The organism is Candidatus Zymogenus saltonus (assembly GCA_016929395.1).
Classification (GTDB): domain Bacteria; phylum Desulfobacterota; class Zymogenia; order Zymogenales; family Zymogenaceae; genus Zymogenus; species Zymogenus saltonus.
In genome coordinates, this window is the sequence record JAFGIX010000009.1 from 1 (window position 1) to 57,671 (window position 57,671).

A 57,671-nucleotide genomic window follows, 5' to 3' on the forward strand; every position below is an offset into this window, starting at 1 on the left:
TCTACAACTGCGAGGAGTCCTACGCCAGACTGAGGAAGGTGGTAGGGCTTGAGAGGGTTGAAGGTATGGATGATGAGGAATAGCGAGCTAAGACTCGCATTGACGGGATAATGGGGTAGGGTCGAGAAGGGGTTCGGGTTAAGAAGGGGATCGGGGCGAGAAGTGGGTCGGGACAAGAATGGGGATCAAGTCGAGAAGGGGGTCTGGACGATGATCTCTCCAACAGTCTCGGCGAAGATGATTGGGGTTCGGCACAGGCATGATGAATATTTTAAGGGCCCGATAAGACGCGACCTATAGCAAAGGATAACAAATTGGGCTAAAAGCTCGACATCAAGGCTGGGCGGTGGGTAGGATTCAAGCGGTTTAGACGATTTGGATATGGAATTTAGCTTCAGAGTCGCGTGAAATGTTGGTGATTTGGTACCCGGGCTTTTTAAACAAAGAGATTTTCGATCATCTAAGAACCTTTATCAAGAATTCAAGAATAAGCCCCTCATGAGACGCTTCCCTATAAACACACGAAGTAAATATTCTCTGGGAAAAGACGGGGCCGTTTTAATCGTTTCATTATCCCGGCTGTTTCACCAATTATGTTTACTTTCATCTTCCACAACAATTATGTCGCCGTCATCAGGAGATGGTTCAGAACAACCTATTTCTCAAAATCATTTCACTTCAGTAATACCTTCAGGAAACGCCTGCCGTTCAAAATTATCCAAAAAGTTCTTGAATCTGAAACGAAACGGGAGAAAGGTCGTCATAGTCTTGAATATCTCTCATTAGTGATTTTTCTATTTATAATGCTCGGCTTCCGTCGATTTGAGGACCTGTCCTAAAATTTCATCGTCTATTTTAGACGACAATGGGAAATCCAATACCACCTTTGTCCCCTCACCCCTGCCGCTGGTTATATTGAGTGAACCGTCATGCTTGGCCATAATCCCCCTGCATATGAAAAGCCCCAGAGCAGCCTTCCCCTTCTCTCCCATGAAATTCGGGTCCTGAACCTTGTCCAGCACTTTTTTATCTATCCCGTTTCCCTGATCTGAGACGATAAGCTGTATTGCAGATCCCCTCTTGCGTGTGGTAATGGTTATCGCTCCGCCGCGATTCATACAATTTTCGGCGTTCTTTATCAGGTGAAGCACGGTATGACGAACATTGTCCGGATATATCGAGACTTGGGGCAGCGATTTGCTTAGAACCGTCTTGACAAGAATATTGTTTTCGCGAAGTCTCGACTCAACTATATAAATCAGCTCCTGGACTATCTCGTTTATATCAACAAACTTTCGCCTCTCCTTTTTGGTCGAAAAAAACGATCGAATCCTCTCTAAGAATTGCTGAACCTCCATAAGCTCGTCTATGGACTTTTCTATGATGCTAATCTTTTCCGGCTCATCTTTCAGCTTATCCCTCAGTATACCGAGGGAGTTCTTAACTCCAAGAAGCGGCCTTCTTATCTCCGCCGTCAGGCTCGATGTCATTCTTCCGGCTGAGGCATCGTTCTCTCTTGAAATCAATTCCCTGATTAACGTGTCCTTTTTCGTAAGGTCCTGTATCATCAATACGGTTTCACTGGATTCGCCGTAACCGCCGCCTAACATAAAACCTATCACCAACAGCTTGATCTTGAAGCCGCTCTTTGTCTTTGATTCAAAATTTATAGAGTGAACCCCCTCCTTTTCCAGCTCGTTAAAAAACGGGTCAAAATATTTCCTGTTTTTTTTCTGCATAAACAAAAGGGGAGACTTACCGATAATCTCCTCCACCTTTAAGTCGAGTATATTCCCGAACGAAAAGTTTGCGGTAACGAAGTTTTTCTCATCGTCGAGTACTGCTATCCCCAGAGGAGAGTGTTCTATTATCTTTTCAAACTTGGCCCGCGTTCTCTCAAGCTCCCTCTCCTTATCGCCGGCCTGCTTCTTTAGCAAATCATCCAAGGTCGCTATATTTTTTTCGAGATTTACTCTGTCGGTAACCTCCTTATAGTGCAGTATTGCGCAGTCAATATCTCCATTCTTGTATGGATAGGCCGTAAGCTCGAAGATCAGCTCCTTACCCTTGATAGTCTTAAACATCCTTTCACAGGTCAACCTCTCGTGTCTGTAGGTGTTAAAAAAGCATTGATCGCACGGTTTCCTCTTCCCGAGTAGATATTTGTAACACTCCTTACCCAGGGCATCTTTAAACCCAAGCCCGATGAGCTCCGACATGGCCATGTTCAGGCGCTTTAAGGAGTATTTGTCGTCTATAATGCAAATGGGGTCTTTTATGGAGTCGAAAATCGCCAGGAGCTCCTCCTGGGCGTTCTTGATCATCTTCTTTTTACTTAACCTCGCCATATCTCACCTTTTTTAAGAGAGACGAAACTTCCAGTGACCGCCTTCAATTCTTTATTATTTTTACGTAATAATTGGTTACTATTATCACAAGTTCTGTAGTGAAATCGAGACAACCCCTCCCGATTCCAAACGAGATGACCCATTCCAAAAAGCTTCTCTTTGTATGCAGATTTAATTTAGATTTAACGCTTCGCTATAGTCCCAAGCGTATGAGGGTCATATAAATACTTAACACATTTCTAACATAAAAGCAAGAATAGTAAACAGGACAAAGGACTAAATCTATTGAGCACCTTTATGAAGAAGTTAAATCAAACAAAATAACATTACTTTCCACTAAAGCGTAATTTCTATTTAAAATATTCCCATATCTTTTTGATCGTAGCAAGCCCCACACCCCTTCCCAAAAACGGGCTTATTATTGCGCGAAAAATGCGTCTTGGCGTGAAGTAAAACGAGAAAAATCCCCTTTTCAACAATCCTTCGATCTCCCCGGACTCAAGGTTATCAAGACGCATCACCGAGTGGTGGCAGTCAAACTTCTCCCAGTCCTTCTCGAATATCCTGTCGTTGTACCTGTTGTAGATCTCCGTTCCCGGATAGGGAGTCAGTATTGAATATTGAACCCCGCCGAGCCCCATCTTCTTTGACAGCCTGAACGTCATTTTGATCATCCTCCTCGTCTCTTCCGGCCAGCCGATGATAAAGCTTCCCATCGTCTCGATATTATATTCTTTAAGTAGGTCGACCGCCCGAGCCGAGTCGCTGAATTTGACGTTTTTATTCGACTTTTCGAGGATCTCGTCCGAGATCGACTCTATCCCCATAAAGACGTACCTGCAGCCCGATTCTGCCATCTTCCTGACCATCTCCTCATTTTTCAGTATAATATCCCCCCTCGAAAAACACCACCAGTAGACGTCGATGGAGCGCTTCCCTATCTCTTCACATATCTCGATTACCCTCTTGGGGCTTATGGTAAAACAGTCGTCCATAAAGCAGACCGCCCCGAATCCGTAGTCTTTAACTATCGACTCGACCTCGTCCACTACGTCGCCCGCCTCCCTCTTTCGCCATAAAGTGCCGGAAAACTTCGACGACGAGCAGAAATCGCAGTTGTAGGGGCAGCCCCGGCTCGTGATGAGAGATGTGATATGTCTCCCTCCCAGCTCCAGCTTCTTGTACTTCTCCATGGAGAGGATGTCTCTCGCGGGAAACGGGATATTCCCAAGGTCCTCCTGCAGCGGTGATTCCGGGTTTTTTATTACCTTCCCGTCCCTCATGAAGGATATTCCCTTTACATTTCGCGGATCCCCGCCCCCTTCGAGAATATCCAGTAGCCCTGCAAATATCGCCTCCCCCTCTCCCCTCACGACGTAGTCGGATATCCCACTGCCCAATATTTCATCGGCGGTGAATGTGGCGTGGGGCCCGCCGATTACAACAATTTTCCCTTTATCCATCGCACTCTTCGCTATTTCAACCGCCCTGTTGTACCTCGACGTGTCCAGGGAGATGCCGACGACGTCGTATCGTCTAAAATCGATCTCTCCCCTCCCCCCCGTCAAGTTCAAATCGAGGATATCCACCTCGTGGCCGTGCTCCCTTGCGGTTGAGGCCAGATATGCAAGCCCCAACGGAGGCAGGAGGAAACCCAGCCTGTGGTAGACATCCGGGGCATGGGGATGTACAAGAAGTACCTTCACAGGGTCTCCTCGTTAAGATGGCATATATATCAATCGAATATTTCTTTCTTTTACTTCTCATTTCCCTCGCCCAAGGCAACGAGGGCGGGAAGGACAAAGAGGGCCGAGATCAGGCAAAAGAAGACGCCGACCACGGCGACAAAGCCTATGCTCGAAAGCCCCCCGTATCTGGCAAAGGTAAGAGACCCGAAGCCGAGTATCGTTGTCACAGTCGTCATGATGACGGCCCTCCCTGAGAAGCTCACGGCGGCCAGGATTTCTCCCTTGCCCCCCTCCCTGTAACGGTGATAGATATGGATGTTGTCATCTATCCCGATCCCTATAACCATGGGGGCCACGACCACGTTGGCGAAGTTTAAAGAGATGCCGAAGATCCCCATAAATCCGAGCATCCATAAAATACCCATTCCCAAAGAGATCATCGAATAGAAGACGCCCTTGAACTCCTTGAACTGGATAAGGAGTACAGAGAACACCCCAATCAGTGCTATTGTTATCGCGTTGATAAAATCCCTCTCGATAATCCTCTTCATCTCCATCAGGACCATCGATATGCTGGCCACCGATATTTCAGGGGAGAGCTTCTTCAGGGCCTTTACCATCCCCCTGTCGATATTGTCTTTCCAGACCCCCGACTTAGGATACGCAAATATCGAGACAAACCAGCCTTCGTCACCCTCTTGAATATACTTCTTTATCATGTCGCCCTGGACACTCCCCTCTATATCGCCTATTGTTATAGGCTCCACATCCCCGTCCGCGAACGACTCCATCGAGTCTATGAATGGTTGAAATGGCTCTGTTTTGAACTGCCGGGCGTTGAGCGCTTCTTTGAATGAGGATACGACTCCCTTGAGATTAAGCCCCTTTGTCCTTTCTATGTTTTCCCACTGCCTCTTCACCGACGGGAGGATCTGCCCCGGCCCCTCAATCTTCGCTATTTCACGATATTTCCCGACAACCTCGACCGCCTTCTCGGAGAGGATCAGGGCGTCCTCTATCTCGCGGCTTTTGGCCGTAATAATCACCTCCGACGACGAGCCGGAAAAGATCTCCCAGATCTCCTCCTGGACGGCAAAGGCCTCGTTCCCCTTCGGCCTGAGCTCGTTAATATCGGTCTCGAATCCTACCCTTGTCGCAAAGACCCCCATGACCACTGAAAAGAGCAAGGCGGAGACTATGATGAGACGCTTCTGTCTTATCAGAAAACTCCCCAGCTTCTCCATCCCGAAGTTGGACACGGGAGTTAGGGATATTCTCTCTTCACCCCTGATCTTGATTTGTCTTACGATAAGGGAGGGCAAGACCGTGAACGTCGATGTCAGCGTCATTATAATCCCCACGCCCCCTATTATCCCTAGCTCCGAAAGCCCCTTGAACTGGGTAAATGCCATCGCAAAAAAGGCGATCGACGTTGTCAGTGCTCCCGTCAAGATTCCCAGTCCCGTCTTTGAAAAGGCCGCATCGAGGGAGAGCTTGAGGCCGCTCCCCTTCGCCATCTCTTCTATAAACCTGTTGTAGAAATGGATGGAGAAGTCTATTCCCAGCCCCACCAGTATCGCCCCGAAGGCGGCCGTTACCATGTTCAGGTGGCCCAGGGCGAACCCGGCGAAACCCATCGTCCAGTATATCCCCAGCCCCAGGGACGGCCCGACAAAAAGCAAAAATGAAAGCCTTCTAAAAATGAAGTAGAAGGAGAGGAGTACGAAGATAAGGGAGCTGAAGACGGTGAGCATGAGGTCTCTCTTTATCGTGTCGGCGTCGTTTATCGCGATTGCGTAGCCGCCGGTGTACTGGACCTTCACTCCCTCAAAGCCGTATTCCTCTTTTATGTCATTCTCGATTTTGCCGAGGGTTGAGAAGAGCTTCTTATCGAACTCGATATCCTGGGGGGGCTTCACGGGACGCCCGAGCATCAGGAGGTGCTTGCCGTCAATCGAAAGGAAGTAGCCGGAGGCGGAGTCTATCCTGAATCCCCCCTCACCAGAAAACAGCCCCTCTTTTATGATAGAAAAGAAGTCGAGGGGGTCGGCCGTCACCAGCTCCGCCGCCCCCGATGAGGCGGGGGTCAGAAGGAGCTTTCTATCCATCTCGACCGCCTCGTCTACGGCCGAATCGGTCAATTTATCCGCTATCTTCTCAAAGCCCTCATCGTCGAGATAAAGAAAGATATTTGGGAGATACTTCTCGAAGATGAACTCCCTGTCGCCCTCGGTTACCCTGTACCTCACGTCGTTTATCAGGCCGGAATCCTCGATTCCCTCGGCAAATCGGTCGGAAAATCCGGTTATCTCATTCTTCTCTTCGCCCGACACCATGATGACGAGGTAATCGAGGGTGCCCATCCGCTCGAGGGATGTCAGGTAGTCGGAAACCGCCTCGTTTTTTTCGGGGAGCATGTAGGCCACGTTCGACACCATCTCAAGCCTCAAGACGCCGAGCGTGGAAACCACCGTTAAAAGGACGGCGGCCAAGAGGACAAGGAGGTCGTATCGATACACAATATTTGCAAGTCTTTTCAGCAGGGCTTCCCTCACTAATACCTCATAACCTTATTGGCAAGTGTACGCCAGAGAATAAAAAACATCAGAAAACAGCTTTAGACGTTTAGTTCGATAAGCACGATATCCCAATAAGTTCAAATCAATATCGGGACTTTGATACGATCACCGAAGCTCCGTCAAAAGAGAGGATTTAAGTTGACACGACCTCGTTGAGCTCATTGACTACATCGTCTACATTCAGGCCGTGGGCTCTCAATCCCTCCTCGATGGTCTCGAAGCTCGATGCAAGACATCCTATACAACCCAGATTGTATTTTTTAAATACATCTGTGCATTCGGGATGATTTTCTACTATCTCCCTTATGGACATGTCTTTTCTTATCATGAGAACTTCCCCGTAGAATTTGTTTATAATATATCAAAAAAGGTATTTTAAAACCACCCAAAAATTGGAACATAACAAAAAAATATCGTGTCATAATGACATTACAACTCAAAAATGTAAATCAAATTTTTAGGAGCACAATATGAAATGGAAAATTCTTTTTTTTGCGGCGCTGGCAATCACTCTCTTGCCGACCCTTGCATCGGCCGACGGCATCATCATCATCGATCCTCCACCCCATCCTGATGAACAGGTCATCCCCATGGAGGTTATTTATCACCGTGTGAAGATAAATATCACGAAGGGTGTCGCCGTTACCCACATCGACGAGGTCTTTCACAATCCCAACGATATGGACCTCGAGGGGACGTTTATCTTTCCACTGCTCGTGGGGGCCTCAATTTCCGAGTTCTCCCTTTACATCGACGGAAAGAAGGTGAACGGCGAGGTACTCCCCGCAGACGAGGCGAGAGACATATACGAGGACATCGTAAGGAAGCTGAAAGACCCGGCTCTTCTGGAGTATATGGACAGAAATCTCTTCAAACTCAGGGTCTACCCCATACCAGCAAGGGGGGAGAGGCGCATCGAGCTTACATACACCGAGACCCTGAAGTACGACTTCGGGACGGTAAAGTACGTCTACCCTCTGGACACGGAGAAGTATTCGTCCGCCCCCTTAGACGAGGTTACCATAGACGCCTCCATAAAGACCGACATCCCCATCAAGTCGGTCTACTCGCCCAGCCACGAGGTCGACATCGCAAGGAAGGGAGAAAAGGAGGTGAGATTGTCTTATGAGGAGAAAAATATCCTTCCAGACAAGGATTTCGTCCTCTACTATACTCTCTCGAAGGAGGAGATCGACGCAAGCCTGATTACATACAGGGAGAGGGGCGACGACGGTTTCTTTATGCTCCTCTTGACCCCGAATCCCGAAGTCGATCCGAACGACGTTATCCCGAAGGACGTCACCTTCGTCCTGGACACATCCGGGAGCATGAAGGGCGACAAGATCAGGCAGGCCCAGGACGCCCTGATCTTCTGCATCAAGTCCTTGAACGAAGGCGACAGGTTCAACATCATCCGCTTCGCCACCGATACGGAGTCCTTCAAGAAGGGACTTATTTCCGCCAATAAAAAGATCAAGGGCGAGGCTCAAGACTTCGTAAACGATATAAAGGCAATGGGGGGAACCAACATCAACGACGCCCTGCTCCTCGCATTGAAGTCAAACGGGGGGTCGAAGCGTCCCCACATGGTCATTTTTATAACCGATGGTGAGCCGACCGTCGGCGAGACGGACCTCCCCAATATAATAGACAATGTAAAGAGGGGAAACAAGGATAAGGCGAGGATCTTCGTATTCGGCGTCGGAGAAGAGATCAACACCCACCTTCTGGACAAGATATCTTCGGAAAACCACGGCGTCTCCGAGTACGTAAAGCCGTCGGAGAGGATCGACAATACCGTGTCGAACTTCATCAAAAAGATCCAAAGCCCAGTATTGAGCAACATCTCCATCGATATGACGAAGATCAAGGTCAAGGACGTCTTTCCGAAGGAGCCTCCCGACCTGTTCGCCGGATCTCAGGTAACCATCGTGGGGAGGTACAATGGATCGGGTAAGAGCACCATTCTGCTGACCGGCTTCGTAAACAAGAAGAAGGTTGCATTTGAGTATCCGGTAAACTTTCCCGATAGGGACACCGAGAGCGATTTCCTCCCCCGAATCTGGGCCACGAGGAAGATTGCGTACCTCTTGGACGAGATACGCCTGAACGGCGAAAACAGAGAGCTTGTAGACGAGATCATTCGACTTGCGACGGACTTCGGGATCGTGACTCCCTACACGAGCTTTCTTGTCCTCGAAGATCAGAGGGAGGGATTCGGAGGAGCACCGGCCCCCGGCGCAGACGAGGAGCTCGACGTTATGTCTGAGCCGAGTATGCTGACAAAGAAGAGCGGCAGTTTCGGCGTTAAATCCGCAGAAAAGATGAGAGACCTGAAGGAGACCGACAAGGTAAAGACCTCACACCTGATGAGCATCAAGCAGGTTGGCGAAAGGACCTTCTTCTTGAGGGAGAAGGTCTGGGTGGATTCGGAATACAAAAAGGGGACAAAGACAAACGAGATCAAATACGGATCTAAAAAATACTGGGAGTTTGTCAGAAACAATCCTAAAGCTGGAAGGTATTTATCCCTCGGGAAGATGATCATCTTCAATTACGAGGCAAACTGGTACAGCATAAACTGATTCATTCAAAAAAAGGGGCCGGCCCAATTTCGATCTTATGATCTTTGCGCCGGCCTCCCTGTTTATCACCTCATCAGGAAAATCATCTTTTTCAAAACGTTGTATATCTCCTCCTTTTCCGAGAGGGGTATCGACTTCAGCTCCTCAAAGAGCTTTGCGCGGTATCCTATGGGAGTCGCCTTCGCAACCTGCTCCCCGGAAAGCGTGAGTCTCGCCAACATCCTCCTTGTGTCGTCCTGGTCTCTTCTTTTTTCAACCAATCCCTTTTTAGACAGCCTGTTTACGTACCCCTCCACCGTTGTTATGTGGAGCTTGGTCAGCGTGGCAAGCTCTCCCAGGGATATATCCGGATTTTGGCCGATAGCGCCCAACATCTCAATCTGAGACGCCGTAACGCCGTATCCTTCCTCTAAGAGGCGCTTGGAGTAATCCTTCTTAATTTTATCAAAATCATCCAGAAGTCTTGAAATCAGATAGTAGATGTTCTTTTCGGTGATCTCCATAGAAAATATTAGGCATGCATAATAATTTATTTAAAAAAATAGCTTTCATCACAGAGTATCAATATATCCCATCAGATCCTTCAGGTCTCCTATAGGTATCGAAAATCTCGGCATCTCCCAGCTTAACGTCCCGCCGTCTTCCGTTATACCCCACTTAAGTAGGTTTTCCAGTTCGCCCTCTGACATTCCCCTTAACCCCGTTATTGACTTCTTTATATCCGGTGGAGAGAGCTTTAAATCCTTCATCTCCTTCTTCCCCTTGCCGTTTGCCCCGTGGCACACACCGCATCCGCCCCCCTCGAGGATAAACCAGGACGGCCCGCCGCTTATAGGTATCATCTTTCCGCCGATATCCTTTCCCGTGTTGTAAATGGCGGCCCCGTTTGCGAGGTCTATCTCCTTTTTTATCGCCGGAAGAGGCGTGTTTTTGTCGACCGTGGGCCGTCTCTTGCTTACCACGAAAACAACGAGTACCGAGAGAATCAGGAGCATGGTAAATGTATAAATTAAGAGTCTTCTCTTTTCCAAAGCTAATTTCCGGTTGAACGAATTTTAGACATTTTTAATATAATACCACAGCATCTTAGGTCAATCAAGAATTTAGTATCAATTTCCTTGCAATTTTTTCCCCTTAATGATATTAATCTACCAAAGGAGCGTTTTTTATGAAGAAGATTATCGATAACAAGGATGAAAAAATTGTGAAAGTCCTCAAGAAGATGGACGAAAGTTTTACCTTGTCGGACTTCGTGGAGGGCTTTAAAAAGTACAACCGTGAAGACTACGAAAGACTCGAAGAACGTTTTGTCAACGATGAAAAAAACGTCAGGATCATGGAGTGGAAAAAGCATTCAATGCCGACACCGGAAAAGTATCTCCTGAACGCCCTGAAGGAATATCTGAAAAGAAACAAAAATACGATTACTGTCCTTAAAGGAAATAAGTTCAAAAAGGTGTCAGCGGCAAAAAAATAGTTATATGCTCCGCCCCTCTATCCCATTGTTCTCTGCAACTCTGTTTTCTGCACCTTTGGTTCATGATCCTTTGCTATCTGCCCTCTGTGCCTTACTTCCCTGTCACCCTGTTTTTATAACGCTCTGTTTTATACTCCTTGGCCCTTAATACCTTTGGGCCCCTACTCCCCGCTCTTTTGTTCTCCATCTCTGTCCCTTTAATTTACCGGCTTCTCTATATCTCCTACACTTTCTGATCGAAATCCATTCACCCTTAATTTAAAGTAGCAGCGTCCTGGCTTCAACCGAGAATAATAAATAATTGGATGCGACGCCCCTTTGCCCTTTGTCCATTACTTCCCTATCACCCTGTTTTTATGATGCTCTGTTTTATGCTCCTTGGCCCTTAACCCCGTTGGCCCTCTGCCTTTTTTGTCCTCTTGTTCTCTGTCCTTTTTTTTCTTCCCCTCTGTCGTTTGTACATTAATTCTCCGTCCCTTGATTTCTCTCCCTCTGTTTTATAATGCTCTGGTTTATTCCCCTTGATCTCCGCTCCTTAGTTCTCCGCCCCTGCTCCTTTTTTTTACCATTATCAAAATACCTTCTATGACTTTGCGCGCCTTTAGCCGAGGCCGATCCCCTTCAACGCATCGTATTGATTTTCGGGCCTCAACTCAAATAGAACCCATCGTCAAACACCGCACCGCCATAAGCCCTGCAAACCACATCCGATCGAATCAATAAGATACCGGACCCCCATCGTAATCCGGCGAAAAACTACGCCAATTGGCCCCGTCTCGTGTTCTCGTCTTACTATATGAACTCCTTTTTGAATATAAGGAGCGGCGCCAAGAATATTATCCCGAGCAGGAGGGCCAGTGGAAAGACAAGGGTCGTCGGGTTTTCAATGCAGTAAAGCGGCAGCTTGACCGGATATATCAGCTCGAATCCGGCCCTTGCCAACCATAGTATCCCCTGCGAGATTCCGTATAGCCACGCTGATTCGGATTCCGTCTTAAGCCTCATTGAAAAGTAGACTGAGAGCGTCCCGAAGATAAAGAGACAGAGGGCTATCGCGATCGAGCTCAGGATGAGGAGTTCTTGATATTTCGGCGAGAGGAACGAAAACTCCCCATATCTTATCAGCTCGTAGGGCCACACAAAGTGCAGGACCGCGATCAATATCTCAACGATCCCCCCCACCATCATACATATAAGCGCGATTTGCTTTTTCATGGAAAGCCCCCTTTAACGAGATTTTTTAAAAACTTCCGTGAAGGATTTCGGTGCCGATCCCTGTCAACGACCGGCTTCTACATACACAAAAACCGCTTCTATTCAGCCGGCCCTTTTTTATAACCGTTCCTGTTGGACCTCACCGTTTTCTTGCGGTTACTCCCCCCTAAATTACAATACCCTTCTCCCTCAGCTCCCCAATCTCCTCCTCCGAGAGACCTATAAGCCTGAGTATTTCGTCGTTGTGCTGACCCAATATCGGCGGCGGCTTTATCTCCTTCGCCTCGGTATCGGAGAACTTCAGCGGTATCCCGATCCCCTTTATCTTCCCCTCCGTTGGGTGGTCCATCTCCACTATCATGTCCCTCGCTATTGCGTGGGGATCGTTTTCCACCTCGTCTATTGTAAGTACGGCCTCCGTCATCGACTCCTCGCCCCTGAATATCTCCATCCACTCGTCCCTGGTCTTGCCCATTATTATGCCCTTCAGCTCTTCCTTCATCGCGTCCCTCTCCTCCCCCTGGACGTACTGCTTGTCGGTCCACTCCTCCTTTCCGATCAGCTGGCAGACGCGCTTCCAGAACTTTTGTTCGAGGGCCCCCAGGGTTATGTACTTTTCATCCTTGGTCTTGTATACATCGTAGCACAAAAGCCCCCCCGACAGGAACGAATCACCCCTTTTGGGAAGCTCTCCCCCCGCCAGGTATGCGGAATAGTGCACTCCCATGAACGGGAGAATCCCGTCGAACATCGAGACGTCGACGTGCTGGCCCCTTCCTGTCTTCTCCCTTGCCGTCAGGGCCGAGAGAATCCCTATGACCGACATCAATCCCCCGCCCGCCACGTCCGCAACCTGGATTCCGGGCACCACCGGATCTCCGTCCTTGACGCCTATAACGTCGGTTATCCCGGCAAGGCCCATGTAGTTCATGTCGTGTCCCGGTATCTGCGAATAGGGGCCGGTCTGGCCGAAGCCGGTTATCGAGCAATATATTATCTTCGTATTTCTTGATTTTGCCTTTTCGTATCCCAACCCCATGGAATCGATGACGCCCGGCCTGAACTGCTCCACCACCACGTCCGATACCTCCACGAGCTTGAAAAAAAGCTCCTTTCCTTCATCTGACCTCGTGTCTATGGCAAAGCTCTTCTTGTTTCTGTTTACCGCTATGTATCCGGCGCCCTCTTTATTAAACATCGGCGGGAAAAAACGGATATAGTCGGGGCTGTCCTTGCTTTCGACCTTAATTACCTCAGCGCCTAAGTCGCCCAGAAGCTGGGTCCCGAAAGGCCCCGGATAGAGCCTTGTAAAGTCGATTATCCTCACACCCTCAAGTGGTCCTGGCATATTTCCTCCTTCCTACTTAACTATTCAACGAGATTCTTCTTGATTTTCTTTACAACATCGGGTGAAACCTTAAGGATGGTCGTTATGTAATACTCCATCCCGCCGTAGTCTTCAAAATATCTGTTTATATGTTCTCCCCACTCTCCCTGAAGCGCGGCCCCCCGCTCATTTGAGCGTAGGTAGTCGTACAATCTGTCCTCACCGCCCACACCCACGGCGCCGAGCAGAAACATCGTCGCCACCTCAACCTCGTGAAGCCCCCCCTCGTCAAAGATGACCGCAGGCAGATTGTCCTTATCCGATACGTGGTCGAGAAGTCCCATCAGGGATTTTCTGCTAAGGACGATTATCCTCCTGTAGAACTCCGCCTTGTCACTCAGGTTGTCCCTCTTCATGGGGAGCTTAACGACCCTTATTCCCGCCTCTGCAAGGAGTTTTTCCATCCGAACATCTCTGGCCCCGTCCCTGAGATCGACAACGGTAACCACGCCCATCTCCACAAGCTTCTTCACTCCGGCCGGCCCTATCCCGGAGATATCGCCTGATCGATAGAGAACCCCCGACCTTACCTCTCCGCCGTCCGTCTTGTATCCCCCCACATCCCGAAAGTTACTTGATCCCCCCTCGATTTTTACCCAGCCACCCTCCTCGCAGTAGCCGGTATAGGCAAAGAGGAAAACAGCGAGAATTGCAAATATAGCGATAAAATTTACCGCCCCCCATCTTTTATCAAGACGTTCTATAGTCATAACGCCTCCATTAATCTTGATCATAAACGAATTTAACACTACGGAAAAGAAGCCGCACATAAAGACGGTCCAATCAAATATCAACCGACCGATCAATACCTCCTGACTACGGCCTCCATCTCCCTCTCCAGCTCCTCCATCAAGCTTACAAGCCTGAACTGAGTTCTTGCCCTGTCGAGGTTTTGACCCGCCCTCTCGATCTTGAAGTACTTATCGCCCATCAGGTAATCGGTCAGAAACCTCAGGCCGGTCTCGAACGTTATTACCCTGCCGCAGACGGGGAGAAGCCTCCTCTCTTCACCCGTGATGAACCCGGAGCAGGCCTCGAGGTACCCCCTGACCAGCGCCTCGAAGAGCCCGAGATCGAAGGCAATTTTTTCAAGGTCCGGCTCGTCCTCGGCGGAGGAGCTTGTTGTCGTCCTTACCTGATCCCCAAAATCGTAGAGGAGCGATCCGGGCATTACGGTGTCCAGGTCTATGACGCAGAGCGCCCGGGGAAGCGACCCCATTCCTCCCTCGAAGATGACGTTATTTATCTTCGTGTCGTTGTGGGTCACCCTTATCGGTATATCCCCCGAATCCAGTATGTCTGTAATGGCGCCCTTCAGCCCCTCCCTCTCAAGACAGAACTCTATCTCGTCTTTTACCCCCTCACACCTCCCGTGGGGATCGTCTTTCACCGACTTCAAAAAACTATCGAACCTGAGAGGTGTGTTGTGAAAGTCCTTTATCGTGACGTTTATCTTCGATATATCGATATCCTTCAGGTCCTCCTGGAAGCGGCCGAAGGCCGACGACGCTTCATAGGCCATTCCTATTCCGCTTTCGTCGCTTTTCACAAAATCCACGGTAAGCCCGTCTATGTGGAGATAACACCTCCAGAACTCCCCCAGATCGTCAACGTGGAAGTGGTTCCCGTTTTTTGTGTCGGTAAGGGTCAAGACCTCCCTTGTCGGATCGCCTCCCCTATCCTTCACCCTCTCCCTTATCCTCTCGGTGACCCTCTTTATGTTGTCAATCAGGGGCTTCGGCTCGGGGAAGACCCTCCTGTTTACCCTCTGGAGGACATATTTAATAAAACCGCTCCCAGCTGAAGCCGGTTTTGTCTCCACGATGTAGGTGTCGTTTATGTGGCCGACCTTGTGGGGAACCACATTTACGATCTCCCCGTCAAGGGAAAATCTATCGGCCGTGTCAAACAGAGAGTCCGTTTTGTCCCCCCTCAAAACGCCTCATTTATCCATTAGCCTGAAACAAAAATCCCCGGCACCCCCGTCTCCGATCCCAAAATCACTATTTCAACTTCTTGGGGTACACCCCTTCGCCTATCATGCTCCTTATCTCTCCCATCACTATCTCCCTGTCCTCGGGGTGGGTCATACCGAACCAGACCTCCTCGGTGTCTATGACCTTTACCCTAGCCCTTTTGTTCTCGACGAGGGAGGCCACCACGTTTGGGATCAGAAACTCCGCCTTCTGGTCGTTCTTGTTTTCCTTAAGAAACAGGGAAAGCTCCCTTTCTATATGCTCAAAGATATAGGGATCGAATCCCCAGAAGTTCATAGAGACCGCGGTCAACGGATCGAGCTTTTCCCATACGCCTTCTCTCTCAAATCCTATACTACCGTCCCTTATCTCTATCCCCCTCGTCTCTTCAATCGTTACTAACCAAGAATCGGTTACGTTGGATATGCCCCTCGTTACCGCTCCGTGGGGGCTGACGGTGTTTTTAAGAAGGTAGCCCACCATTGAATAAGTACTTTCATTGCACTCGCTCGACCTCAGGAACTCGTTCAGCGCCTTGAACGAGCTCCTCCCGTAGAAGTCGTCGGCGTTGACCACGCCGAATGGCTCATCTATCAAGTCCCTGCAAACAAAGACGGCGTGTCCCGTGCCCCAGGGCTTCTTCCTCCCCTCGGGGAGACCCTCCAACCCCTGATAGGCATAAACTGCCTCCATCTCGGACGGCATGAATCTCGAGACCATTTCCTTGAACTCATCCTCGAACTCACGGCGGATCACGAAGACCGCCTTGTCAAATCCGGAGTTATGGGCGTCGTACAGGGTGTAGTGGATCAGAAGCTCCCCGTTGGGGCCGACCGGATCGAGCTGCTTGAGACCCCCATAGCGGGAGCCCATCCCCGCCGCCATGATCACTATGGACGTCCTATCTCTTTTCATGCTCCCTCTCTGAAATGATTTCAAAGGTCAATATTATATAATGTTCACCATCCGGTCAAGTTGAATGTTGAATTACAGCTCTCTTTTTTAAACACCTATCAGCATAACTACGGCCGCAACGATTATGACGACGGTGATTATCTTAAATAGCTTCGCGTGATCGACCTTGTGAATCCTCTTCGCCGCCCACCTCGATGCCAAGGTGCCTGAGATTATCATCGATACTGCGGCGGCGTAGTTTACGTAGCCCAGCGAAAACGGGGGAAGTCCCTCCACTCCCAAACCGTGGTAGATGTGCACCAGCGCGCCGAAGAGGGCGTTTATCATCGTTGTGCACGACGAATGGGCTATCGCCTCAACCGCGCAGAAACGAAGGAGAAATAGTGTCGCCGGGAGCATCACAATTCCTCCCCCTATGCCGAAAAAAGATGAAAAGAAGCCTGCGAGAAAGCCAGAAATCCCGGAGATAACGAGAATTCTTAGGCTTATCTCCCTCGGTTTTCCATCCGTGCCGTTTTCACTGCCTGCGATCGTCCCTTTTGTGCCCTTATCTCCGAAGTAAAACCTCAACCCCACGATTATCATCACCACTGCGAATATCCTCTTGAAGAGAGCAACATCTATTGAGACGGAGACGGACCCCCCGATCCACGCTCCCACGGCTCCGAAGGCGGTCATGGCGACAATGACGTTTCGATATATTACCCCTTTTTTAATGTGGACTATCGAGCTTGACAGCGCCGCCGTGGAAATAACGGCAAGGCTCGTCCCCACTGCCAGGTGCCCCACGTTTTCTTCGGAATATCCAAGGAGGGTAAACGTGTATATCAGTATCGGGACCGCATAGATGCCACCACCGCCCCCTATGAAGCCGGCGTTGAGCCCCATTATGGCTCCCGTCAGGAGAAAAATGAGAAATAGGGGCAGGATATTGGAGATGAAATGGAGCATAATAAGGAGTTCTTAAAATGTTTAAGGACAAAGGCTTTGAAAGATCATTGCAGATACGATCCCCTAAAAATGACTTTGTCTTTGATCAGGTTATCTATGAGGATTTCAAAAAGTGGGGTATAAATAAAGAGGCCCGAAAAAAGCTGGCCGATATATATTTCATTAATAATTTCTATGTCCGCCCTAACGCGTTGGCAAGCTCCCTCTTTCTTCAAGCCGCACAAAATAAAAACGCCCTTTCGGGCTCCTGTGGGATTGACGGGATAAAACACTTTAGTCCCCGCCCTAACTATAATATTTCCATACCCCCCGTGACAAAATTCCCCAACCCCCCCATGCAATAAAATTTTCAGCCTCCCTAAGTCAAAATTCCCCGACCCCCCTGCTAAAAAAAATTCCTGCCCACCCTGTGATAAATATTTCCCTGCCCCCTTCGCTAAAATTACCCGATCCCCCTATCAAAACATACTTGCCCACCCCCCCCTGCCGTTAGAATAGGGCGGCGGCGCAAATCCTGGCGAGCTCCATGAAGTGTCCGGGCATCACTCCGAGGTAGAGGGTGATTATTGCGGCGAGGACAACCACGAAGGCCGCAGCGGGATTCTTTATCTTTTGGGCCTTGTCCTTCCCCTTTTCAAACATGGCCATCATGACCTTGAGATAGTAGTAGACGCTCACGCCGCTTGCTATAACGGCTACAATAACAAGGCCGACATACCCCCCCTTGACGGCGGCTATGAAAAGAAATAGCTTCCCCATGAATCCGCCGGTGGGCGGTATTCCCGCGAGGGAAAAGAGGAATATCCCCATGCATACCGCCATGAGCGGGTGGGCGTAGCCGAACCCTGCCAGGTCGTCCATCGTCTCGCACTCTTTGCCGTCCTTCGAGAAGTAAACCAAGAGGGAGAATATCCCGAGATTTACCACTATATAGATAAAGAGATAGAAGAGGATTGATGAAATCCCGTACTCGCTACCCGCGACTAAGGCCACCAGGATATATCCTACGTGGGCGATGGACGAGTATGCCAGAAGTCTCTTCAGGTTTTTCTGGGCCAACGCAGCCGTGTTTCCGAGGGACATTGTGGCAACGGCAACAAAGCCTATCGCCAATACCCACGAATCCCCCGTGTTTGCGAGGTCTACTACGGCAAATCTCAAAAATGCGGAGAACGCCGCCGCCTTGACCCCGACGGACATATATGCCGTTATGGGGAGGTTCGCCCCCTCGTAGACGTCCGGGGTCCACATGTGGAACGGGACGGCGGAGATTTTAAAGAGGAAGCCTGAGATAATGAAGGCCGATCCCAAGAGGAAGACGGGGCTGATATTTGAACCGAGAGCTTCCGCCATCGCTGTAAGGTTCGTCGTGCCGAGGCTCCCGTAGACCAGTGCGGCGCCGTAGACGAAGATACCGGACGAGATAGCCCCCAATATGAAGTACTTGAAGGACGCCTCCCTGGCCCTCAGGTTCTCCTTCCTGAACCCGACGAGGACATATATCGGGATAGACATAAGCTCTAGGGCTATGAAGATGGAGAGGAGGTCGGCGGAAGACCCCATCAGCATCATCCCGACCGTGGAGAAGAGTATCAGGAGGTAAAACTCCCCCTCTTTGATTCCGAATCTGTTTATGTATCCGAAGGATATGATAATGGAAAACGCCGCGGCGATTATGACAAGGGCGTTGAAGTAGAGGCTGAAGGCGTCCTTTACGATCATCCCCCCCAGTGTGACTATCTCGTCCTGGCCGATATAAAGGTTTATCAGAAAGGCCCCCGTCAGCGCAACGAGGCTTACAATTCCACCGACCTTCGGTCCGCCCTTTGTATTCGGCCCGCCCACGAGGGGGCCGAAAAAAAGCATCAGAAATGCAACGATTATAAGGATTATCTCCGGTGCCAGGGCCAGAAGCTGAATATCGGGCATAACAATCTCCATTACTGTAAGCCTCCTGAGTCGGGGATTTCCGATTCGTTATTGTCGGACGTCGTTTCTTCTGTTAAAATGGGGGGCGACTCGAAATCGCTCGTCACAACCGCTTCGGAATAAGCGGAGAAATCTTTCGTATATCTTTCAACGCCTGGGCCTATCTTGTTCAAAAAATATCCTGGGAAAAGGCCTATCCAGACCATCAGGACTATCAGGGGGATCAGTGCCAGAAGCTCCCTTGCCGAGAGGTCTTTGATGCTGGAGTTAGTCTTCTTGGTCACCTTCCCGAAGAAGACCCTCTCGTACATCCACAGCATGCATATCGCGCCGAGTAGCGCCCCCGACGCCACGAGTATGCCGAAGACGAGGCTGCTCTTAAAAGCGCCAAAAATAATCAGAAGCTCCGCCACAAATCCGTTCAACCCCGGAAGGCCCACAGCCGCCAGGATCGTCACCATGAACAGGGTGGAGAGCTTCGGGACAACGCTTCCGATACCGCCGAAATCCGCGATCTCGGTCGTGTCTCTCCTGTCGGCCATGATTCCGACTATGATAAAGAGGGCCGACACTATGATGGCGTGGTTCGCCATCTGGAGGACTGCCCCCTCAACCCCGTTGGTGTTCATCGAAAATAGGCCGATGAGGATCATCCCCACGTGGGAGAAGCTAAAGAAGGCGACCATCCTCTTGAGCTCCTTCTGGACCGTTGCTATCATCGCACCGTAGATAACGGCGACCGCCGCCAGCGCCATGACGAGGGGGGCGTAGGCCTCCCCGAGGTCGTGAAAGAGGGGAATGGCGAACCTGATAAATCCGTATATACCCACCTTAGACATGAGGCCCGCAATAAGGACGCTCCCGGAGGAAGGCGACTGGACGTAGGCGTCCGGCATCCACGAGTGGAGGGGCCACAGTGGCGACTTTATCCCGAAGGCGATCACAAAGGCGAAGAAGAGGAAGACCTTCACCCCCGGGGCGAATGAAACCGCCGAGAGGGCGATGATGTCCCCCGTGAAGACGCCCGCCGTCGCATAGTGCTTGAAAAAAATCACGAGGATCGCCACCAGCATCAGTAGGCTTCCGATTATGGTGTATATCACGAACCTCGTCGTAGCGTAGATACGGCGCTCGCCGCCAAACAGCCCAATGATGAAGTACATCGGGATTAACATCGCCTCGTAGAAGATGTAGAAAAGAAAGATATCGAGGGCGGCGTATGCGCCAACTAGGGCGGACTCCAGACCCAACAGGAGCGCCATGTAAAGCTTGGCGCTCTCCCCTTTCAAACCTATTCTCTCCCAACCGGCGATCAGGGCAATCGGAAAGAGGAGCGCAGTCATCAATATCATTAATACGTTCAGGGCGTCGACGCCGAGAAAATAGTCTATCCCCAGCGACTCTATCCACGACACCCTCTCCACGAACATAATATCTTTTCCGCCAAAGAGGATGAAAAGATATATTGAGAGGGCCAGGTTTATCAGCATGAAGAGCATCGCACTCCATTTGAGGAGTCTCACGCCCTTCTTCGGCAGGATGGAGACAAACAGTGCGCCCAAAAGGGGTAAAAATATGATTACTGAAAGAATGGGCAAGTCCACTCTATACCCTCCCGAAGACAACTATAATCAATATTAATAAAAGGCCTCCCAGCAAGACCCTGCCGTATACCCTGACGTCCCCTGCCTGGGAGACGTTGAATGCCCGTCCCAATCCCGCCGTCATTGCCGTCACAAGCCTTACGATGCCGTCAATTATCCAGAGGTCTACAACGCCGGAGAATATCCTCCCGAGGGCGAAGAACGGCCTTATAAACACCCGGTCGTAGAGCTCGTCTATTCTGTACTTGTCGTAGACGAGCTGGTATATAGCCTTATAGTTCTTGGCGAAATTCTTTGGTATATCGGTCTTCTTGACGTACATGACGTAGGCCAGAAATATTCCTGTCGCCGCGGCGACAAGGGACAGCGCAAGGAGGACGATCTCCCAGAGGTGGGCGTCGTGCTCGGAAAAACGCGACCCGAGGTGTGGCAGCACCGGTTCCAGGAACCTCTCGAAGGTGTTGTGACCGCCGAGGAGCTCCGGCACCCCGATGAAACCCCCGACTGCGGAGAGTATCCCCAGAAGGATCAGCACAGAGCTCATCGAGACAGGCGACTCGTGGATATGCTTTTTCACATCCTCGCTCGCCCTCGACTCACCGGTAAAGGCCATGAAAAAGAGCCTGAACATGTAAAAGGCCGTTACCACCGCCGCGACTAATCCCAGCGCCCAAAAGAGTACTCCTATCCCCCCCAGGTGGGTGCTGAAGGCCTTCCAGAGTATCTCATCCTTGCTGAAGAACCCGGCGAGTGGCGGTATCCCCGATATCGCCAGTGTGGCTATCAGAAACGTCCAGAAGGTCACCGGCATCTTTTCCCTGAGGCCGCCCATCTTTCTGATGTCCTGCTCGCCAGACATGGCGTGGATTACGCTTCCGGCCCCCAGAAAGAGAAGGGCCTTGAAAAAGGCGTGTGTCATCAGATGGAATATCCCTGAGGCGAATGCGCCTACGCCCACCGCCGTGAACATGTAGCCCAATTGGCTTATGGTCGAATATGCGAGGACCTTCTTTATGTCGTTTTGCGCTATACCTATTGTGGCCGCGTAAAGGGCGGTCAGCGAGCCTATCAGGGCCACGATTATCATGGTCGTGGGGGCCAGGACGTATAGGAAGTTCAGCCTCGCTATCATGTAGACGCCGGCGGTCACCATCGTGGCGGCGTGGATCAAGGCGCTGACCGGCGTCGGGCCTGCCATTGCGTCAGGGAGCCACACGTAGAGGGGAATCTGGGCGGACTTTCCGGTGGCGCCCACGAATAGGAACAGCGTTATTGCCGTCGCCATCCCAGTCGTGATCACTCCCGGGTTGCTCTCTAAAATCTCCTTCATCCCCGGAACGTTAAGCGTCCCTATGGTTAAAACGATTAGGGCCATCCCGATGAAGAAGCCGAAGTCCCCGATCCTGTTGACTATAAAGGCCTTCTTTCCCGCCTTGGCTTTCTCCATGTCGTCAAACCAGAAGCCTATCAGGAGGTACGAGCACAAGCCCACGCCCTCCCAGCCCAGAAACAGAAGCACCAGATCCTCCGCCAGTACAAGGACGAGCATGGAGAAGAGAAAGAGGTTGAGAAAAGAGAAATACCTCGCGAAGCTCTTGTCGTCGTGCATGTAGCCGACGGAATAGAGGTGGATCGCCGATCCGACTCCGCTTACCACAAGAGCCATCACAGCCGAGAGGGGATCCAGCAAAAAGGCGAGGGAGACCTGAAAATCGCCCGAGAAAATCCAGGTATAGAGTGTGCAGGTGACTTCGGCCCCCTCTCCCAGCTTCAGAAGCTTAAGAAAGGCCCAGACGGAGAGGACAAAAGAGGCAACGGGCAGAGAAACCCCGACAAGGGAGACAAGCCAGTCCGGTAGCCTCCTGCCTCCAAGTCCGTTTATAAGAAATCCTGCAAGAGGTAGGAGCGGTATAATCCAGATAACGTTATCCACTCTTTATGTCCTTCATGAAGGTTAAATCGAGAACATCAGATGTATCGCCCAATCTGAATATCGTTACTATTATGGCAAGGCCCACGGCCACCTCACACGCCGCCACGGTCATGATGAATATCGGGAAGATGTGGCCGCCCATGTCGCCCAGATTCCTGGCGAAGGCAACGAAAGTCAGGTTTGCGGAGTTCAGCATCAGTTCCACGCTCATGAGCATTACAAGGAGGTTTCTCCTTGTCAGGACGCCGAAGGCACCGATGGCGAAGACTATCGCCGCAAGGATTAGATAGTGAGTCGTAGTAATCATCAATCTCCACCCCCTTGAGGTTTGTGAGTCAATCCCCTGACCAGAACCACGGCCGCAACCAGAGATGCTATTACGAGAAGGGATATCGCCTCGAAGGCGAAGACATAGTCTGTTATCATGAGCCTTCCCACCTCTCGTATCGTTCCGAATTCCGCCGGAAGCTCGCCGGAGAATCCGGGATATATCGTAAAAAATACTATCGCTAATATAAGGAAGAGAAGTCCGCTTACCCCCAGGGAAATGAGCTTTCCGGTGAAGATATGCTTATATTCCGCCTCGTCCTTTTTCAGGTTCAGCAGCATGATCGAAAAGAGGATGAGGACCACAATCCCGCCCGCGTAAACGAGGACCTGGATAACCGCCACAAAATGGGCAGAAAGGAGCACAAAGAGAAACGCCATGAAAAAAAGCGTCCCCAGAAGAAACAACGCCGATCTCATCGGACTTTTGTGCAGTACCACCATGAGGGAAAAGACGACGATCAGGACTGCTGTCGGGTAAAAGATAATCGCTTCGATCATTCCTTCTTCCTCCTGGTGATTGGTGTCTTTGAGAGGAGCTCCTTGTCGTATCTCAGATTCGTCCTGTAGTATTCCGCCAGCTTGTAGTTCGTGGTCAGCTCTATCGCCGCCTTGGGGCAGGCCTCCTCGCAAAGTCCGCAGAATATGCATCTCGCTATGTCGATCTCATAGGAGACTGGATATTTTTCCACGTTTGGGTCGTCAGACTCCCCCGCCACGATCGTTATGCAGTTGGCCGGGCACACCGTGGCGCACAGCATACACGCCACGCAGAGGACGTTTCCGTTTTCATCCGTATTGAGCCTGTGGAGCGCCCTGAAATTCTCGTGGATAGGCATCTCCTCGTCTGGATACTCTATTGTGGCCTTTTTCATAAAGACGTGTCTCAGGGTGGTGTAAAGGCCCCTTATAGCCTCCGGAAGATACAGCCTCTCCCAAAGGGTCATATTTCTGGAACGGCTTATATTTATAATATTTCTTTTCATCACTATCCGGCAAAAATCGAGATATTCTTAAAAAAGCTTTCTACCTTATCCCAGAACAGCAGCACAAAGAGGGCCGTTACAAGGAGGTTTGCGAGCCCTAACGGGAACAAGACCTTCCAGCCGAGACGCATGATCTGATCGAACCTGAACCTGGGAAATGTCCACCTTACCCATACGAAAAACCAGAGGAAGAAAAAGACCTTTCCAAAGAAGACCGCAAAGCCTATCAGTGCGCATATATACTGGTTCTTGATGAACTGGGTGATATCGATAAAGGGAAGCTGCCACCCCCCAAGAAAGAGGGTGACGATAAGCGCCGAGAGAACCACCATCGCCGCGTACTCGCCCATGAAATACATGGCGAACTTCATGGAGCTGTACTCGGTGTGGTATCCCGCGACTATCTCCGAGTCCGCCTCCGGCATGTCGAAGGGGACCCTGTTCGACTCGATCATCGCCGAGATGAGAAAGAGGATAAATCCTATCGGCTGCCAGACGATCCCCCAGAGGAATTGACCCTGCTGGACCACTATCTCGTTTATCGACACGGTCTGAAACATCATGAAGAGCCCGATGAGGGAAAGTCCCATCGTCACCTCGTAGCTTATCATCTGGGCGGAGCTTCTCAGTGCGCCGAGGATCGAGTACTTGTTGTTGGACGCCCACCCCCCCAGGAGTATGGCGTACGTGGCGAAGGAAGAGAACGCCAGCACGAATACCACACCCGCATTTATATCGGCAAGCTGGAGGGGAATCGTCAACGGCTCCCTGCCGATCAGCTCGATCGTGATATCGGGTCCGAAGGGGATTACGGAAAACGTCGCTATTACGCCGAAGACTATCAGCATCGGGGCGAAGTTGAAGAGGAACTTGTCGGCGTTTCTGGGCTGAACGTCCTCCTTGAAGATGAGCTTTACGGCGTCCGCCAGCGGCTGTATCAGCCCGAAGAGCGTTATTCCGAAGATATTTGTCCTGTTCGGCCCGAGCCTGTCCTGGATGAAGCCCGCGCCCCTCCTCTCGAGCCACGTCAAAATCGGAACCATCCCGAGGGTAAGGGTCAGGATGACCACGATTTTTGCCAGCGCCGCCGCGGTCAGTATTAAGATGTCTATTATGTCAAAGGAGGCCATATCTTTATGTGTCCTTTATGTATCCTTTACCTATTCCATCCTTCTGATTTTACTGCTATATTATTGTCTTTCCCGTTTATGTCTTTCCCGCATTTCTTTTCCCCGCTTATCCTTTCCCATCCATCCAGCCTTTCCCATCTATCCAGCTTTATATCTCTTCCCCCCACTCTTTTACCCCAATCTCCCCATCTATTAAAAATACCCCCTCTTCCCTACCCCCCCCTTAAATATTCCCTCCCCCCCCCCGACTCCAGCCCCGAACCACAGATCAACCGACCCTTTTCTCCACCTCTTTATAGAAACTGTCGTAATCCGCAGAGGTCTTGTCTATGGCCGCCGCAAGGTCTGCGAAGACCTTTGTGAGGGGGATGACGCCCATCTGCGGCTTCACCGCCGCCTCTATCCTCTGGAGAATTCCCTTCGAGTTTATGAAAGTCCCCGACTTCCGGCTCCAGTGGGGCGCCGGAATTACTATTTCGGCGCTCTTCTTTATCTCCGTGGTCAGCCGGTCCGTAATCACGGCTGTAAATTTCACCTTTTTCAGATCCAGCGCGTCCGGCAGGCCCGCCTCGAATATCTCGCACCCGAGAAAGAGAATGCCGGTTATATCCTTCGAGTTTATCCCGTCCTCGATCTTTTTCACCTTATCGCTTATGCCGAGCTTCTTTGCGCCCGCCGTGTTGGGCGAAAAGTCCTCGCTGATGAGGAAGTTTCCGGCCGCCTTCTCTTTAGTTATGTCTTCGACTCTTGTTACAAAGGTAATCCTCTCCTCCCCTATGTTTCCGTCCGCGGCAAGCAGCGCCGATGCCATATCCTCCACGGAAGCCCCGGTGCCTATGACGAGGGCGAAGCCGCCCTTTTCTCCCCTCTCCCTAATCTCAGATGCCAGCTCCTCGAGCGCCCTCTCCCAGGAAAGTTCGAAGAACTGGTCACCGCTCTTCATCATCGGAAACGTGACCGGCTCCACGTCGTCCATGTCGTGATACGTCATCCTTCCGATGTCGCACATCCATATGTCGTTTACGTCCTGGTTTTCCCTTGGGGAGATGCGGTATATGACGTTGTCTTCCACCTCGATGAAGGTGTTGCATCCCGTGGCGCACCTCTGGCATACGGAGGGCTTGGGGTCCAGGAACCAGACCCTCTTTTTGAAGCGGAAGTCCTTGCTGGTAAGGGCGCCCACGGGACAGACATCGACCATGCATCCCTGCATTGCGTTTTTGAGCTCCCCCCCCTGATATATTCCGACCTGCTGATCGTTTCCCCTGAAGAAAATGCCGTACTCCTCGATTCCGAGGATGTCCCGCGCGAATCTGACGCAGCGGGTACATGCGATGCAGAGGTTCATGTTTCTGATCAGCCCGCCGCCTATATCGTGTTTAGGGAAGTCCCTCTTGTCTTCCCCATATCTGCTGTGCTCCCGGCCGTACCTCCTGGAATATCTCTGGAGGTCGCAGTCCCCCGCTTGATCGCAGACCGGACAGTTGAGGGGGTGGTTTATCAGGAGGAACTCGATCACCCCGCGCCTCGCCTTTTCCACTCTCTCCGACCTTGTGTGGACTTCCATCCCATCCTTGACTATGGTGGAGCACGCCGTCTCGAGCTTTCGCATCCCCTCTATCTCGACGAGACAGATACGGCATGTCCCCCTTATCTTGAGATTAGGATGGTAGCAAAGGTGGGGAATATCGATGCCGTTTTGGAGGGCGGCGTTCAGGATGGTCGTGCCCTCTTCGACGGTCAGCTTTTTATCATCTATTGTCAGGTTTACCATACTCTTTTACTCGTCCCTGAACTCAATGTATATGGAATTTTAATTAGTTTAATTGCTTACTATTAACCAAGCCCCTTGATCAAAAATTCCTCCCCCCTTCTTCCCCGCCAGCTACTAGGCTAAAAGGGGCAGCGGGCCTCCTCTATATGCCTGTCGAATTCCTCCCTGAACTTCTCCACGATGGCAATGATGGGCATGGCCGCGGCGTCGCCCAGGGGGCAGAGGGTCTTTCCCAATATGTTGTCCTGGATATCGAGAAGCAGCTCCGGATCCCCCTTCCTTCCATTTCCCTCCTCTATCCTCTTGAGTATCTTGTAAGTCCAGGTGGTGCCCTCCCGGCAGGGGGTACACTGGCCGCACGACTCGTGGGCGTAGAACTTGGCAAGCCTTGCTGCTATCTTTACCATGCACCATCTCTCGTCTATCACTATGACCGCTCCCGACCCCAGCATGAAGCCGCCCGGCTTTGAGCTTTCGTAGGCAAGTTCGAGGTCTTCGATCTCTTCGGGCAGGAGGATAGGCGTGGACGATCCGCCGGGGATGACGCCTTTAAGCTTTCTCCCGCCCGATATTCCCCCGCATACCTCGTAGATCAGCTTCTTCATTGGAAATCCGAGGGGAAGCTCGTAGACTCCCGGCTTGTTGACGTTACCGCTGACGCAGAAGAGCTTTGTCCCGGCGCTCTCCTTTGTGCCCACGGCGGTGTACGCATCGGCGCCCTTATTTACGATGTATGGGACGGCGCTCAGAGTCTCCACGTTGTTTATGACCGTTGGGCCTTCGTACAGTCCCACGGCGGCGGGAAACGGCGGCTTGAGCCTCGGGTTTCCCCTGTGCCCCTCGATCGACTCCATTAGGGCCGTCTCGTCCCCGCAGACGTACGAGCCTGCTCCCCTGTGAAGTATCAGCTCGAGGCTGAACCCTCTTCCGAGGATGTTCTTGCCGAGGTACCCGGCCTTGTACGCCTCGTCTATCGCTCCCTCGAGGATATCGGCCTCGTTGTGATATTCCCCCCTGATGTAGATAAACGCCGTAGCCACCCCTATGGCATAGGACGAGATTATTATCCCCTCGATAAGCTGGTGAGGGTCCTTGATGATCAGGAGTCGATCCTTGAAGGTTCCCGGCTCGCCCTCGTCCGCGTTGCAGGCGAGGTATTTCGGTTTGGGGGAGTTTTTATCTACGAATCCCCACTTGACGCCCGCGGGAAATCCCGCACCGCCCCTTCCCCGGAGCCTCGAGCTTTTTACCTCTTCGACAAGCTCCTCCGGGTCGACCTTGCCGAGAACTTTTTTCAACGCCTCATACCCGCCGTTTTTCTCGTAAACGGTAAGCGTGTGGGAGTCTTCCAACTCCACCCTGCTGAGAAGGACTGACTCGGTCATTTCACTTTATCCGAAATTTGATTTATCCCTTTTATCTTCAACCTGTTGACAGCTTTTCTATTATGCCGTCTTTGTCTTTATATATCGCCATTTCTTCCCCCCCCCCACATTTTTCCTTCCCCGTTACCCACCCCAACATTTCTGATATTATGCACGGCCAATCTCGACCGAACCCCCGACCCCCACTCACTTTTTCTTCTTCAGGCTGTCTATGATCTCGTCAACCGCCTCTATCGTCAGGTTCTCGTAGAAATCCTCGTTTACCTGCATGACCGGTGCGTTGCCGCAGTTTCCGAGGCACTCCACCTCGAGGATCGAGAAGAGCCCGTCTCCTGTGGTCTCGCCGCTTTTTATGCCGAATTTCTTCTTGAGGTGCCCGAAGATCTCCTCCCCGCCGTTTATCATGCAGGAAACGTTGGTGCAGACCTGGATGACGTACTTTCCCATCGGCTTTTTGTAGTACATGGTGTAGAAGGTGGCGACGCCGTAGACCCTCACCCTCGGGAGATCGAGGGCGTCCGCAACCTCGTCCATGATCTCCTTGGCGAGCCACCCCTTCTCCCGCTGGGCGACGTAGAGGGCCGGCAGGAGGGCGGACTCCGAAGTGGGATACCTCCTGGATATCTCTTTTATCTTATTTATCGATGTATCTGATAACTTTCCCACCTTTTACTCCTATCCAGCACGTCCTGTCTATCCGGCTCGTCCTATCTGTCCAGCTCGCCCGCAACCACGTTTAGGCTTCCCAGGGTGACGACCGCATCGGCCAGCAATTTGCCGGTTATCATCGACGGGAAGGCCTGGTAATATGCAAAACAGGGGCTCCTTACATGAAGTCTGTACGGATTTTTGTCGCCGTCGCTTACGATGTAAAAGCCGAGCTCGCCGTTTGCTCCCTCCACTGCGTGGTAGATCTCCCCCTCGGGCATCTCTTCCATCCCCTCTATGAAGAACATGAAGTGATGGATGAGACCCTCCATGGAGTCGTATACCTCCTCTTTCGGGGGGAGGATTATCTTCGGGTCGTCGATATTGACGGGGCCTTCCGGGAGCTTATCGAGTATCTGAAGGATGATTCTCATCGACTGTCTCATCTCCTCGATTCTTACGAAAGTCCTGTCGTAGTAATCTCCCCTGTTCCCCACAGGGATGTCGAATTCGAGATCGTTGTATACGGCGTACGGTTCGTCTTTTCTTATGTCCCTTGCCACGCCGCAGGCCCTAAGGTTCGGGCCGGAGAATCCCCAGTCGATCGCGTCATCGGCGCTTATCTCGCCGACTCCCACCGATCGGTCGAGGAATATCCTGTTTTTCTTGATGAGCTTTTCCGTATCGGTGATGGCTACGGGAAGCCCCTTGAGTATATCCCTAGCGGCTTCTTCGAAGCCCTCCGGCAGATCCCTGACGAGTCCGCCAATTCGCGTATAGCTGGTGGTCATCCTGCCCCCGCTCGCCATCTCGCAGAGCTTGTAAAGCTCCTCCCTGACCCTGAACAGATACCAGTATACTGTAAGGGCGCCTGTGTCCACCATATTCGGGCCGAGGCACGTTATGTGATCCATGATCCTCGAGACCTCGGAGAGCATAACCCGGATATACTGGGCGCGCTCCGGGACCTTGATGTCCAAGAGCTTCTCTACTGCCTCGGCGTAACCCTGATTGTTTATGAACGTGGAGACGTAGTTCAGCCTGTCCGTAAAGGGGATGAATTGATGATACGTGAGACCCTCCGCTAGCTTTTCAAAGCCCCTGTGGAGATAGCCTATCTCGACGTCGGCCTCGGCGATTATCTCCCCGTCCAGCTTTGCGTAGATGGGGAGCGTGCCGTGAACGGCCGGATGGGACGGCCCGATATTTATGGGGATCAGGTCATCCTTCGGATCATCTCTAAATTTCATTATGGTCTTTTCAGTCATATTATTACAATATTAACCAATTATCCTATAACCAATTATCCAATTAATCAAATATTCAATCAATTATCCGGCTTTATCACCGGGACGGGGCAGTAATCGTCCTTTGGCGCCACGTCGAAGTCCTTGCGAAGGGGATGTCCGGGGAAATTATCCGGGTTCATTATTCTGCGAAGATCGGGATGGCCGGTAAACTTGATCCCGAACATATCGTATGTCTCCCGCTCGAACCAGTTGGCGCCCTTAAACACGGACGTCGCCGTGGGGAGCTCTGGGTTTTCGGCGGGGACCTCGGCCTTAAACCTCACCCGAACGTTGTTTTTCATCGAGAGGAGGTGGTACACAACCTCGAAGACGCCCCTGTCCTTTACGAAATCGACCGCAGTCACGTCGGAGAGGAAGTTGAAGGACAGATTTTTGTCGTCCTTCATGAACTTCAAGATTTCATCCACTGCCGCGGCATCGACCTTTATCGTAAGCTCCCCCCTGAACTGGGAGTCTCCCAGTATCTCCTTGACGAATTTGCCTTTAAGCTTTTTTAGTATGTCTTCGTATTTCATGGTTGAACCGGATGGATCGAAATCCAATAGTTTTTAGTTTACATCCCCCTGATTACTGCATTCCCCCATTAATTGTCCTTCTCCCCCAAACAAAAAATCACCCCACCCCGCCCCCAATCTTTTCCATCCCTCTATCCTTTCCCCCCTACAGCCCTTTTTCGATCTTCTCCTGGAGCTTCATGAAGCCGTAGAGAAGGGCCTCCGGCCTGGGCGGACATCCCGGTATATAGACGTCCACGGGGATGATCTTGTCTATTCCCTGGAGCACGCTGTAGCTTTTAAAAAGCCCGCCGGATACGGTGCACGCTCCCATGGCTATCACCCAGTTAGGCTTGGCCATCTGCTCGTAAATTCTCCTCAATATTGCGGCCTGCTTGTTTGTTATCGTTCCTGCAACTATCATCATATCCGCCTGGCGAGGCGAGAACCTGACGAGCTCAGCGCCGAACCTCGACATATCGAAGTGGGAGGCAACGGAGGCCATGAACTCCACGGCGCAGCAGGCAGTCCCGAAAGGCAGCGGCCAGAGGGCGCTTTTTTGCGCCCATCGCATAACTTTATCAACGGGACCGAGATAGACCTGCATTTCGGGCGGTTTCTTTTTTGCTGACTTCATTTCTGCTTTTTTATTCCCCTGGCGAAGTCAATTAGACCCTGCCTTATTAAATATATAAATCCCGCAAAAAGTATTGCGACAAAAACGACCATCTCTATGAAACCCCACAGACCGATATCCCTGAAGATCACGGCCGTCGGATAGAGAAAGATCATTTCCACATCGAAAAGCAAGAACGCAATGGCAACGGCGAAGTACATCACGTTGTACCTTCTCCAACCCGGACCTACGGGATCCTTTCCGCACTCGTAGGTATCGAGCTTGCTGCCGGTGCGGTCTTTTTTCCCTACGAATGACGACAGGGCGAGAAAGACGAGCCCCATAAAGATAAGGACAAAAAAGAAGAGGAGGATTGATATATAGCCTATTTGATCATCCATGTTTACAGCCTTAATTTATATATCTAAAGATGAAAAGTTTAAATAAGTATTTTACTTCAAATTTTCTGAAAAATCAAATTTGAGCGAATATCAACCAACCAACCAACCAACAACTTTCACTTCACTCAGGAAACAACTCTGAAATAACAGCTCCAAAAACAAGTTCAGTAACAACTTCAGACAGCTCCAATCTTGGGGAACTCAATTACCACATAGCAAAATTGTTGTCAAGGATAATTTGGAAATAAAAAACAGTTTTTCAAAATCCCTTGTATTGAGACATAAACTTCAGTATATTGTCTTTCATCTCCGAGAAAAATTTTTCTTTCAACTCATCCTTTGACGGAAAAAATTCACTCGTTTTATAGGTCTCTGTTGTTTCAGTTATATCCTTGAAGGTCTTATTGTCTGTAAAAGCGGCCGTATATTTCATCATGGCCTCACCTTCAGCAAGGCCGAAGGTGGTTCTGTCCTTCAGACGCGCGTTTCGATCCGGGAGTATCAAAGCGTCGATATTTATCTTTAATGTCATATCGGCCCTTTCCGGTTTTATCGTTACCAGAAAACCGAGATCGTTAATCCTCTTTGTAAGATCATCTATGATATCCCTTTTATCGAATACGGTGATAAGATACTCGGGACTGTATTCAAATTCTATATAGACTATCTTGTATTTGACAGGGCTTGACTTTGGCGGTGCATATACCTTCGGCGTGGACCTGCAGCCGAAAAATATAAGCGTAAAAATGACTAAAATCACCGTGATTGCATTCTTTTTCATTTGGAATCCCCTTTTTGACTCGAAAACGTCTTTATAATGCAGGCTTTAAAACAAAATGGACTTATCTCAAGATTTTCTCTAATGTATTAAAGCCTCGTTTTTTCAATTCGCATTATTAATTGACAGTAAAAAAATTTTTTGTAAAGCCTCGGTTTGTATTCAGCAGTTTTTATCTATCCTGCCTTACATAAGATTATTCAGGAATCGGCCTTGTATAAAGGACTATATATCCGAAAACCGTGTCTCCCCCCGGCAGCTTATCGATGCAGAAGTCGATATTTTCGATCGGCCTTCCGGAATAGTCTATCTGCCAAGGTCCCGTCTTGATACAGTACCCGATGACTTCGCCGTCATCCCCCGTTTTTAGATCCACCCCGATCACCTCCCAATTATCGTCCCAGTGCCCCCCCAAAAGCGATACGTCTTTAAGATTTTTCTCGCCGAGCCTCATCATCCAGTCGGTATTAGCAACCCAGATCTCGAATATACCCGGAACCGCAAGCTTTGAGACCGTTGTCAAGTCCTTCTTTTCAAGGGCTGTTTTCAACCTGTCGAGGCCGGTCTTCGGATCGGAAAAGGTGACGGCCTCCGGGAATCTTTTCATGTAGACCAAATAAGGCTTTACCACCTCTGATATCGGAATCGACTCATGCTCAAACATTGCGCCAGGGTAGTTTTTGAGAAGATACCTATAAGCCTCTTTCGCCTCATCGAATCTCTTTAAAAAAACAAGGCACTCACCCTTTACTACAATCGTGGAGAGAATTATCTCCTTAAGCCTGCTGCTTTTCTGAATCTCCTCCATCCCGAAACCAAGCTTCACGTCATTTAATATCTCGTCCGCAAGCTGAACCGCTCCCTTCAGGTCGCCCGCCTCCTTCATCTCATATATATTGTTAATCCTTTCAAAAAATGACTCGATATTAACGTACGACTCCTTCGCTTCGGGATCGTCCATATCGAGTGAAGCTCCGAATATCCAGCCCGAAAGCCCCTTGTACTGCACAAAGTACCAGCGATCCTTAACGCCCGATACCTCTTCGGGGTTTTCGAGGCGGTTCTTGACGAGAACCACCTCTCCTTTCTTTATTACCACTATGGTGTCGGTCTTCAAACTCGGCCTCGATTTGAGTTTTGCCCCATGCTCCTTTATCCGGGCGTATTCTATTCCCGCAAGTGCGCTTGATGTCAGGGGAAACGCCGCCAGCTGGAGCGAAACAAAAACCAAGATGAGAATTTTTAAAATCGAGCCTCCGTTTGTCTTTTTTCTTTCTATCATTTTTCTTTAGCTCTGTTTTCTTCGACAAGCTTGAATATTTTCTTTTCCGGGTAGATTGCGAACATGATTATGCCGATTACGCACACCGCCGCGGCAACCGGCCCGGAGAGCTTGACACCGAGGGGATTTGCAATATCCTTCCCATAGGCGGAAAGGAGATACACCAAAATTGCGCTCGATATACCGAGGTTGATCTTCTGTACGAGCCCCTGGGCGCCGAAGTACATCCCCTCCCTCTTGGTGCCGGTCTTGATGGCGTCGTACTCGGCGAGGTCGGAGATCATGGCGTTGGGGACTACAAAAAGGGCGGAGGCCGGGACACCGATCAGCCCGAAGAGTATAAATGCCTGAACTATCGGCGAAAACGGGAGGACATCGGTACCGAGATAATAGATCAAAAACGAGGCGATCGCAAATACGACAAGGCCGAAAATCATAATCACCCTCTTTTCTATATAGCGGCTTGCGAAATTGATGATAGGGAAAAGCACCAGTGCAACGCCGAAAACCGCCCCGAAGACCACGCTCCCGAACTCCTCACCCTTTTGTAGGAGCACCGTAACGTAATATGTCGCGGCACTGGAAACCATATTGAAGGCAAACCACAGACAGATAGTCCCGAAAAGATACGGTATGAAGGGCGTATTCTTAAAGGTCATTTTCAATGAATCGATAATCCCCACCTCCGACGGGACCGAGTCACAGTAGCGCTTCTCGTTTATAGGTATTATCGTTATGTAGCATGATATCAGCCCTATGACCGCGAGGACTATTATCGTAGTCCTGAGTGCCGTGGCCTTGTCCATGCCGCCGCTCTCAAAGGCACCCCACATCATAAATCCGCCGATCATGACTATCACGACACCCAATAGGGAGAAAACAGCCTGCATCGTAACGATGTTCATACGCTCGCGGTCGGTGTGGGAGAGCTCGGGGATGAGGGCGAGCCACGGAACAACGTAAAAGGTGAAAAAGAAGAGCAGAAGACCGAGCATCCCCGCCACATAGATCGTGTTGGCGATTCCGGGTTCGTTTGACGGCGGGAAGAAGAGCAAAACGGCACAAGCCATCAGCGGAAGCCCACCGTAGAGGAGAAACACCCTTCGCCTTCCGAGCTTCGATTTGCTCCTGTCGGTCCATGTTGCGACTAACGGATCGGCGATAGAATCTATTATTCTCCCGAAGATAGTAATTAAGCCCAGCACGGTGAATATGCCCAAAAAGGTCTTATCACTGAGAAGTAAAGGCATCCCGGATTCTACAGGGGGCAAAAAGAAATATATCAAAAAAACCACCCAGATCCTGTCTACGATAGTGATTCCGACATAGCCGCTTGAGTACAGAAGCTGGCCCCATAAAGGAAATTTTTCCACTTTCTTTTTCATTGGGAAACCACCTATAGTAAGGTTTTGATAAACTGCATCCATAAATTAAACCAGCCCGAGGCCAATGTCAATAGGTAATTGTTGGTCTTAAAATTTTTACAATGCTTGACCCGCTCCGCTTTTTGTGATACTTTCCCAAAAAAGGAGGGGCAGCTTTCATGACAATAAGAGTCCACAATACACTGTCGGGGAAAAAGGAGGAGTTCACCCCCCTCGAAGGGAAAAAGGTAAGGATGTACGTATGCGGCATCACCGCCTACGACCTGTCGCACCTGGGACACGCGCGGGCGGCCGTTGTCTTCGACGTCATATACCGCTACTTCAAGACCAGGGGATACGAGGTTACCTACGTAAGAAACTTCACCGACATCGACGACAAGATCATCAAAAGAGCAAACGAGCTTGGAATCTCCACGGCAGAGCTCTCCGAAAAATATATCGATGAGTACCACGACGATATGGACGCCCTGGGCCTCCTTCGGCCCGACTTCGAACCTAAGGCCACGGAAAATATCGACAACATGATCTCCATGATAGAAAAACTCTTCGAGAACGGATACGCCTACAAGGCAGGGGACGACGTCCTCTACTCCGTGAAAAAGTTTAACGGCTATGGCAAGCTCTCCGGCAAGAACATAGACGACCTCAGGTCCGGGGCGCGCGTCTGCGTGGATGAAAAGAAGGAAGACCCTCTCGACTTCGTCCTCTGGAAGGGGAAGAAACCGGGGGAGCCGTTCTGGAGGAGCCCCTGGGGGGACGGCAGACCCGGCTGGCACATAGAGTGCTCCGCCATGAGCGGCGCAATCCTCGGCGAGACGATCGACATCCACGGGGGGGGCAGGGACCTCGTCTTCCCCCACCACGAAAACGAGATCGCCCAGTCGGAAGCGGCAAACAAAAAGCCCTTCGTCAACTACTGGATCCACAACGGCTTCGTCAACATCGACCAGGAGAAGATGAGCAAATCCCTCGGGAACTTCTTCACGATCAGAGACATCAGGGAAAAATATCACCCGGAGGTCGTCCGCCTATTCCTCCTGACCAACCACTACAGAAGCCCCATCGACTTCACCGAGAAAAACCTGAGGGACGCCGAGGAGGCTGTAAGGCGCCTATACGACACGTTGGGGAGGCTGATTGAGTCGGCTAAGGGCGATGGAAAGGCGGATTCCGATGATGGCAACCGGAAGGAACTTCTCAATGCGGCCGCAGATTTCACCGCAGGCTTTACCGAGGCGATGGACGACGACTTCAACACTGCGATGGCCCTGGGGAAGCTCTTCGACTTCGTCCACGCCGTCAATAGGTTCCTCGACCGCCCTGGCGACCTCTCGGCGGAGGATATCGAGGCACTAAAAGAGGCTCAGAGAAGGATCGAGGAGGCCACATCAGTCTTCGGGATACTTCAGAAAGACCCAAATGTCTACTTTGAAGAGATCAAAAGTTTAAAGCTCTCGGAGACGGAGATTGATCCTTTGGAGATCGAGAGATTGATTGCGGAACGAACCGAAGCCCGGGCCAACAAGGATTTTGCTGCCGCCGACAGGATCAGGGACGACCTGGCCGAAATGGGCGTCATCCTCGAGGACTCCCCATCCGGCACCATGTGGAAGCTAAAGTAGCGGGATTATTAGGCTTTTAAGATGTATATTTTATTATTCCCACAAACGAGGTAATATAATATGACCGAAACGCCAATCATTCGCGAGCAAAAGGGGCCGGTATCGTGGCTCATCCTCAACAGGCCCGAGCTTTATAACGCCCTGACGACCGAGCTGGGAAAAGAGGCCCAAAAACTCCTCGACGCGTCGCTTGAGGACGACGACACGAGGGTCATCGTGATTACGGGCAAGGGAAAGGCGTTCGCCGCCGGGGCCGACGTCACAGAGATCATGGGTGACAGTGACCCGGTCAAGAGGATAGGCATCATGGCGACGGTCGCCCACAAGGTGATCGCCACCGTAAGGCAGGCCAACAAGCCTATAATAGCCGCCATAAACCACCAGGCGGCCGGCTACGGGATGGCGCTGGCGCTGGCGTGCGACATCCGCGTCGCCACCGAAAAGGTGAGGCTCAGGTACGCCTACTCCACCATCGGCCTTACCGGCGACGGCGGTGTAAACTGGTCGCTGCCTAAGATGATCGGGATATCGCGGGCGCTGGAGGTGGCGCTCCTATGCGAAGACCTCCACGCCGAGGAGCTTCACCGGCTGGGCGTGATCAACAAGTTTTTCCCCGAGGAGACCTTCATCGAGGAGACCCAGGCCCTGGCGGAGAGGATTGCCGTGATGAACCCGAAGGTGGTCGCCGCCATAAAGCGGATGATGTACGCCTCCTCCGGCACAGACCTCCTGACCCACCTCGAGACGGAGCACTCCTACCTGACCGAGGCGGCCTCCCGCCCCGAGTTCATGGAGCTCGTGAAAGCGATAATCGCTGGGTTTGAGGCTAAGAAGAAGGCAAAGGGGAAGTAGGCCCTCACATAAAAATTATGTCATTGCGAGGAGCGAGCCTTTCTCCTGAAAGGCGAGCGACGCGGCAATCGGGTGAATCTACTGACCAATTTCCTTGACAAGACGCGATTGCCGCGCCCGCCTTCGGCGGGCTCGCAATGACAACATTTGCCGCCTAAAAACAAATCCCCTCCCCCTCCATTAAAAATTCCTTTCTTTTCTATTACAATTCCTGTTATTTTGTGTTACTATTGTTGTAAATAGCTCTAAGTTTAATTAAGAATACATTTTTGATTTTATGAACTAATGGAAATTTTGATTGGATTATTTATAACTTTAGCTGGGGCATTGATAATTTTTGCTTGCAACAAATTTATCTATGAACCTATAAAAAAGTGGAGAAAACATTTTAAAATAATCTGGAGAAGTGTAGATTCTCTTTCACATATAGATGTTTTGGATTTAAGAGGATTGAAAAAATATGGTTTTAATAACTTCTATGAAGATAGAGAATATGATAAAGAAATTTTAGATAAAATTAGTAAAGGTGAGAATATTTTACTTGTAGGAAATCCTCTCGCAGGTAAAACAAGATCTATTTATGAATCGCTAAAGAAATTAGATAAATCATATTACATTCTTATACCACGTCCTATTGATATGGAAACTGGAGATTACAAAATTCCTATTTTCTTTCGTTTCTGGAAAACGAGAAAAGCTAAGAAAATCCTTTTTATTGATGACTTAAATAAATTCATTTTAAAACAACGAAATTACCTGACACAGCTTTTTGAAAACATTGATGAAAACATTGTTATTGTTTCTACTTGCCGAACGGGATCCGAGTTAGATCAATTTTTTAAAAGCGGTCACGCTTATATATTTAAAAATGTTATAAAGGCCTCTAAAATCTCCAAAGAAAATGGTAAAGCAATTGCCGAAAATGCAGGTGTTAAATTCCCTAAGCGTTTTGACGGCAACATAGGCTCTATCTTCCTTCCTCTTACGACTATGATTGAACGTTATAATAATTCCACACTGGAGGAGAGGGGTATCCTCCGTACCATCAAGAGGCTCTATGGAATAGGTATCTACGAAGAGAACGAGAGGTTCTCCATTAATAGGATAAGGAAAATCTGCAAGGAAAGCGAGGGGATTAAGAAAGAAAACTATGAATGGATCAACCTATTAAATGGGTTAAAAGACAATGGATTTTTTGAGTTAAATAAAGATTTAATTGAAATCGAAGAAGCTTATCTTATTAATGTCATTGTTGACAAGGTTTCCCTAGAAGACTTCCACGAAATGCTCAAAATATTCCATGGCGATCCAGAAGCTTTATATAGTCTTGGAAACAGAGCTTTCTCTATTGGTGAAGTTTTTTCTGAAAAGGCTGATTTAATGAAAGTCTCAATAGAAGCGCATAATGGTGCTCTGAAATTCTGGACAAAAAAAAGCAATCCGGTTAAATACGGCGGGGCAAAAAACAGCCTTGGTTCTGCATACATGAGGCTTTCGGAAGTTGAAAATACAAAAGAAAAAATAAAAGAAAACATTATAATGGCCATCAAAGCCTTTAATGAAGCCCTCAAAGCTATTACTATAAAAGAATACCCAGAGTATTATGCCATGACGAAGATGAACATAGGAGAAGCACATAGGATACTTTCAGACTTTGAAGAAAGGAAGGAAAATGCGAAGAAGGCGATTGAGTCTCATAAAGAGGCACTTAAAATATATAAACCTAATAGATTATCAAGAAATTACGCAAAGATTCATGGGAATCTGGGTATAGCATACTGGATACTGTCAGAAGAAGAGAATGAGGCCGAAAACGCAAAGTTTGCGATTGCCTCATTCGAAGAAGCACTAAAGGTTTTTAATATAGAACGTTTCCCGATAGACTACGCCAAAACCCAAATGAATCTTGGTGGTGCATACTTAAGACTTTCAGAGGTAGAGGAAAAGGCGAAAAATGCAAAACTAGCGATTAAATCCTATAAAGAAGCCCTTAAGATTCGAGCAATAGACAATTTCCCAATTCAATACGCACAGACACAGACAGGTCTAGGAGCTTCATACGGAACACTCTCCGAGGTTGAAAACAAAAAGGGAAACGCTAAGAAGGCAATCTCAGCATGCGATGAGGCGCTTAGAGTCTATACTAATGACCGTTATCCTATGAAGTATGCAGATATACAAATTAATCTTATCCCAGTATATGGAATTCTTGCTGAGGTAGAAAATCCAGCTGAAAATATCAAAATAATGATTAATAAAGCAAATGAGGCATTAAGATTTTACACAAAAGATGAATTTCCCATCCAATTCCAACAGATAGTGCAAAATGTCAGCATCGCAGTAGCAAGGCTGAAAAAGCTTATAAATGAAGGAAAGATAAAAATAAATCCATCCCTAAGCAATTTAAATCCACAAAAACCGAAAAAATAAACCAAAAACATTTTTTGCTCCCACCACACAACCCACCAAATCCTTGAAAAACCGAAACCATTGCGCTATAATATCAAGTTTGTTATTCAAAGGAGAGCCCGTCCGATGGCTAAGTTCGACCTGATCACAGACTTCGTCCCCAGCGGCGACCAGCCGGAGACCATCGCCCAGCTCACCGAGGGGCTGAACCGGGGCGACAAACACCAGGTACTCCTCGGCGTCACCGGCTCCGGCAAGACCTTCACCATCGCCAACACCATCGCCAACGTGGGTCGCCCCTCCATCGTCATCGCCCCCAACAAGACGCTCGGGGCCCAGCTCTACACCGAGTTCAAGGAGCTATTCCCTGAAAACGCCGTCGAGTACTTCGTCAGCTACTACGACTACTACCAGCCGGAGGCCTACCTCCCCCGGACCGACACCTACATCGAGAAGGACACCTCGGTCAACGAGGAGATCGACAAGATGAGGCACTCCGCCACCCACTCCCTCCTCTCCCGGGACGACGTGATCATCGTGGCCTCCGTCTCCTGCATCTACGGCCTCGGCTCGCCGGACGCCTACTCCGGGATGATCATCGAGATCAAGGCGGGCGAGACCTTCTTCCGGGACGACCTGCTACTTCGCCTCGTGGAGAGCCAGTACGAGAGGAACGACATCGATTTTTCGCGGGGGACGTTTCGCGTCCGGGGCGACACCGTGGAGATATTCCCCACCTACGAGGACGCAAAGGCGATCAGGGTGGAGTTCTGGGGCGACATGGTGGATAAGATCAAGCTCATAGATCCTTTGCGCGGCACCGTTATCTCTAACGAGGAGGGGATCGTCATCTACCCGGGGAGCCACTACGTGACTCCCGCCGAGAGGCGGCTTTCCGCCGTGGAGTCTATCGAGGAGGAGCTCGAGGAGCGGATCGGCTTCTTCAGGGAGAACAACAAGCTTATCGAGGCGCAGCGGATCGAGGAGCGCACGAAGTTCGACCTGGAGATGATGCGCGAGATCGGCTACTGCAGCGGGATAGAGAACTACTCGCGCCACTTCACCGGCAGGATGCCGGGCGAGCCGCCCCCTACCCTTCTCGACTATTTCCCTAAGGAGTGGCTGGTGGTCATCGACGAGAGCCACATCACCGTCCCCCAGATCGGCGGGATGTACAACGGCGACCGCTCCCGGAAGACCAACCTCGTGGAGTACGGCTTCAGGCTCCCCTCGGCCTTGGACAACAGGCCCCTCAAGTTCGAGGAGTTCGAGGAAAAGGTCCACCAGACGATCTACGTCTCCGCCACGCCGGCGAACTACGAGATCGAGAGGTCGCGGGGGATCGTGGTCGAGCAGATAATCAGGCCGACGGGGCTGATGGAGCCTGTAATCGAGGTCAAGCCCGCCACCCATCAGGTGGACGACCTCTACGACGAGATCAGGGCCAAGATCGGCGCCGGAGACAGGGTCCTCGTCACCACGCTGACCAAGAGAATGGCCGAAGACCTGACCGAGTACTACACCGGCCTGGGGATACGCGCCCGCTACCTCCACTCGGACGTTGATACGCTGGAACGTGTTGAAATAATTAGGGATTTGCGGCTCGGCAAATTCGACGTGCTGGTTGGGATAAATCTCCTCAGGGAGGGTCTTGACATCCCAGAGGTCTCGATGGTGGCTATCCTCGACGCGGACAAGGAGGGCTTCCTACGGTCGGATAAGTCCCTCATTCAGACGAGCGGCAGGACGGCGAGAAACATCAACGGGAAGGTTGTGATGTACGCCGACTCCGTCACAAAGTCGATGGAGAGGGCCATCAAGGAGACGGTTAGGAGGAGGGAGATCCAGAGAGAGTACAACATCAGGAACAACATCACGCCTGAGTCGATAAAGAAGGGGATCAGCGATATATTGTCCTCGGTTTATGAAAAGGACTATTATACCATTCCAGCCTCCGTTGCGGAGGAGGAGGCGGCCTTCAGGTCGGAGGCGGAGGTCAAACGCCACATCCAGAAGCTGAAGAAGCAGATGCGCGACGCCGCCAAGGACCTGGAGTTCGAGAAGGCGGCGGAGATCAGGGACAGGATATTGGAGCTTGAGAAGAAAGATTTGGGGATTTAGTATAAAACTCTTCCCTTTCTTTCTACAATGTCTGTTCCTTTTTTTCTAATTCTTTCGATGTGTAAAGATAGATTTTTCAATAGTGATGAGCCATTAACTCTTTCTATACTTTTTACAAAATTTGCTAGTGGAAAAAATGAATCAGATGGTGAATAAAAGTATTCATAGAATCCACCTCTTTCACATACAAATTCTAACAAACCTATTTTGTTATCATTAAGAACTTGTGCAAATTCTGAGGCGGTTTTTAAGTCTTGATCACTGGGATTTATACAACTATAGTATCTAGGATTTGTGTTTGGATGATTATGAAATATTAAAACAGTATTATAATTTTTTCTCAATGCTATATTTGCAATATCATTTAGTGGCAAATATATATTTACTCTCTTATTATCAAAACCTTTATTCAACCATATCAAGTTTACAAGTCTATCCTTTTCAAAACCTATTATTGTCCATTCATGTTTTTTGTATTTTAAAAGAGAAGCTGCAATTCCAGGAAAGTTAATTAGCTCTTCTGATATTTCACAGAATTCTCCATTTGGATTCATTTTCTTTTTAAAATTCTTGTCTGCAAAGAATTCTACTATTCTAAATGAATAATAAATTCTTACTTTTATATCACGTCTCATTATTGCAAGAGACTTGATTTCATAATCTCTTAAAGGACGAAGATGTGTTATTACAAATACCAATGCAAATAGTGTGCACAATATGAAAATAGTAATTATAAAATCAAGCATTGGTATCTAGTAAAATCTAATATTTACAAATTTAAGTTTTTTGTATTTCACTCTCTTCACCCCTGTTGCCCCTCAATGATCAGAAGCAGTATCGCCGCTCCCATCCCCAGCCGCCTGTCGAGGCTGGCTCCCGGGTCCATCGAGAAGTCGATGTCGAACTTGTGGATGAATATATTGAACCTCTGCCGGATCGTCCCGACAACCTGCCCCGATCCGCCCATCAGGATAACGTACCTCTGGGGAATGAGATTAATCAGCCTGCTCAATATGGCCATCAGGCCCGACTCCTCCTTCAACACGGCGATGTTGTTGTCGGTCGAATCCATGATTATCCACTCGTCCTTGATTATCGACTTCAGCCCCTTCCTCTTCAGGGCGCCCATCTTCGCCCCGGTTGCGGAATCGACGATGTCGTAGGCCGCCGCAAAATCGATGATCTGCCTCGCCTTGATGTTCAGTATGGGCATAGTCTGCGACTCGTCGGAGTAGACCGTGATATCCTCCTTGAGCTTGAACATCTTCTGCCTGACGTAGCAGACCAGCCCCCCAGCCCCGTCGTTGACGTAGACCTGTCCCGCCAGCGCAAAGAACTTCCTCCTCGCGACAAATTTCGTGTCGTTTAAGAAGAGCATCTTTTACCTCGACCTAAAAAGGTTCTGTTATGAATAGGAAAATCGAATCTCCTTTAAAATATCTTCTTTATTTTATCCACGGCTTTTTCACCGCCTGATTTCAGCTTGTCCGTTCCCTCCTTTACCCCCTCCTCGACGTTCTCCTTGACCTCCTTACCCCCCTTCTCCAGCATCCTCCCCCCCCTCATGAGATGATCCTTTATTTTTTTACCCTCAAAGTCCATCCTCGTGAAGAACGCCCTCGTCTGCGCCTCCGTCCATCTTACAGGCTGGCCGGGGAGAGTTCCAACTACGAAGGAAAGTCCCTCGTTCGCCTTGACGAGGACAGGGGGGAGTCCCGCGGCCTTCTTCTCCTTTGACCTCACCTCCACCTCGCCGTCGAGGCAGGCAAGCTCCGTCTTCTTCTTCTGCTCGTCGTAGGAAACGCCGAAGTCGGTCCCCCTGACGCCGATTGCGGCGTTTTCCGTCTCGATCACAAACTCCGACTTTTTATTCACAAAGGGAGACACCACCGCCCTCACCTTCCCGTAGGCAAGCTCGAAGACGTTGGTTGTCCTCCTTGTAATCTCGACCGTTCCCATTCCCCTGATTATGACGTGGCTCGCCGAGCCGACCTTCAGGACGCTCCCGTCCGGGAGAAAAAGCTCCGCCGTCGCCCCCCTCTCCGTCATTATCTCGTCCCCCTCCTTGACGGTCATATCCCCAGAGAGGGGGACCCACTCGTCGCTCCCGACCGTCTTTATCACCACCGACCCCTCGGAAAAGACCACATCTGCGGAATCACCTCCGCCGACAAGAAGGAAAAATACACCAGCAGCGATGGCAACAGCTATGATCAAAAGGAAAAACAACCTGGTAAAAAACACCTTAATTTTCGACTTCTTCTTCTTTTGCTTTTTGGCCATCTTAATATTCCCCCGTTCATTTTTTTCGCATTATATCATAATGTTTATATTTTCTATCACTCTTTATCACAAAAGCAGAAAAATATAGACAATTTTTTCATCCACAACTCCTGGTTGTCAACGACTTGATTTTAGGATATAATCGAAAAACTGTAAATCGAAATATGGCGATGGAATCTAATAATATCGAAACAAAAACGCTCGAAACAAAGACGCTCGAAACAAAGACGGCGAACCTCCCCAACAGCCCCGGCGTCTATCTGATGAAAAACAGCTCCGGAAAGGTCATATACGTTGGGAAGGCGAGGGAGCTGAAAAAGCGGGTCTCCTCCTACTTCAGGGATGTGGAGAAGAAAGACCCCAAGACCAGGCATCTGATCAAGAGCATCTCCGACTTCGACTTCATCGTGACCGACAACGAGGTGGAGGCGTTACTCACCGAGGGAACGCTGATCAAAGAATACCGCCCCAGGTACAACGTAGACCTCAAGGACGACAAGAACTACCTCTGCCTCAGGATCGACCTCGATGAAGACTTCCCAAGGTTTACCTTCGTCAGGAACATCAAGCGGGACGGCGCCCGCTACTTCGGGCCTTATACGGACGCCAAGGCGATTCGCCAGAGCCTCAAGTGGCTGTCAGCGACCTTCCTCCTCAGGCAGTGCACCGACCACAAGTTCAACAACAGGTCACGTCCCTGCATCTACTACGAGATCAACCAGTGCAGCGGCCCCTGCCTTAACCTGATAACGAAAGAGGAGTACTATAAGGGGGTTGATGAGGTGGTGATGTTTCTGAGCGGGAGGGGAGACGACCTGATAAAGAGGCTGACAGCCGAGATGGAGCTTCTTGCAGAAGAGATGAAGTTCGAGGAGGCCGCCCTCTACCGCGACAGGATAGCGTCCATCAAAAGGATCATGGAGACCCAGAAGGTCGTCACCAAGGACCTTGTGGACAGGGACGTAATCGGCATCCACAGGGAGGGCCTTAGCATCGGCTTTTCGATTCTCCTGGTACGGGGCGGAAGACTGATGGGGAGCTGGTACCGCCTCTTTAAAAACGTCCTGGACGAAGACCCGGAGGCTGTCCAGAGCTTCATCGAGCAGTACTACAGCGGCGAGCGCTACGTGCCGGACGAGATTCTCCTTCCCGTCGAGGTTTTCGACAAAGAGCTTCTCCTAAAATGGCTAAGAGGGAAAAGTGAGGTCGAGATCCTCGTCCCGAAGAGAGGAAGGCTCCGGGCTCTCGTGACGATGGCCCAGAAAAACGCCGAGAGTTCGTTTGTGGAGTGGAAGAAGAGCAGCGAGAGCAGGATAGAGGCTCTTGAGGCCTTAAGGGAGCGCCTTGGCCTGCCCGTATTTCCAAGGAGGATGGAGTGCTTCGATATCTCCAACGTCAAGGGGACCCTCTCCGTGGGCTCCATGGCGGTCTTCACTGACGGTGAGCCGGACAGGAGCCAGTACCGCCACTACAAGATAAAGGGCGTCCCTGCGGCCAACGATTACGCCATGATAGAGGAAGTCCTTGCGAGAAGGATAAAGAGGCTTGACGACGAAAACCGCCCCGACCTTATCTTGATCGATGGTGGGAAGGGGCACCTGAACATCGCTGCAGAGGTACTGAGGGATCTTAAAGCATCCGACATCCCCCTCGCCGCAATCGCTAAGGGCGAAAAGGGGGGAGAGACCGTGGGGAAAGGGAAATCGGACAGGGTCTTTCTGATAGGGAGGAAAAATCCGATAGTCATAAAGGGAAGCTCGCTCGCCCTCTTTCTCCTCATGCAGATCAGGGACGAGGCGCACAGGTTCGCCATCGAGTATCACAGGAAGCTGAGGAAGAAGAAGGGCGTCAGGTCGGCCCTTGACGAGATCGAAGGGGTGGGAGAGAAGAGAAAGAAGGCCCTCTTGAAGCATTTTCAGAGGATCGGCGACATAAAGCTTGCCACGGTCGAGGAGCTCTCCGCCGTTAACGGGGTATCGCCGGCCGTTGCCCAATCGATACATGCATATTTCAAAGATAAACAGGGAAACGGGGAGGATTGATTTCAACGTAGATTATTTCATACCAAGAATTTTTTATTGAATTAGTGGAAAGTTTGGGTTATTATCTTCGGGTGCTTTTCACCAACCTATAAAAGGAGATGGTGTAATGAACGGGATAACGATCAAGGAGATCATCGAGGAGAACGCTAAGAAGTTCGCCAAAAAAAACGCCTTGTTGAGAAAAATTGGAATTAGATGGGTTGGAATTACATACAGGGATCTGCTTTCTCAGGTAAAGGACCTCGGCACAAGCCTTGTAAAGATGGGAATGAAAAAGGGAGACCGAATCGCCCTCCTTACACACAACTGCCCCGAATGGGCCATTTCATACCTCGCAATTATAACCAATAACGGCATTGTCGTACCGGTTGACAAGGAGCTAAAGGCCCAGGAGCTGAGACACATCCTCGAAGACAGCGGCTCAAAGTTCATTATAGTAACAGAAGAGCTCCTTCCGAAGATCGAAGAGATACATCAATCCCTTAAAAGTCTGAAGAAGATAATCCTTATAACCAATTTGACAAAGGATATCACGATTCCCGACGAGATAAAGGATGACATGAAGAGGATCGAGAGGGCATGGCAGTCTTTGATCGCCAAGATTAAAAAGGAGCATGAATCCGAGATAAAAAAGATCGAAGATCTTTGGCTCTCTCTCGATAAAAGGCTGAAAGACGCCAGGATAAAGAAGGACAGCCTCGTCATCGAAAAGAGAAACCGCTTTTTGGACTTCACCAAGGGACTCTACGAGGGCACCGACGTTGCGACCGGTGTGGTTCATTTCGAGAACCTTTTCGGAAACGAAGATATTATCGAAAACGAGATGGGATATAATGAGACCATCGCCATCCTCTACACGTCCGGCACCACGGGAAAATCGAAGGGGGTGATGCTCACGAACGAGAACATCATAACGAATTTCAAGGGGGTGGTGGAGCTGATGCAGGTGGACGATAAGATCCTTACGCTCTCCGTTCTGCCGATAAACCACGTCTACGAATCGACCTGCGGTGTAATTATACCTATCCTTCTGGGCGGGACGGTCGCATTCGCCGAGTCCCTTTTAAAGGTGGCCCAGAACCTCAACGAGGTGAAACCGAACTTTTTCCTTGGTGTCCCCGCCCTCTACCAGGCCCTTTACACGAGGATGAGCCAAAAGGTAAACTCCAGCCTTGCAGGCAGGCTGATGAACTCCAACGCCATCACGAGAAAGGTAATCCAGAAAAAGATCAAAAAGGAGCTCGGTGGAAGCGACATTGCCTTCATAAGCGGAGGCGGGCCATTCGACCCCTCCCTTCAGGAGGGATTAAGGAAACTCGGCCTCAACATCTTCAACGGCTACGGGATTACGGAAACCGCACCCCTTGTGGCGGTAAACAGCGTCGTTGGAGGAGACAGGCTCGGCTCCGTGGGGAAGGTCATGCCCGAAGTCGAGATCAAGATAGAAAATCCGAACGAAAACGGCGAGGGAGAAATATTTATCAAGGGGCCTAACGTGATGAAGGGATACTTCAATAATCCGAAGGCAACCAAGGAGGTGCTGACCGACGGGTGGTATCACTCCGGAGACCTGGGATACCTCGACGACGACAATTATCTCTTTGTACTGGGAAGGGTCAAAAACCTGATCGTTACTGGAAAGGGCAAGAACATCTACCCCGAGGAGGTGGAGACGGAGCTGGAGCGGAGCCCCTTCATCGAGGAGGCGATGGTCTACGCCCACAACCTCGGCACCACGGGAGAGGAGGTCAGGGCGGTCGTCTACCTGAATCAAGACATGCTGGAAGCCCACGCGGTAAAGGAGGGGAAAAAGGAGCTTGAAAAGTCCGAGATACACACCCTCATTCGCGACGAGATAAAAAGATGCTGCAGCAACCTGGCGGATTACAAGCGGGTCAAGGAGTTCATGATAAGGGACGAGGAGTTCCCGAAGACCTCGACCCGAAAAATAAAGCGGTACGCCGTAGAGGAAGCCATCAAGGTAAATTGAAACACCCGCTCCTCCTTTTAGCTTCGGCCCTGGCCCTCGGGATCGGCCTCGGCACATACATAAGAACAGACATCCCGCCGCTTCTTATAATTGCCGGGATTCTTCTGACCTTAACTGCAATGATAAGGGAGCGTATTCGCCTCACCTCCCATACCAAAGGCCCCGCCCTTCCATCGGCTCATCATCTCTATTTTGTACTTATCGGACTCCTCTTCGTAATCCTCGGCCTCCTCCTTATATGCCCCGTCGTCAACCCCAAGACAGACTCCGACCATATATCTAATTTTGCATCGAATGAGTATCGAACAATTGCGGGAACGGTCTCTCTCCCCCCCGATTTTGATTCCGATTCCACACGAATTGTCTTGAAAGACGTGATGATAAAAGACGGGAGAAAATGGATTGACGTCAAGGGGAGACTCGGGGTCACGATCTACGAGCGCACAGATAGTATCGGATACGGGGATGTCATATTTTACAGGGGCAAGATAAGAAATCCGACCAACTTCAACAACCCGGGCGGATTCGACTACGTATTCTACCTCAAAAGAAGGAGTATATCCTCCATCTCATATATAAAGGGCCGGGACTACTTTTTTGTCTCGGAAAACGTCTCGCCGCCGACCTTAAGGAAGATTGAAGAGATAAGGCGCAAGATAAGAACTTTTATCGACACCGCCGTCCCTATAACTGAGGGGGCGATCTTGAAGGCCTTAATAATAGGCGAAAGGTCAGAAATCCCTGAGGATCTCTACGACTCCTACCGGCGAACCGGAATGGCCCACATCCTGGCCATCTCCGGGATGCACATCGGGATAATCTTTCTCATCTCCTTTTCCGTTCTACATGTAGTGCTTGTCAGGATACCCCGGCTCGCCCTTATATTTCCCGTAAAGACATTCGCCCTAATCGTATCTCTTTTGCCCATCTTTCTCTACACAATCCTCTCGGGACTCAAGATCACCGCCGTGAGGTCGACCATTATGATAACGGCTTACGTTTTATCCGTAGTCATTGGGAGGGACCGGGACCTGTTGAACACCCTGTCTCTGGCGGCGCTTATTATTCTAATCGTATCCCCTGCGTCCCTATTCGACCCGGCCTTTCAGCTGTCGTTCACGGCGGTAATGTCGATCATCCTTATCTATCCACTCCTGACGGATCCGGTCAAAAACAGGATATACAGTGGCGACGGCTCTGCCCCGACCCTCGGAAGGCGCCTGTTGCTTCGTGGATATCAATTTGCGGCGGTGTCTGTTTCCGCCCTTTTCGGAATTCTCCCGATATCCGCCCACTATTTTTACACGGAAAGTCCCCTCTCGATTTTAATGAACTTCGCCGTCGTCCCGCTCCTCGGTTTTTTCGCCGTGCCGCTTTCCCTCGTCTCGATTCCCCTTGTCTTCATCTCGGGAGAGGTCGCGGGCCTGCTCCTCGATGGAGCGGCCGGGGCCGTTACAATATCGAACTGGATGATAAACGGCGTAGACTCCCTCTTCCCGGGGGGATTTGCGGTGATCCCGCCGAGGCTCCCGGAGATGGTTCTCTACTACCTCATTCTCGTTGTCGTGATTTTTTACGCCAACGAGTACAGGAGAAGGAGCCTACAGCCGAGACAATCGGTTAAATCCCGACTTAGAATTATATTTGTCGTTTTACTTTCAACTCTCGTCTTGCTACTCTCGTATCAGGCCTTAAACCGCTACCACCCGAAGAGACTCTCGGTTACATTCATAAACGTAGGCCAGGGGGACTCGACTCTTATTAAGTTCCCGGGCGGAAGGACAATGCTCATAGACGGAGGGGGATTTCACGGCGGCGGCTTCGATACGGGAAGGTCGATCGTATCCCCCTACCTCCTGCATGAGAGGATAAGGAGAATAGACTACCTTGTCCTGACACATCCCGAATTCGATCACTACGGGGGCATCGAGTATATTCTTAAGAATTTTAACGTTGGCGAGTTCTGGGTCACCGAGGCCGGGATGGACTCGGAGGAGATCGAGGATCTAAGGAGTACGTCAAAGATGAGAAACGTGCCGATTGTCACAATATCTGACGACACCACAGACCTTGCGATCAACGGCGCCGTCGTTGAGTTCCTGCACCCGCCGCCCGGCCTTCAAACGAAAGGAGACATGAAATCCGATTTAGGCGAAAATCTGAACAACAGTTCCATCGTATTTCGCATAAAATACGGCTATTTCTCCCTCCTTATGACGGGCGACATCGAGGCCGAGGCGGAACGGCTCATCATGTCAAAAAACAGGGAGCTGAAATCCCTCGTCCTTAAAAGCCCCCACCACGGATCAAATACATCGAGCGGCATTACTTTCTTAAACGAGGTCGAGCCTGCGGTGGTGGTAATCATGTGCGGGGAAAAGGAGCGGTTCGGCTTTCCGAAAGACGAGACGCTTGAAAGATACGAGTATATCGGGGCCGTTGTCTTTCGGACCGACATCGACGGCGCGGTGATTGTAAAGAGCGACGGAGACGGCTTTGAAATCGAATCGGTCAACGGCAAAAGCTGTCTCTGGAGAGCACCTTGATTTAGTGAAACGGGAGAATTTCTAAAGGGTAAGATCAATGAAAATCGCTATAATATTCATTATCGCCGTATCTATTCTGCTTCTCCTAAACGTCATTCTGGGGCTTACTCTCTCGATCTTGATCTCCCGTCCCAAGACTAAATCCTATATTGATTACTACTTCTTCTCCCCCTTCGAGACGGGGGTTCCATCAGAAAAGGTCGCCTTTGAAACGGAGGACGGATTGACCTTAAGGGGATGGCTCCTGCCGGGACGGGACAATCGGGCGGTCATCTGCCTTTGTGGACGGATGGGGACAAAATCCGACCTGCTCGGCGTGGGAAGCTGTCTGAACAGGGCGGGATACAACGTTCTCCTGTTTGACTACAGGGGCTGCGGGGAAAGCGACTCGTCCACAATGAGCATGGGGCAGCTCGAACGTATGGACGTAAAGGCCGCGGTCGATTTCATCGTAAAAAAAATCCCAAGTCCGAGAATAGGCATCATAGGCTTTTCAATGGGGGCGTCTCTGGGGATTGTCCACGCATCGACGGACAAGAGGATATCGGCCCTTGTCTGCGACTCACCCTTCACCTCGTCGGAGGAGCTTATCTTAAACAGGATAAGGAGATTCTTCCCCCTCCCCCTTTTTCTCTTGAGGCCGTTGACGAGGCTCTTCACGAAGTTCCTCTTCGGCTACGATAACCGGGGGCTCGACGTGAAAGGCTCCGCAAAAAGACTTTCCCTCAAAAACCTTCTCGTCGTGGTGAGTGAAAAGGACTGCGTCATCGAGCCCTCCCAGCAGAGGGAGATTTTTGACGCCGCCTCCCATCCGAAGGAGGTCTGGAAGCTCGAAGACGCCGACCACTGCGGGGCCTATTTCCTTAACCGGGGCGAGTACGTCAGTAGGGTGGCCGCCTTTTTCGACGATGCCTTATCCTAAAAAATGACTTGGGTTCAACGGAAGTTTAGAGTAATCTGATTTTTCAAGAAGCGCGGGGAGAGGGAATTTGAGCCGATTGTCTCCCCCCTCAAGCGATTTGTAGTTCCATAACATTTATATACTTTAAGGAGATATAATGACAAATCCTTTTAAGGACAAGGTGGCGGTCGTCACCGGGGCCGCCTCAGGCATAGGGAGGGCAATCTCAAACGAGCTGGTAAGGATGGGGGCGACGGTTATCGCGGCGGACATCAACCTTGAAGGGGCAAAGGAGACCGCATCATCAATTGCGGAGATGGGGGCAAAGACCGCGGCGAAAAAGGTCGACGTCACGAAGCACGATCAGGTAAAACAACTTATCGCCGATGTGGTAAAGGAGCAAGGGAGGCTCGACTACATCTTCAACAACGCGGGGATCGCCTTTCTCGGTGAGACGAGGGACATGGACATCTCCCAGTGGAGACAGATAATCGATGTCAACATGATGGGTGTCCTCTACGGTACCCTCGAGGCATACCCGGTCATGATCAAACAGGGTTCTGGACACATCGTCAACACCGCCTCTCTTGCGGGCCTGGTCCCCGTCCCCACAGAGACCGCCTATGTCACGACGAAGTTCGCCGTTGTGGGCCTCTCCGCGTCTCTCAGGTCAGAGGCAAAGGGACTGGGCGTCAAGGTTAGCGTCGTCTGCCCCGGTTTCGTAGACACGGCGATAATAAGGGGCTTCATCCCAGTCAATATTCGCAAGGAGGATCACCTTAAGAAGATGCCAAGAATGATGGACGTAAATAAGGCCGCGAGGAAAATCTTGAAAAGGGTCAGGCGAAACCGCTCGATAATTTTAATTGGGACGGACGCCCACATCATCTACTTTCTCCAGCGCTACGTTCCCTTTGTCCTCAATCCCCTCTACCTAATGATGGTAAAATTCCTCAGGACGACGAGGATCGAGGATTAAGGAATTTGGTTTAGATATTCTTTTCGCCGAGATGGACCACGGTCGTTTTTCTCCTAATATAACCTATTGACAAAAACGGAGGGATGAAAAATCCCCCCACAAAAATTTTTAATGTCATTCCCCCGTCCCTTCAAGATACGACTTTTTCATCCGACATCGAGGCGTCATTATAAATCGACCCTCCCCTTTAAAAATCCAACCCTCTGCTTAAGTCCTTTGGGCACAAGGGGACTTTAGCATATGAAGGCCTCCCTTGTCATCTTAAAGGGCAGCAGGGCAAAGAGACAAAAGGGGATTGCCCCCCCTCCCCCAACCGAAAACGGAAACCGACAGCCCCAGTCACTACAGCCCCATCTGCCGGGCGACTATCTCCTTCATTATTTCGGTTGTGCCGCCGATTATGCTCAAGGAACGGACGTCCGTGTACATCCGGGCGACCTCGTACTCCGCCATGTAGCCGTACCCCCCGTAGATCTGCGTCGCATCGTAGCATATTTTGGTTACCATCTCCCCTATGGACGCCTTCAGCATCGATATCTCCTTGACGACATTCTCGCCCTTGGCGAACCTTTTCGCACATTGATACGCCAGCGCTCGGTTCAGCTCTATCGCCGTGGCCATGTCGACTAAACGATGTTTTATCGCTTGGAATTTCGATATCGTCCTTCCGAAGGCAGTCCTCTCCCTGGCGTAGTCGATCGTCTTGTCGAGTATATACTGGGCCGCCCCGAGCCCCTCCACGCTCAATATCAAACGCTCAAGCTGGAGGTTGTTCATCAGGGCGTAGAATCCCCTCCCCTCCTGGCCAAGGAGGTTCTTATCGGTCAGCTTCACGTCTTCCAAAAATATCTCGGCGGTGTCCGACTCGTGGCACCCTATCTTTTCGAGCTTTCGGGTCGACAGGCCGGGCGTTCCCCTCTCCACCACAAAAAGCGAAACCCCCCGATGAGGGGGGTCCGCTTTCTTATCGGTTTTTGCCGCGACTATTATTATATCCGCGTAATGCCCGTTGGTTATGAAGGTCTTCTGGCCGTTAAGTATATAATCGCTCCCCTTCTTCTCAATCCCCGTGACGATCCCCGCGACGTCCGACCCCGCTCCGGGGTCGGTTATAGCTATGGCGCAGACCGACTCCCCGGCTATGCAGGGGGCAAGCCACCGTTTTTTTTGCTCGTCCGTCCCGAGGTCATTGATATATGTAGTAGACATATCGTTGTGAACGCCCACAGAGACCGCAAAGCCGAGACACCCCGATCTCCCCATCTCCTCGGCCATGACGACCCGAAACAGGTCGTCCACCCCCAGTCCGCCGTACTCGGGGTCGTAGCAGAAGCCGAGAAAGCCCATCTTTCCCATCTCCCGCCAGATCGATCTGGGTATCTCCCTCTTTTCCTCCCATTCGAGAATGAAGGGCGTCACCTTTTCCGCCAAGAATTTTCTCAGCTGTTCCCTGAACTGCTCATGTTCGCTGCCAAATATGTCATACTCCATAATTTTTTCCTATCAAACTAATAGTAACAACTTACATCTTCACGCCAAAGAAAAGCTTCTCCCGCGCCGTACCAAGCGGTTGGTAGACAAGCGCCCCGGGCCTAGCCGTCAACATTCCAGCATCCGATTCCAGTATCCGATATGTCCTTCCCCGTTATCTCTTCCTTTGTCTCTCTTTTACCCTCTAGCCCCCTTGACTATATCTTCGTCAGCGCCGAGACGCTTACGAAGAGAACTATCGCGGTTATAAAAACTCCCACGATCCCCATAATTGTCCCGACGACCTTTATCTCCGGGGATTTTTCCTTGACCCTGATGAGCGCCACTATCGAGTAGAGGATCACTATCAGGATAATCCCGCTCAGGACGATAACGGGGAGGGCCTGGCCTATCTTGTTGAAGATCAAAATCGCCAGGATGGGGAGCAAGGGGGAAACGAGGTTTATCAAAAACGTGATTTTTTTCTTCATTTCTGTTCCTCCGCCTTCGGCTTGAGATCACCGCCGCTTAAGGTCGAGAGCTTCTCGACAATCTCGATAAAGGTCTTCGCCGCCGGTACGAGCTCCTCAAGGATCACCTTCTCCCTGTAGTCGGCGTCCACCAGCAGGTAGCTTGGCCCGCTTATGTAGTGAATCACCGGGATTCCCAGCCTGTGGGGGAACCTCCCCTCTCCCGGGGGGTCCTTCCCCAGGGCGTCGATCGCTATCACAGCCGACCTCGTGAGGTTGTTGTCCCTCAGGGCCTCCCCTATCGCATCCTTCATGTGGTCGTTGTTGTCGATGAATATACCCCTGAGCTGTGGCTTCCCCGTGTAGTGGTAGTCTCCGCCCTTGTCCTCAACGAACTCCTTTGCGGCTACGTGCTCTATGTTGAGGTTCATGACGGTCTTATCGGCGATATCCTCCTTGTGATTTTCGAGCCATGTCTCTATCCCCTTCGAGCCGTAGAAGTGCCCGGACGATGCCAAAAAGACCATCGTCTTCTCCCGCTCCTCTTGGGGAACCTGAGAAAAATACTTCGCCAATGAAAGGACCATGGAGATGCCGGTTCCGTCCTCTATATATCCCTTGAAGGGCGAGTCGTGGTGGGAGGTGATGAGGACTATCTCGTTCGACTTCCCGGGGAGCACCCCGTGAACGTTGTGCATAACACCGGGGGTCATCGTCCCTGTCTGGACAAACGTTGCCTGAAGGCTTCCCGCGGCCAGCATCTCCTTCAGCCTCGCCCCGTCGTCTCTGCCCACGTAGAGGGCGGGTAAATCCTTCATCTCGCCGTCATAGGGGCCGTAATGGGTGACCACGTTGGCGGGCTGATCCTTCAATATCCAGACGACCGCCAAAGCGCCGCTCTTTTTGGCGAGCTCGTAGGCGCTCTTGGACGTGTCCTTGTCAATGTTCCAGTTCTTCCTCACCCAGCAGGCCGGCTGACTCGCCCACCATGTGAAGGTCTTGTCCGGGTCGTAAAGGTAGTAACCCTTAAGCAACATCAGTGGAAGGAGTGGAAGGGTCGCGAATTCCATGTCTATGACCGCGATCTTCCCCTTAACATCGATCGTGTTGAAATCCTCCTCCGAGCCGCTCCTTACATAGACCAGCTCGGCGCTGATGCCCTCATCCGGCGTGAATCCGGTATTGAGCGTGTAGAATGTGGGTATCTCCTCCTCCACGCCATCACCCTTAACCTTAAGGGACCACTCTACCGCGCGCCAGAGGGTAATTTCCACCGGCTCCTTCCTGACGTTCTCAAGTCCGAATTCCATGAACTTCTTGTACACGAAATCCTCGCCGGCTAGCCCCCCAGGCTCGCCCGGCCTCCTGTTGTCGGATTTACAGAACTCGTCCAGCCACCCAACGATCTCGTCCTGAGTCGGCACCCTTGCATCATCTACTGCAAAAAGGGCAGCGGATGACAACAACATCAAGACCACCGACAGGCAGATTGTTCTTTTAAATCTAAACATAGGCATCCCCCAAAATATTTCATTAAAACCTGTAACGACTAACTGTTTCTCCGCAGAAGTATAACACAAACCGCACTATTTTTTCATACCCAATTTAAAATATTTGAAAATTTACCGTTTTTTACACACATCGGCTATCTCGAGGCGAAAAACTCCCGCGGGACGCGGAACTTCGACCCCGATCTACTTTCTATTCCCTCTATGAAGAGCATCCTCTCCTTCATCTCGATCCCGTTTCCGCCCCCGAATCCCACAAGGTCCCCGTTTTTACCCACCACCCTGTGGCACGGCACGAAAGGTGCAAACCGATTTCTCGCCATGGCCGATCCCACTCCCCTCGCACCGCCGGGGCTGCCTGCGGCTTTTGCCACATCATTGTAGCTCATCACCCTTCCCCGATCTATCCCCTTCACAACCCCATAGACACTCACGAAAAAGGGAGAAATCCCTGAAAAGTCGAGGGGGAACCTCGTCAGGTCTACGGCCTCGCCCTCAAAAAACCTCTTCATCGCATCCTCGATTTCACCGCAGGAAGCGTCCTCCCCGGCTTTAATTCCATTCGTTCCAAGATACGATTTCAGCCCCTTTTCAACATCCCCCCTCTCAACACGGGGGAGCATGCTAAATAATATCCCCGCATCGGAGGAGACCACGCCCATCCACCCGAAGGTCGTTGAGAATATCCCAACATTTTTAATCTCTTTCATTTTTTTCTCCTTATCAACTCCCAGTCTTCAGCTTTCTCTTTATCGGCCCCGCTATCCCCTTGAGCTCCCGCGATCCCATAAGGTACGTTGCGGCTATGTAAACGATGATGCCGAAGACGATAGCCAGAGTCATGAAGACAAGCTTGTTTAGATTTTGTCCCTTAAGCCCCCAGTCGCAGAAGGAGGCGACAAACATGGAGGAGGCCCCCATTGCAACGCACGCGATCCCGGTCTTGACGAGGGAGACGAAAAGACGCCTGAGCCTCAGCCTCCCCTCCCTCCTCCTGAAGACGTAAAGGAGCAAAAAGGCGTTGAGAAACGCCGCTGCAGAAACCGCCAGGGCCAGGCCTCCGTGTTTCAACGGCTCCATTAATAGAATACACAGGATGATATTCAATGCGATCGACATGGCCCCGATCTTGACCGGCGTCGCCGTATCCTTGAGGGCGTAAAATGCGTTGGCCATAACCCTGACACCGCTCACCGCCGGAAGCCCTATCGAGAAGTAAAGGAGCGCGTCGGCCGTCGCTACAACGGAAGAATAGTCGAACTCACCCCTGTAAAAGAGGAGGCTGATTATAGGAACCCGAAGGACGATAAGGCCCACCGACGCCGGAACTGTGATGAAGAGGGTCATCGAGAGGGAGTCGGTAAACGATCTTTTC

At 50.5% G+C, this 57,671-nt stretch carries 50 protein-coding genes (1 of these 50 running past the window's edge); 12 read left to right on the plus strand and 38 right to left on the minus strand.

The window, feature by feature from the left end; genetic code table 11:
• Positions 1–794: 794 nt before the first annotated feature.
• The 4 genes from JW984_01710 to JW984_01725 all read right to left on the minus strand — a co-directional run bounded on the left by JW984_01710 (position 795) and on the right by JW984_01725 (position 6,943).
• Positions 795–2,348, minus strand: a complete 1,554-nt coding sequence (locus JW984_01710) for a PAS domain S-box protein (GenBank protein ID MBN1571892.1) — start codon at positions 2,346–2,348, stop codon at positions 795–797.
• A gap of 350 nt (positions 2,349–2,698) precedes the next feature.
• Positions 2,699–4,054 carry a cobalamin-dependent protein gene (locus JW984_01715; GenBank protein ID MBN1571893.1) on the minus strand — a complete coding sequence of 452 codons (1,356 nt, stop codon included), beginning with the start codon at positions 4,052–4,054 and terminating at the stop codon, positions 2,699–2,701.
• 50 nt (positions 4,055–4,104) lie between these two features.
• On the minus strand, positions 4,105–6,591 hold the full coding sequence (locus JW984_01720) for an MMPL family transporter (protein MBN1571894.1): 2,487 nt from the start codon (positions 6,589–6,591) through the stop codon (positions 4,105–4,107).
• Positions 6,592–6,748: 157 nt separating this feature from the next.
• Positions 6,749–6,943, minus strand: coding sequence for a DUF1858 domain-containing protein (locus JW984_01725; GenBank protein MBN1571895.1), 195 nt, complete (start codon positions 6,941–6,943; stop codon positions 6,749–6,751).
• Between the two features lie 142 nt (positions 6,944–7,085).
• Between JW984_01725 and JW984_01730 the strand changes: the two genes are divergently transcribed.
• A complete protein-coding gene (locus JW984_01730) occupies positions 7,086–9,200 on the plus strand; it encodes a VWA domain-containing protein (protein MBN1571896.1) in 2,115 nt (704 codons plus the stop codon).
• Between the two features lie 65 nt (positions 9,201–9,265).
• Here the strand turns inward: JW984_01730 and JW984_01735 are convergent, their stop codons facing one another.
• Positions 9,266–9,703, minus strand: a complete 438-nt coding sequence (locus tag JW984_01735; GenBank protein ID MBN1571897.1) for a MarR family transcriptional regulator — start codon at positions 9,701–9,703, stop codon at positions 9,266–9,268.
• Between the two features lie 48 nt (positions 9,704–9,751).
• On the minus strand, positions 9,752–10,231 hold the full coding sequence (locus tag JW984_01740) for a cytochrome c (protein MBN1571898.1): 480 nt from the start codon (positions 10,229–10,231) through the stop codon (positions 9,752–9,754).
• A gap of 137 nt (positions 10,232–10,368) precedes the next feature.
• Here JW984_01740 and JW984_01745 point away from each other — a divergent pair, with 137 nt between their 5' ends.
• On the plus strand, positions 10,369–10,677 hold the full coding sequence (locus JW984_01745) for a hypothetical protein (GenBank protein MBN1571899.1): 309 nt from the start codon (positions 10,369–10,371) through the stop codon (positions 10,675–10,677).
• A 792-nt stretch (positions 10,678–11,469) separates the two neighbouring features.
• Here the strand turns inward: JW984_01745 and JW984_01750 are convergent.
• The 6 genes from JW984_01750 to JW984_01775 all read right to left on the minus strand — a co-directional run bounded on the left by JW984_01750 (position 11,470) and on the right by JW984_01775 (position 17,121).
• A complete protein-coding gene (locus tag JW984_01750; protein MBN1571900.1) occupies positions 11,470–11,892 on the minus strand; it encodes a hypothetical protein in 423 nt (140 codons plus the stop codon).
• 166 nt (positions 11,893–12,058) lie between these two features.
• A complete protein-coding gene (locus tag JW984_01755; protein ID MBN1571901.1) occupies positions 12,059–13,240 on the minus strand; it encodes a CoA transferase in 1,182 nt (393 codons plus the stop codon).
• A 20-nt stretch (positions 13,241–13,260) separates the two neighbouring features.
• Positions 13,261–13,989, minus strand: a complete 729-nt coding sequence (locus tag JW984_01760; protein MBN1571902.1) for a tyrosine-protein phosphatase — start codon at positions 13,987–13,989, stop codon at positions 13,261–13,263.
• Between the two features lie 92 nt (positions 13,990–14,081).
• Positions 14,082–15,215 (minus strand): phosphotransferase, encoded by a 1,134-nt coding sequence (locus tag JW984_01765; GenBank protein ID MBN1571903.1) that lies wholly within the window; start codon positions 15,213–15,215, stop codon positions 14,082–14,084.
• Between the two features lie 67 nt (positions 15,216–15,282).
• A complete protein-coding gene (locus JW984_01770; GenBank protein ID MBN1571904.1) occupies positions 15,283–16,170 on the minus strand; it encodes a nucleotidyltransferase in 888 nt (295 codons plus the stop codon).
• Positions 16,171–16,257: 87 nt separating this feature from the next.
• A complete protein-coding gene (locus JW984_01775) occupies positions 16,258–17,121 on the minus strand; it encodes a sulfite exporter TauE/SafE family protein (GenBank protein MBN1571905.1) in 864 nt (287 codons plus the stop codon).
• A 17-nt stretch (positions 17,122–17,138) separates the two neighbouring features.
• Between JW984_01775 and JW984_01780 the strand changes: the two genes are divergently transcribed.
• A complete protein-coding gene (locus JW984_01780) occupies positions 17,139–17,465 on the plus strand; it encodes a hypothetical protein (GenBank protein MBN1571906.1) in 327 nt (108 codons plus the stop codon).
• Positions 17,466–17,610: 145 nt separating this feature from the next.
• On the opposite strand, the gene JW984_01785 is transcribed toward JW984_01780, so the two are convergent.
• The 18 genes from JW984_01785 to JW984_01870 form a co-directional block, all read right to left on the minus strand.
• Positions 17,611–19,062, minus strand: a complete 1,452-nt coding sequence (locus JW984_01785; protein ID MBN1571907.1) for an NADH-quinone oxidoreductase subunit N — start codon at positions 19,060–19,062, stop codon at positions 17,611–17,613.
• Positions 19,062–20,654 (minus strand): NADH-quinone oxidoreductase subunit M, encoded by a 1,593-nt coding sequence (locus tag JW984_01790; GenBank protein ID MBN1571908.1) that lies wholly within the window; start codon positions 20,652–20,654, stop codon positions 19,062–19,064. The genes JW984_01785 and JW984_01790 overlap by 1 nt, the downstream gene beginning before the upstream one ends.
• Before the next feature lies 1 nt (position 20,655).
• On the minus strand, positions 20,656–22,587 hold the full coding sequence (gene nuoL / locus JW984_01795; protein MBN1571909.1) for an NADH-quinone oxidoreductase subunit L: 1,932 nt from the start codon (positions 22,585–22,587) through the stop codon (positions 20,656–20,658).
• A complete protein-coding gene (nuoK, locus tag JW984_01800) occupies positions 22,580–22,894 on the minus strand; it encodes an NADH-quinone oxidoreductase subunit NuoK (protein ID MBN1571910.1) in 315 nt (104 codons plus the stop codon). Before nuoK ends, nuoL begins: the two co-directional genes overlap by 8 nt.
• Complete coding sequence (locus tag JW984_01805) at positions 22,894–23,415, minus strand: NADH-quinone oxidoreductase subunit J (GenBank protein ID MBN1571911.1); 522 nt, start codon at positions 23,413–23,415, stop codon at positions 22,894–22,896. The genes nuoK and JW984_01805 overlap by 1 nt, the downstream gene beginning before the upstream one ends.
• Positions 23,412–23,900 (minus strand): NADH-quinone oxidoreductase subunit I, encoded by a 489-nt coding sequence (locus JW984_01810; protein MBN1571912.1) that lies wholly within the window; start codon positions 23,898–23,900, stop codon positions 23,412–23,414. Before JW984_01810 ends, JW984_01805 begins: the two co-directional genes overlap by 4 nt.
• 2 nt (positions 23,901–23,902) lie before the next feature.
• Positions 23,903–25,030 carry an NADH-quinone oxidoreductase subunit NuoH gene (gene nuoH, locus JW984_01815; GenBank protein MBN1571913.1) on the minus strand — a complete coding sequence of 376 codons (1,128 nt, stop codon included), beginning with the start codon at positions 25,028–25,030 and terminating at the stop codon, positions 23,903–23,905.
• A gap of 26 nt (positions 25,031–25,056) precedes the next feature.
• On the minus strand, positions 25,057–25,197 hold the full coding sequence (locus tag JW984_01820) for a hypothetical protein (GenBank protein ID MBN1571914.1): 141 nt from the start codon (positions 25,195–25,197) through the stop codon (positions 25,057–25,059).
• Between the two features lie 101 nt (positions 25,198–25,298).
• Positions 25,299–26,804 (minus strand): (2Fe-2S)-binding protein, encoded by a 1,506-nt coding sequence (locus JW984_01825; GenBank protein ID MBN1571915.1) that lies wholly within the window; start codon positions 26,802–26,804, stop codon positions 25,299–25,301.
• 119 nt (positions 26,805–26,923) lie between these two features.
• Positions 26,924–28,189: an NADH-quinone oxidoreductase subunit NuoF gene (nuoF, locus tag JW984_01830; protein MBN1571916.1), complete on the minus strand. Its 1,266-nt coding sequence runs from the start codon at positions 28,187–28,189 to the stop codon at positions 26,924–26,926.
• A gap of 186 nt (positions 28,190–28,375) precedes the next feature.
• Positions 28,376–28,855 (minus strand): NADH-quinone oxidoreductase subunit NuoE, encoded by a 480-nt coding sequence (nuoE, locus tag JW984_01835; GenBank protein ID MBN1571917.1) that lies wholly within the window; start codon positions 28,853–28,855, stop codon positions 28,376–28,378.
• 41 nt (positions 28,856–28,896) lie between these two features.
• Complete coding sequence (locus JW984_01840; GenBank protein ID MBN1571918.1) at positions 28,897–30,105, minus strand: NADH-quinone oxidoreductase subunit D; 1,209 nt, start codon at positions 30,103–30,105, stop codon at positions 28,897–28,899.
• A gap of 59 nt (positions 30,106–30,164) precedes the next feature.
• Positions 30,165–30,662: an NADH-quinone oxidoreductase subunit C gene (locus JW984_01845; GenBank protein MBN1571919.1), complete on the minus strand. Its 498-nt coding sequence runs from the start codon at positions 30,660–30,662 to the stop codon at positions 30,165–30,167.
• 145 nt (positions 30,663–30,807) lie between these two features.
• On the minus strand, positions 30,808–31,278 hold the full coding sequence (gene nuoB, locus JW984_01850; protein ID MBN1571920.1) for an NADH-quinone oxidoreductase subunit NuoB: 471 nt from the start codon (positions 31,276–31,278) through the stop codon (positions 30,808–30,810).
• On the minus strand, positions 31,275–31,658 hold the full coding sequence (gene ndhC, locus JW984_01855) for an NADH-quinone oxidoreductase subunit A (protein MBN1571921.1): 384 nt from the start codon (positions 31,656–31,658) through the stop codon (positions 31,275–31,277). Before ndhC ends, nuoB begins: the two co-directional genes overlap by 4 nt.
• Before the next feature lie 259 nt (positions 31,659–31,917).
• Positions 31,918–32,439, minus strand: a complete 522-nt coding sequence (locus tag JW984_01860; protein MBN1571922.1) for a hypothetical protein — start codon at positions 32,437–32,439, stop codon at positions 31,918–31,920.
• A gap of 193 nt (positions 32,440–32,632) precedes the next feature.
• Entirely contained in the window at positions 32,633–33,718 is a 1,086-nt protein-coding gene (locus JW984_01865; GenBank protein MBN1571923.1) for a hypothetical protein, read from the minus strand.
• Positions 33,715–35,103, minus strand: a complete 1,389-nt coding sequence (locus tag JW984_01870) for an MFS transporter (protein ID MBN1571924.1) — start codon at positions 35,101–35,103, stop codon at positions 33,715–33,717. The genes JW984_01865 and JW984_01870 overlap by 4 nt, the downstream gene beginning before the upstream one ends.
• A 158-nt stretch (positions 35,104–35,261) precedes the next feature.
• On the opposite strand from JW984_01870, the gene JW984_01875 reads away from it, so the two are divergent.
• From JW984_01875 to uvrB, 4 genes are all read left to right on the plus strand, one after another.
• Positions 35,262–36,725 carry a cysteine--tRNA ligase gene (locus JW984_01875; protein ID MBN1571925.1) on the plus strand — a complete coding sequence of 488 codons (1,464 nt, stop codon included), beginning with the start codon at positions 35,262–35,264 and terminating at the stop codon, positions 36,723–36,725.
• 60 nt (positions 36,726–36,785) lie between these two features.
• On the plus strand, positions 36,786–37,577 hold the full coding sequence (locus JW984_01880; protein MBN1571926.1) for an enoyl-CoA hydratase/isomerase family protein: 792 nt from the start codon (positions 36,786–36,788) through the stop codon (positions 37,575–37,577).
• A 285-nt stretch (positions 37,578–37,862) separates the two neighbouring features.
• Positions 37,863–40,007: a hypothetical protein gene (locus JW984_01885; GenBank protein ID MBN1571927.1), complete on the plus strand. Its 2,145-nt coding sequence runs from the start codon at positions 37,863–37,865 to the stop codon at positions 40,005–40,007.
• 105 nt (positions 40,008–40,112) lie between these two features.
• Positions 40,113–42,107: an excinuclease ABC subunit UvrB gene (gene uvrB, locus JW984_01890; GenBank protein ID MBN1571928.1), complete on the plus strand. Its 1,995-nt coding sequence runs from the start codon at positions 40,113–40,115 to the stop codon at positions 42,105–42,107.
• Here the strand turns inward: uvrB and JW984_01895 are convergent.
• From JW984_01895 to JW984_01905, 3 genes are read right to left on the minus strand one after another with little or no spacing between them, the layout of a single operon-like run.
• Positions 42,104–42,853: a hypothetical protein gene (locus tag JW984_01895; GenBank protein ID MBN1571929.1), complete on the minus strand. Its 750-nt coding sequence runs from the start codon at positions 42,851–42,853 to the stop codon at positions 42,104–42,106. The two genes, uvrB and JW984_01895, sit on opposite strands and share 4 nt — an antisense overlap.
• A gap of 56 nt (positions 42,854–42,909) precedes the next feature.
• Positions 42,910–43,485 carry a hypothetical protein gene (locus JW984_01900; GenBank protein MBN1571930.1) on the minus strand — a complete coding sequence of 192 codons (576 nt, stop codon included), beginning with the start codon at positions 43,483–43,485 and terminating at the stop codon, positions 42,910–42,912.
• A 53-nt stretch (positions 43,486–43,538) separates the two neighbouring features.
• Positions 43,539–44,390: a FecR domain-containing protein gene (locus tag JW984_01905; protein MBN1571931.1), complete on the minus strand. Its 852-nt coding sequence runs from the start codon at positions 44,388–44,390 to the stop codon at positions 43,539–43,541.
• 170 nt (positions 44,391–44,560) lie between these two features.
• Between JW984_01905 and uvrC the strand changes: the two genes are divergently transcribed.
• From uvrC to JW984_01930, 5 genes are all read left to right on the plus strand, one after another.
• The gene (gene uvrC / locus JW984_01910) at positions 44,561–46,432 is read left to right on the plus strand and encodes an excinuclease ABC subunit UvrC (protein ID MBN1571932.1); all 1,872 of its coding nucleotides are present in this window, start codon (positions 44,561–44,563) and stop codon (positions 46,430–46,432) included.
• 106 nt (positions 46,433–46,538) lie between these two features.
• Complete coding sequence (locus JW984_01915; protein MBN1571933.1) at positions 46,539–48,422, plus strand: AMP-binding protein; 1,884 nt, start codon at positions 46,539–46,541, stop codon at positions 48,420–48,422.
• Positions 48,419–50,968 (plus strand): DNA internalization-related competence protein ComEC/Rec2, encoded by a 2,550-nt coding sequence (locus JW984_01920; GenBank protein MBN1571934.1) that lies wholly within the window; start codon positions 48,419–48,421, stop codon positions 50,966–50,968. Before JW984_01915 ends, JW984_01920 begins: the two co-directional genes overlap by 4 nt.
• 37 nt (positions 50,969–51,005) lie before the next feature.
• Entirely contained in the window at positions 51,006–51,890 is an 885-nt protein-coding gene (locus JW984_01925) for an alpha/beta fold hydrolase (GenBank protein ID MBN1571935.1), read from the plus strand.
• Positions 51,891–52,026: 136 nt separating this feature from the next.
• The gene (locus tag JW984_01930; protein ID MBN1571936.1) at positions 52,027–52,848 is read left to right on the plus strand and encodes an SDR family oxidoreductase; all 822 of its coding nucleotides are present in this window, start codon (positions 52,027–52,029) and stop codon (positions 52,846–52,848) included.
• Positions 52,849–53,190: 342 nt separating this feature from the next.
• Here JW984_01930 and JW984_01935 read toward each other — a convergent pair whose 3' ends face one another.
• From JW984_01935 to murJ, 5 genes are all read right to left on the minus strand, one after another.
• On the minus strand, positions 53,191–54,339 hold the full coding sequence (locus JW984_01935; GenBank protein MBN1571937.1) for an acyl-CoA dehydrogenase family protein: 1,149 nt from the start codon (positions 54,337–54,339) through the stop codon (positions 53,191–53,193).
• 197 nt (positions 54,340–54,536) lie between these two features.
• Complete coding sequence (locus JW984_01940) at positions 54,537–54,809, minus strand: hypothetical protein (protein ID MBN1571938.1); 273 nt, start codon at positions 54,807–54,809, stop codon at positions 54,537–54,539.
• A complete protein-coding gene (locus JW984_01945) occupies positions 54,806–56,299 on the minus strand; it encodes a M28 family peptidase (GenBank protein MBN1571939.1) in 1,494 nt (497 codons plus the stop codon). Before JW984_01945 ends, JW984_01940 begins: the two co-directional genes overlap by 4 nt.
• A gap of 134 nt (positions 56,300–56,433) precedes the next feature.
• The gene (locus JW984_01950) at positions 56,434–57,006 is read right to left on the minus strand and encodes a methylated-DNA--[protein]-cysteine S-methyltransferase (GenBank protein MBN1571940.1); all 573 of its coding nucleotides are present in this window, start codon (positions 57,004–57,006) and stop codon (positions 56,434–56,436) included.
• Positions 57,007–57,019: 13 nt separating this feature from the next.
• A protein-coding gene (gene murJ / locus JW984_01955; GenBank protein MBN1571941.1) for a murein biosynthesis integral membrane protein MurJ crosses the window boundary here: on the minus strand, positions 57,020–57,671 show its end. The gene runs 965 nt beyond the window's last position; 652 of the gene's 1,617 nt are visible here — the last part of the coding sequence; the start codon falls outside the window, past its right edge — the gene reads right to left on this strand; its stop codon occupies positions 57,020–57,022.

What these genes read in the sequence shown, in the direction of transcription:
- JW984_01785 (MBN1571907.1), bottom strand. Translation starts at nt 19,062, where the DNA reads ATGGAGATTGTTATGCCCGATATTCAGCTTCTGGCCCTGGCACCGGAG.
- JW984_01805 (MBN1571911.1), bottom strand. Translation starts at nt 23,415, where the DNA reads ATGATCGAAGCGATTATCTTTTACCCGACAGCAGTCCTGATCGTCGTC.
- nuoH (MBN1571913.1), bottom strand. Translation starts at nt 25,030, where the DNA reads ATGGCCTCCTTTGACATAATAGACATCTTAATACTGACCGCGGCGGCG.
- JW984_01895 (MBN1571929.1), bottom strand. Translation starts at nt 42,853, where the DNA reads ATGCTTGATTTTATAATTACTATTTTCATATTGTGCACACTATTTGCA.
- JW984_01770 (MBN1571904.1), bottom strand. Translation starts at nt 16,170, where the DNA reads ATGAAAAGAGATAGGACGTCCATAGTGATCATGGCGGCGGGGATGGGC.
- JW984_01735 (MBN1571897.1), bottom strand. Translation starts at nt 9,703, where the DNA reads ATGGAGATCACCGAAAAGAACATCTACTATCTGATTTCAAGACTTCTG.
- JW984_01865 (MBN1571923.1), bottom strand. Translation starts at nt 33,718, where the DNA reads ATGATAGAAAGAAAAAAGACAAACGGAGGCTCGATTTTAAAAATTCTC.
- nuoB (MBN1571920.1), bottom strand. Translation starts at nt 31,278, where the DNA reads ATGAAGTCAGCAAAAAAGAAACCGCCCGAAATGCAGGTCTATCTCGGT.
- uvrB (MBN1571928.1), top strand. Translation starts at nt 40,113, where the DNA reads ATGGCTAAGTTCGACCTGATCACAGACTTCGTCCCCAGCGGCGACCAG.
- JW984_01935 (MBN1571937.1), bottom strand. Translation starts at nt 54,339, where the DNA reads ATGGAGTATGACATATTTGGCAGCGAACATGAGCAGTTCAGGGAACAG.
- JW984_01945 (MBN1571939.1), bottom strand. Translation starts at nt 56,299, where the DNA reads ATGTTTAGATTTAAAAGAACAATCTGCCTGTCGGTGGTCTTGATGTTG.
- JW984_01875 (MBN1571925.1), top strand. Translation starts at nt 35,262, where the DNA reads ATGACAATAAGAGTCCACAATACACTGTCGGGGAAAAAGGAGGAGTTC.
- JW984_01745 (MBN1571899.1), top strand. Translation starts at nt 10,369, where the DNA reads ATGAAGAAGATTATCGATAACAAGGATGAAAAAATTGTGAAAGTCCTC.
- ndhC (MBN1571921.1), bottom strand. Translation starts at nt 31,658, where the DNA reads ATGGATGATCAAATAGGCTATATATCAATCCTCCTCTTCTTTTTTGTC.
- uvrC (MBN1571932.1), top strand. Translation starts at nt 44,561, where the DNA reads ATGGAATCTAATAATATCGAAACAAAAACGCTCGAAACAAAGACGCTC.
- JW984_01915 (MBN1571933.1), top strand. Translation starts at nt 46,539, where the DNA reads ATGAACGGGATAACGATCAAGGAGATCATCGAGGAGAACGCTAAGAAG.
- JW984_01900 (MBN1571930.1), bottom strand. Translation starts at nt 43,485, where the DNA reads ATGCTCTTCTTAAACGACACGAAATTTGTCGCGAGGAGGAAGTTCTTT.
- JW984_01860 (MBN1571922.1), bottom strand. Translation starts at nt 32,439, where the DNA reads ATGAAAAAGAATGCAATCACGGTGATTTTAGTCATTTTTACGCTTATA.
- JW984_01825 (MBN1571915.1), bottom strand. Translation starts at nt 26,804, where the DNA reads ATGGTAAACCTGACAATAGATGATAAAAAGCTGACCGTCGAAGAGGGC.
- JW984_01730 (MBN1571896.1), top strand. Translation starts at nt 7,086, where the DNA reads ATGAAATGGAAAATTCTTTTTTTTGCGGCGCTGGCAATCACTCTCTTG.
- JW984_01885 (MBN1571927.1), top strand. Translation starts at nt 37,863, where the DNA reads ATGGAAATTTTGATTGGATTATTTATAACTTTAGCTGGGGCATTGATA.
- JW984_01870 (MBN1571924.1), bottom strand. Translation starts at nt 35,103, where the DNA reads ATGAAAAAGAAAGTGGAAAAATTTCCTTTATGGGGCCAGCTTCTGTAC.
- nuoK (MBN1571910.1), bottom strand. Translation starts at nt 22,894, where the DNA reads ATGATTACTACGACTCACTATCTAATCCTTGCGGCGATAGTCTTCGCC.
- JW984_01710 (MBN1571892.1), bottom strand. Translation starts at nt 2,348, where the DNA reads ATGGCGAGGTTAAGTAAAAAGAAGATGATCAAGAACGCCCAGGAGGAG.
- JW984_01905 (MBN1571931.1), bottom strand. Translation starts at nt 44,390, where the DNA reads ATGGCCAAAAAGCAAAAGAAGAAGAAGTCGAAAATTAAGGTGTTTTTT.
- JW984_01950 (MBN1571940.1), bottom strand. Translation starts at nt 57,006, where the DNA reads ATGAAAGAGATTAAAAATGTTGGGATATTCTCAACGACCTTCGGGTGG.
- JW984_01925 (MBN1571935.1), top strand. Translation starts at nt 51,006, where the DNA reads ATGAAAATCGCTATAATATTCATTATCGCCGTATCTATTCTGCTTCTC.
- JW984_01775 (MBN1571905.1), bottom strand. Translation starts at nt 17,121, where the DNA reads ATGCTCCATTTCATCTCCAATATCCTGCCCCTATTTCTCATTTTTCTC.
- JW984_01810 (MBN1571912.1), bottom strand. Translation starts at nt 23,900, where the DNA reads ATGAAAAGAAATATTATAAATATAAGCCGTTCCAGAAATATGACCCTT.
- nuoF (MBN1571916.1), bottom strand. Translation starts at nt 28,189, where the DNA reads ATGACCGAGTCAGTCCTTCTCAGCAGGGTGGAGTTGGAAGACTCCCAC.
- JW984_01760 (MBN1571902.1), bottom strand. Translation starts at nt 13,989, where the DNA reads ATGACTATAGAACGTCTTGATAAAAGATGGGGGGCGGTAAATTTTATC.
- JW984_01845 (MBN1571919.1), bottom strand. Translation starts at nt 30,662, where the DNA reads ATGAAATACGAAGACATACTAAAAAAGCTTAAAGGCAAATTCGTCAAG.
- JW984_01840 (MBN1571918.1), bottom strand. Translation starts at nt 30,105, where the DNA reads ATGACTGAAAAGACCATAATGAAATTTAGAGATGATCCGAAGGATGAC.
- JW984_01880 (MBN1571926.1), top strand. Translation starts at nt 36,786, where the DNA reads ATGACCGAAACGCCAATCATTCGCGAGCAAAAGGGGCCGGTATCGTGG.
- JW984_01930 (MBN1571936.1), top strand. Translation starts at nt 52,027, where the DNA reads ATGACAAATCCTTTTAAGGACAAGGTGGCGGTCGTCACCGGGGCCGCC.
- JW984_01780 (MBN1571906.1), top strand. Translation starts at nt 17,139, where the DNA reads ATGTTTAAGGACAAAGGCTTTGAAAGATCATTGCAGATACGATCCCCT.
- JW984_01750 (MBN1571900.1), bottom strand. Translation starts at nt 11,892, where the DNA reads ATGAAAAAGCAAATCGCGCTTATATGTATGATGGTGGGGGGGATCGTT.
- JW984_01725 (MBN1571895.1), bottom strand. Translation starts at nt 6,943, where the DNA reads ATGATAAGAAAAGACATGTCCATAAGGGAGATAGTAGAAAATCATCCC.
- JW984_01940 (MBN1571938.1), bottom strand. Translation starts at nt 54,809, where the DNA reads ATGAAGAAAAAAATCACGTTTTTGATAAACCTCGTTTCCCCCTTGCTC.
- JW984_01755 (MBN1571901.1), bottom strand. Translation starts at nt 13,240, where the DNA reads ATGCCAGGACCACTTGAGGGTGTGAGGATAATCGACTTTACAAGGCTC.